We start from the raw sequence: 57,671 nt of genomic DNA, 5'->3' as shown, positions 1-57,671 counted from the left end.
AAATTAGACGAGTTGGCATCTCTGATAGTGAATTCTGTTTTCACGGCTTCCAATCCTAGACCTAAATCTGCATTCAGTGTGAAACCAGAATCACCCAATTCTACCGCATGTTTCGAAAGATTTGCAAGTAAAGAAACCTGATTTTCTTTCGCATCAAAATGATCTGTCAGAAAGGAAGATTTTACTCTTACATCATTCAAAATTTCATTAGAATAAAAATCATAATAACCGTTTACCTTAAACTGATTGACTTTTTGATCTAAATTCACACCGGCATCTGGCTGGAGTGCATAAATTCCGTAATAATTGTAATGATCTAAACCGTATTCAGCATTTAAATTAAATTTCCCTTTTTCGCCGTAAGAATTCATGAATGCTCCCACGGTTGCAGAACTTTGCTTGGAATCCCAGATGTATTCTTTTTTCAATCCTTGTGTTGAAAGCCAATGTGCATCTGCGCCAACTTCCAATTTGTTGTTCAAAACTTTAGAAACATGTGCATCACCTAAAATTTTGCCATAATTTCCCATTCCGAACTGGATGTAATTATCTTGTGCTGTTCCATCAAATTTCGGAGCAACATCTTCACCCTGAATTGTGGAGGTTTTAAAATCGCTCACCACCGGAACATCCGTAATTGTATACTTCACCGGGTTGGCAGATTTTTCTTCAGGCGGATAGTTTTTCACCGTTTCCACCGAAGTTTTTTTCTTTTCTATTTTTTTTACTTCCGGTTCTCTTTTTTTATTAAGAATCAGTTTTTCTTCTTTGATCTGAGAAAATGCTACCGAAGAGAATCCTAAAAATAATATGGATAGTATTTGAATTTGTTTGTTCATTTTTTTCTTGCTTTTAACTTTTACCCTGGCTCTTTTTACTTCTTAATCATTTTCTTAACCTCTTTTGCTTCCGCAACAATTTCAGGGAAATCTGCGTAGTTCGAAATAATTTGATCACAAGTGTAACTTGCCTGATAATTATCTTTCAGTCCGACATAGTTTTTAGCCATTAAAACCAAAGCTTTAGCACCCCAATATTCTTCTGAAGCATAATTGTTCGCCAGTTTGAAGATGGTTTCATTAGAAATTTTAAATGATTTGGCTTTATTCTGATAAAATGCTTTTGCATACAAAGATTCTGCAGCAACTTCCGTGTTTGATGATTTTTCAAGTGCAGTGTATGCAGATTGAGCGTCTTTATCTTTTCCAGAGTTCATCAAACTTCTCGCCTTAATTACTTTTGCGGTTTCAATCACTGCCGGAGAGTTTTTACTGTTTGCAATAACAGATTCTGCCAGTTTTTCAGCCTGAGAGAAATTCTTTTCGTCTGCATAAATCTTCATCAACTCTACATTTGCGTAGTTTCTGATGTTTATGTCTGAAGAATTAACTAAGTTTTCCAAAGCTTTTTTGGCATCAGAAATATTCCCTTGTGCTAAGTAAATCTGTGCAACTCTCGTTTGAGCATCATCCTGATAATCGTTTTGCACATTTCCAACTTCCTGAAGAACCAGTAATGCTTTAGTAGAATTTTTAGTCTGATAATAACTTTCTCCCAACTCATATTTAGCCTGGTAAAGACTTTCACCACTTGGGTTTTGAGTTAAATATTTCTCATAATAAGAAATCGCATTTTTATAATCTTTTTTAGCAAAGAATTGCTTCCCCGTTGAAAGATTGATCTCGTCGATTTCTGAAGCTGCTACATTTACACCTAAACTTCTTGCAAAATTTTCATATCCCGATACATCGCCGTTTTTGGTGAATATTGGTTTCGCAGCTTGTACAATTTTATCTGCATACTGCGTGTTTTTATACTGTTGACCAAGAGTTTTTAATTCTGCTAAAGCTTTATCACTTTGATTCTGATCCATAAAGTTCTGAGCTTTGTAAATGGAAGCATTTGCCACCAAATCGCGGTCTGAAGAAGATTTAATTACCTTTCCGAAGAAATCTGAAGAATTAGCAAAATCATCCTGAGTTGCGTAGGCAACACCAATTTCGTATTGCGCATCATCATTATATTCAGAATCTGGATATTTTGATATTAATGATTTTAAGTTGGAAATCTTCGCATTATTATCACCTTTAAAACCAAGCGCCATTGCCTTTTGGAACAGAGTGTAATCTGTTGCATCTACATTTTGATCGTACACGGCAATTGCTGCATCCAGATTATTGTTGGCATAATCAATATCTGCTAAACGAAGCTGGGCATCACTCTTATATTCACTTTTAGGGTTGGCTAAATACTGTTTGAAATATTTCTGAGCCTGATCAAATTTTTTAGATTTAAAATAAGCATAGCCCAAATCGTAAGACAACTGCTGTTTTTCTGGGAAAGTTTCGGCTAAAAGTCTTTCATAACGAACGATTGCTGAGGGATAATTTCCTTTTTGGTAGTAGGTTTGCCCTAGCCAGTATAAAGCACGGCTGTTGAATTCTTTATTAATATTAAATTCTAAACTTCTCAAAAGAAAACGTTCCGCTTCATCAAAATTTCCTTTATTAAATTCTTCTGTTCCCAAAAGATAAGAAACCTCCTGATCAATTTTATCTATTTCCGGAGTAGAATTTTGAAGTCTGTCTATGGCATTCAAGGTTTCGCGATAGTTACCAGAATACAGATAAGATTTCACCAAAAGAGATTTCATTTCGGTATTGTCTGCCTCAGATTTATTTTCAGTCATATAATTCTGAATAACCTGAGAAGCATTTTCAAACGGGTTTCCGATATCGTAGCTTAATTTCGCATACTGTTCCTGAGCCAATTTTTTCACTCCTTTATCATAATTCATCTGATAAGAAGATCTGAAAGCTGAAAGTGCTTCCTGCTTTTTATCTACTTCCAAATAGGCATTTCCAAGCTGATAATAAGCATTCTGAGCCAACGCCGAATTGGAATTCACTAACTGATTGTAGTAAGAAACCGCCTCGTCATATTTTTTGAGTTTTGCAGCAACAAATCCCATTTCGTACAAATCATTTTCTGATGGATTGGTCTGTACAGCAAGATAATCTTTCAAATGCGGGTACGCCGAATTGTAGTCATTTTTCATGAAATAACTTTCGCCGATGATCTTGTGAACTTCAGCTTTGTAAGATTCAGAAATATCTTCGTTTAAAAGAGCCGTTCCTTCTGAAATTGCTTTATCATACTCCTTATCATTAAAATACATCTGTACATAATAAGGTCTTACCAGTTTAGAATATTTTGCTTCCTCTTTAATAGAATCAAAATACTGGAAAGCTTTTTCGTTATTTCTTCCGGCATAATTTAAATGTCCGAGCATGTAAGCAATGTCTCCTTTTTGTGTTCCATCTGAAGTTTTGTATGCTTCTTCAAGTGCATCAATCGCACCTTTCGCATCTCCGAGCATAAATTTGGCATAGCCCAATTTCATGATGTACTGCGTGTTTTCTTCTTTCGTTAATTGGTATTGATTAACTTTTTTTAAAGTCTGCAAAGCTGTTTTGAAATCTTTTTTGGCTAAATAATAATCAGCCAGCGGAAGATTTGCTTGAGCGAAATAGGCAGATTTCGGATATTCTTTGATGAAAGCCGTTAGGCCTTCTTCTGCATGATTTTTCTGTAAAATCACACCAATCACATTATCAAAAAACTGCGCAGCTTCTTTTTTTGATCTAGAAAGATTCTGGTTGTAAAAATACTGTCTTGCGTATTCGTACTGAGAAGAATTGTATATCTTGGTTTGATACAGGTTTTCGGCAAGACCGAATCTGTAATTTTCTTTTTGGGTGAAATATTGTGACTGCTGGGCATCAACTACACCGAAATAGATGACAGCTGCGGCTAAAAGTATTTTTTTTGATCTCATTAATTGAAAAATTTTTGAATGATCTGTGTTGAAAACTAGTACATTAGGTCTTTGAGGTTAAAGACAGTTTTTATCCACAATTTACCAACGAAAATATCAAAAAGATATTGCTTAAACAAGATTTTTAACATATTGTTAGTTTGTGGATTATATTTTAAAATTAATTAACTTTCCATTAAGAAATGTTAAGAAAAACGTAATATTCTCAAAGATTTAATTAAATTTGTTTTTTTCAATTCAAATAAATTATTAATGAATCAACTTTTCAGGAGAAAAATCTATTCAGATACAGATACTTCAACTTCATTGCTTCGTGTTTTAGGGGTTTGGGACATTGTTTTTTTCGGAATTGCCGCTATCATTGGTGCCGGAAGTTTCAGCAGCCTTGGTGAAGCAATTTTCCGCGGTGGACCTGGGGTTATAGTATTATATCTGATTTGTGGTTTTGCATGCGGTTTTACTGCACTTTGCTACGCTGAGTTTGCGAGCAGAATTCCTACTGCTGGTTCAGCCTACACCTACGCATACGCAAGTTTCGGTGAACTCATCGCGTGGATTATCGGCTGGGCATTAATTATGGAATATTCTTTCGGAAATATTTACGTGGCGTTCTCCTGGTCAGATTATTTTACCAGTTTTTTGGGAAGATTAGACATTCACATCCCCGAATATCTCAGCTGCAGCTATACTGAAGCAAAAAAAGCATTCTTCAGCACGCCTCAATCTACAAACAGCGAACTTTTGAATGCATGGAAAAACGCTCCTGTTTTGGGAGGTTTAAAAATTATTCTTGACATTCCTGCTTTGGTTATCAATGGTTTAATTACGTGGTTGTGTTTCGTTGGGGTAAAGGAAAGTAAGAATTTCAACAACGCTTTGGTCATCTTAAAACTAGCTGTAATTGTACTCGTTATTTTAGTAGGTTATAAATTCATCAACACAGGAAACTGGACACCTCTGAATCCTGAAACACAGGTAACTTCATTTATGCCAAACGGCTTTGCAGGAGTGATGAGCGCCGTTTCGGGTGTATTTTTCGCCTACATCGGGTTTGATGCGTTAAGCGTACTTTCAGAAGAAACCAAAGATCCACAGAAGACTTTGCCTAAAGGAATGATTATTTCTCTGGCACTTTGTACTGTAATTTATATTGCGCTGACTTTAGTTTTAACAGGAATGGTAGATTACAGAAAATTTGACGGTGTGGGAGATCCACTTTCTTTTATTTTTGAAAAAACCAATGCCAATGTGGCGTGGATGGAACTTACCGTGTCTTTTATTGCCATTATTGCCATCACAACGGTACTTTTGGTCTTCCAGATGGGGCAACCGAGAATCTGGTATGCGATGAGTCGTGATGGGTTGATGCCAAAGAAATTTCAGGAAGTACATCCTAAATATAAAACACCTTCCTTCGCAACAATTATTACCGGAACTGTAGTGGGTATTCCTATTCTTTTTACGGATAAAAGTTTCATATTAGATTTCACAAGTATCGGAACTATATTCGCATTTGTATTGGTTTGTGCCGGAGTTTTAATGTTGCCGGCCAAAGAGAAAATTAAAGGCAGATTCCACCTTCCTTATATCAATGGAAAAATAATTTTTCCTGTACTTTTCATTGGAACTTTAGTTGGGTTTCATTATTTTCAACCTGAATTTTTTAGTAATTTAATGGATTGGAAAGATCCTAATGAAGGAGAATTCAGAGCTTCTATTTTCTTTTTCATAATTGTTAATTTGATTCTGTGTGTTTTCACTTTCATCAAAAACTTCTCTCTGATTCCTTTGATAGGTTTAAGTTCATGTTTATACCTTTTAACAGGTATGAGCCATGACAACTGGTTTTGGTTTGGACTTTGGTTTGCAATCGGACTCGTAATTTATTTCTTCTACGGATACAGAAACAGCAAACTGAGACAAGCTTAAATACCGTGAAAAAAATTATGTTTTTCTTCATTCTGATGATTATTTTGGGATGCAGTAAAAAGAACGATAGTTTTCAGCATAATTCTTCGTCGGAAAAAAATGTGGCAAAAGTCTCCTATAAAGAGTTTATAGCTGACATTCAATCAAAAACAGAAAGCGAAAAGCAAAAGTATTTTTTCAAATTCATCAACTACGACATTCCAAATTACTGGAAAGGAACTCCGTGGTCTTTTGGCGGTACAACGCGCAGTCCACAATCCGGAACAATTGCTTGTGGATATTTTGTCACCAATATTGTAAGCGATTTTGGTATCAAAATTGAAAGAGTATATTTAGCACAACAAGCGTCTTCTGTGATGATTAAAAAACTTTGTACTGACATTAAATATTTCACGAAAAGAGAAGATTTAGAGAATTACATTTTATCTAAATCTAAAAATACGGTTTACATCGTCGGACTAGATTTCCATACAGGATTTATTACAAAAGAAAATAAAGACACGTATTTTATTCACTCCAGTTATATTGAAAATAAAGGCGTGGTAAAAGAGAAAACGGAAAGCTCGCAAGCTCTAAACGCGTCAAAAACTTTTATGATTGGAACTTTAAAATACTAAAGTTATGACTGAGAGAATAAAAACCTACAACGAATTTTATAAATTTTATCTTACTGAACACAGTAAAACAGGAACACGCATCTTACATTTCATTGGTACCCTGCTGGTATTTTTCGTTATTGGTTACGTCATTTATTCTGGAAAGGAAAGGTTTCTATGGTATGTTCCGCTTTTTGGTTACGGCTTTGCATGGTTCAGTCATGCTGTAATTGAAAGAAATAAACCTTCAACTTTCAGATACCCGCTTTGGTCTCTAATTTCAGATTTTAAGATGTTTTTTGAACTTTTAGTAGGTAGACAAAAGTTTTCTGAAAAAACAGAAAGTACATCTGCGGAAAAAACTTCTGAAAACAAAATTTCAAAATAAAAGATCATAAGACCACTTTCCTATTTCAAAACAACATTCATTGCATCATGAAACTAAAGACTGTACATGAGTAGCTCTCTTTAGATGCCTTTAGGTAAAAGAAAAAACAGCTTATAATTGGCGAAATTTCTATTCCAACATCGAAGGTTTAACTTACACACCAGGTTTTGAAAATAAATTGAAAATAAAAACCGAAAAACTCGAAAATCTTCCTGCATATGCATCTTCTCTGAGATATGTACTAGTGAAAGAAGTGAATAAAATAAAAAAGTAAATTTTATCTAAATTTCACACGAAAATTATTTTCAACTCGGGCAACATTATTTTTATATTTTCCTGGAGTCCATTTACTGTAATTCTTCATAATCATTTTTATTGCTTTATTCTCCAATTCATTACTGAATTTTTCGTTTTCATCCCCATTGCTAACCCAATTGTTTTTTCGTAAATTTGATATTGAACCATCTTTTTCTACAACAAAACTTATATCCATAAACGGATAATTATTGTGCGAAATTTTTAATGGCAATCCTGATATTAAAAAGGGAGTATAGCCTTCCTTCAATTCATTCGTTTCATTTGGTAAGTGTGGCTTATCACTATCATTTAGATCATAAACACTCACAACTTTACCTCTCTTTATCTTTTCAACAAGTAATTTATCTGCACCGTTTTCGATTTCTTTTCTAAAATTTTCACCAAATTTTTTGAACATTTCACCATCAATATACGCTGTATAACAACCTGCAGTTTGCCCATCAATCACAATACAACTAAGGTCGTTATTTACAACTTTAACATTGTTTTGAATAGAAAATTCACTTAATTCTTCACTATAAATAGGAAAATCGCATCCAAAACACGATGTTGTAACATAAATTTTCTTGTATTTAATTAAATCGTTTTTGGCTTTCTCAATATCATTTCTACACATCACATCATTTTTATTTGGCGACTTAACATAGTTATTTATAAAATCTTTATATTTTGGAAGTAGCTCTTTTTTAGAATCTTCCACCATTCTCTCTTTTTTGCAGCCAACAACAACTATTAATATAACTATATAGAAAACCCTATACATCATTTTCAAAATTTTAATTAAATATAACAAAAAACCGCTCTCTAAAAGAAAGCGGTTTAAATATATATCTAAATATCCTAGATTAATATATCGCAGGATATTTCTCAGGATTTGTTTCATTAAACATGGCGTAGATTTTCTCAACCATATCGTCTGCAGATGGTTTAGAGAAGTAATCTCCATCACTTGCATAAGCGGGTCTGTGATCGTTCGCAGCAATCGTTAAAGGATCAGAATCTAAAAATCTGAATGCTTTTTGTTTTTCCAAAATCTGCTGTAAAATAAATGCTGAAGTTCCACCCTGAACATCTTCATCAATTACAACTAATCTGTTGGTTTTCTTTACGCTTTCGGAAATTTCATTGGTTAAATCGAAAGGAATTAATGATTGAACATCAATAACTTCTGCAGAAATACCTAATTTATTTAATTCCTCTGCTGCTTCCATCACAATTCTCCAAGTAGAACCGTACGTTACCAAAGTGACGTCTTTACCTTCTTTTGTCACTTCAATTTTCCCAACAGGAACTGTGAATTCACCTAAATTATCCGGTTGTTTTTCTTTTAATCTGTAACCATTCAAACATTCCACAATTACAGCTGGATCGTCGCTTTGAAGCATGGTGTTGTAGAATCCGGCAGCTTTTGTAAGGTTTCTAGGAACCAATACCAAAATACCTTTAGAAAGATTTAAAATCCCTGCCATTGGCGAACCAGAATGCCATACACCTTCTAATCTATGCCCTCTTGTTCTGATGATTACAGGAGCTTTTTGCCCGCCCTTTGTTCTGTACTGAACCGTTGCCAAATCATCACTCATTCCCTGCAGACAGTACAAGATATAATCTAAATATTGGATTTCAGCAATGGGTCTTAAACCTCTCATCGCCATTCCTATTCCTTGGCCGAGAATGGTAGCTTCACGGATTCCGGTATCAGCAATACGAAGTTCACCGTATTTTTCCTGCATACCTTCAAGACCTTGGTTTACGTCACCGATATTTCCAGCATCTTCACCAAAGACCAAAGTTTCAGGATATTTTTCAAATATTTTATCAAAATTATTTCTGATTACTACTCTGCCATCTACTTCTTCAGAATTATCTGAATAAACCGGCTTTATTTCTTTTACATTTTCAGATTTCCATTGAGACTGAGAATATAAGTGTGAAGAGTAATTGTCTTTCTCCACTTCAAAAATCTCGTTGTACTTCTGCATCAACTGATTTCTTTCTGCAGAATTTGTTCCTCTTGTTACCAACAAAGATTTTCTTACCAAATGGAAAACATCTTTTTTAGCTTTAGAAACAGATGTATTGAATTGACCAATATATTTTTCAATTTCAGAATTATTTTCTTTAAGTTTTTCAACCAAAGGTAATACAGAATTAATCAAATCTGTAATGGTTTTCTGATAGCTTTCCCAAGCTGTTTTTTGACCAGATTTCACATGCTTTTTGGCTTCTTCCTCAATAGCATTCAGTTCATCTGCTGTTGCCAACACTTCATCTTTTCCTTCAATCTCAATAGAATAATTTAAAATCCATTCTTTGAATTTCACCAAACCGTCAAAATCTGCTTCCCAAGAAAGACGCTCTTCATTTTTATATCTCTCGTGAGATCCAGAGGTAGAGTGACCTTGGGGTTGTGTAACTTCAATTACATGAACTACTACAGGAACAGATTCTGTTCTTGCAAAATGCTCTGCTCTTGCATAGGCATCCAATAATGACGCATAATCCCATGCTTTTACCTGAATTATTTCACATCCTTGAAATTCGCCTTCTTTTCTTTGAAAACCGCTCAACATTTCAGCAATATCGGCTTTAGCCCTTTGTTTCATTGTAGGAACAGAAATTCCGTAACCATCATCCCAAATAGAAACAATCATCGGTACTTGCAATGCACAAGCAGCATTTAAAGTTTCCCAAAAATGTCCTTCTGCAGTAGAAGCGTCACCAATAGTACCAAAGGCTATTTCGTTACCCTCTTTTGAAAATTTTTCTGACCCTTCAAATTTTACTGATTTATATATTTTTGAAGCTTGTGCTAAACCTAATAACCTTGGCATTTGGCCAGCTGTGGGAGATATATCTGATGAGATATTCTTTTGAGCTGTTAAATCTTTCCAGCTACCATCTTCATTAAGGCTTCTGGTTGCGAAATGCCCATTCATTTGCCTTCCGGCAGACGCAGGCTCTCTCTCTACACTTGTATCTGCATACAACTGTGCAAAGAAACTTTCAACAGATAATGCATCTACAGCCAGCGCAAAAGTTTGGTCTCTGTAATATCCTGATCTAAAATCTCCGTTCTTGAAAACTTTTGCCATTGCAAGCTGAGGAAGTTCTTTCCCATCCCCAAAAATACCGAATTTTGCCTTTCCTGTAAGCACTTCTCTTCTTCCAAGATAAGACATTTCGCGAGAGATTCTTCCTAATTTGTAGTCGTTAAGTATCTGATTTTTAAAATCCTGAAAAGATATCTGTTGCGTTTCTATATATGTTGTCTGCATAGCACTATGATTTTTACAAATATATATAAATTTTACTGTATTGAAAAAGACAATTTTACAGATTTCCTATTATAAACATGATTTTTTAAAAATTCCGTAAAAATTGAATTTCAAAGATTCAACAGTAAAAATCTATTTATATTTTAAATATGATGAAAAAAAAAGTTCCTTACGTAAAACACGCAAGGAATCTAAAAACACAAATGATGAAAAAAAAAAAAAAAAATTGTTATATATGAAAGTGGTTTGGTTATCTTTTGGGAGGTGGGATTGGATCCCCCTCTAAAGGTATAGCTGCATTAGTAGAATCTTGAATCTTCTGTGAAGCTTTATTAATCAATTTAAGATTTTCAAAATCTTCATTGCTAAAATTGTCATCATCTTGACGACAAGAAATTACTGTTGTTAGTAATACTGCTGAAAAAAATAATACTAATTTTTTCATATTATTTATTTTATAAAGTTTAATTTTTAGTTCGAATAATTTTCTATTGCAAACATACAGCGTAAAAGAATTTAAAGTCAAATTTTCTAACGGGAAATACATAAAAAATGACCGGCAATTTTTAAATTTTCGGTTTTTTATTCAAATTAATTATGTTAATATTGTAGACTTATAAATTTATAAAAAACCTAAAGTGAGTCTCAAGTTCCCACATATTCTCCGTAACAGACTGACTGTAAGACTTATTCTTTGTTTATTTACGATTTTCTTGTTTACAGATAATCTAAATGCGCAGGATAATTCTAAAAAAAAGATTGAATATCAAGAAATTGAATTAAAGATTGATAGTTTCCACAATGATCAAAAAAAAGCATGGGAACTTATTCAAAAATATATTAAGAAAGCAAAAGATGAAGGTAATAAAGAAGCACTTGTATATGCATACCGCTATGCGAGCAATTTTTCTCAATATCCAGAAAATATAAGAAACGCAAATCTGGCTCTTTCTATTGCTAAAGATTCTAAAGACGAAAGACTATTGGCAAATGCATATCTGAATAGAGGAACTATGTATTTCCAGGAAGGCTATTACCAAAAGTCATTAGATGATGTTTTGGTTGCCAATATTAATGCAAACAATATCAACGATGAATATATCATCTATAAAAGCATTTACCTAATCGCTCAAAACAAAATTTATCTTGGTTTACACGAAGATGCAGCAAAAGAACTGTTAATATGTATTGATTTTTTTAAAAAAAGAAGCACAGATTCAAAATTTGGGCAAGATTATCAAACATATTATATCTATTCTATGTTGAGCTATATAGATAATAATACTAAAATGGGTAAAATGCAGGAGAATCAAAAGCTTATCTCCGAAAGCATCAATTATCTGGAAGACAACGATCTACAACAATTCATACCTTACTTTATCTCATCTCAAGGTACAGACGCCTATTACCAGAAAGATTACAAATCATCAATTGCCAAACTCACACAAGCATTAGAGATGTATAATGATAAATATCCACACATTACAGAAATTTATTATTTGGGGCTAAATAACTGGAAGATTGGTAAAAAAACGATCGCAGTAAAATTCATGGAGGTAATAGATAATCAGTACAACAAATCAAACAGATTAGATCCTCAATTCAGATCTGCTTATGAAATATTGATTAAATACAATGATTCAATTAAAAATAGAGATAAGCAGCTAGAATACATTGATAAACTGATGATTCTAGATAAATCATACGAGAAAAACTTTAAGTATTTATATCCAAAAATCAATAAAGAATATGATACAAAAAAATTAATTTCTGAGAAAAACAAAGTAGAAAATCTTCTTATATTGAGAAGCAATATCTTTATTCTTATTCTTGTAATAAGTTTAGGTATTATTTTATTTTTTAGTATTCGATATTACAGAATCAAAAAATTGTACAAACAGAGGTTTGAAAATATTATTACAAATTCTGAAACAGAGCATAAAAAACATTTCGCACCAAAAGAAATTGTAGAAAATCCTATTCTGGAAGTTCAAAAACCTATTGCGATTTCAGACAAAGATGTAAAAGAACTTAATTTAGAAATACTTGATAAACAAGATGAATACTATTCTAAGATTCCAAGCCTAAATACTTTGGTAGTAAAAAGTATTTTAACTCAACTTGAGGTGTTTGAAGCAGAAGAAAGATATCTTGACAGTCAACTGACTCAAAAGATTTTGGTTGAAGAATTGGGTACAAACTCTACTTATCTTTCAAAAATAATCAATACATATAAAGGTTCCAACTTTAATGTATATATAAATAATCTTCGTTTAAATTACATTATCAATTTATTAAGAACTAATGCTCAATATCTTCAATATGATGTAAAAGAATTGGCAAACATTTGTGGGTTCTCAAACGCAGAAAGCTTTTCTGATAACTTTTACAGAAAATTTGAAATTAAACCTTCTTACTTTATAAAAATGATGAAAGAGAAATCTAAAAGTTCCTCTCAATCACATAATCCAACATTAGATTAAGAGAGGTTTTGGCTTCAGAATCCGGAAATTCGTTTAAAATATCTTTTGCCTTTTGCTGAAAATCTTTCATTACCGTAATTGCATAATCTAAACCTCCGGAAGATTTCACAAAATTAATTAATTCCTTCACGCGTTTTTGATCGTTATTGTAACGTTTGATGGTATTAAAATAATATTTTCGATCTTTTTCGTTGGCTATTTTTAGAGTATAAATCAGCGGTAGCGTCATCTTTTGTTCCTTAATGTCTATCCCAACAGGTTTTCCTATAAAGTTTGAGCTTAAATAATCGAATAAATCATCTTTAATTTGAAAAGCCATCCCTGTATAGGTACCGAACTCCATCATTTTCTTGGCTAAATTTTCATCAGCATTATTAGACAAAGCACCAATTTCACAACAAGCAGCAATTAATGTAGCCGTTTTCTGGCGAATAATTTCAAAATAAACCTCTTCTGTAATATCAAGTTTTCTAGCTTTTTCCAGCTGAAGAAGTTCACCTTCAGACATCTCTCTTATCGTTCTAGAAATCACAGAAAGCAAATCGTAATCTTTATGGTCTGTGGAAAGCAATACGGCTTTAGACAAAAGAAAATCACCAACAAGCACAGCAATTTTATTTTTCCATAATGCATTGATTGAAAAAAAATTACGCCGTTTAAAACTCTCGTCAACCACATCATCATGTACCAAAGTTGCAGTGTGAATCAACTCAATCATTGATGCACCACGATACGTTTTTTCGTTGACATCACCTATTAATTTAGCGCATAAAAACACAAACATTGGGCGCATCTGCTTCCCTTTTGTGGTAACAATAAAACGAGTGACTTTATCTAATAAAGGTACTTTACTTTGCATCGATTCATAAAACTTCTGTTCAAAAAGTTTCATTTCTTCGTTGATGGGTCGTTTGATTTCTTCTACAGTATTCGCCACTATTTTTGAATGATGGGTAATTGATATTTACTTCTTACAAAGATAAAATTTTTACTCCAATTTTAACGGAAAATTAATTTTAATCTCAATGCTAGATTTTTTAAAATTTTAATATTCCTTTGGGGACGAAATAGAAAAAAGCATTGCTATTTTTGATGGGATTGTAAAATTTTTCTCCTGATATATAAATTCCATTATGATCTACAGCAATTCCTTCAATTTGCCCTATGCTTAAAGCGCTTCCCAAATAATATTTCTTGGGTTTTTCTTTGAAAAAAATCCCAAGTTCTGTTTCATAGAAAATTGTAAGATAAACTTCTGTTTTTTTGGTATAACCTACTACATATAGTTTTTTATCAAAATAATATGCGTCTGAAATCATAAAGCCTGTCTTAAAAAATTCTACTTCTTGAGCCGCTTGCTTTTCAAAATTATTTGGATCTAGAATATAATGAGTCGTAGATTTTGAAACCCATTCTTTTGTGAAAATATGAATTTTTCCGTTGAGATAAATCATAGATTCCAAATCAAAATCGGTAGCAATATTTTTGGGAGTAAAATCTTTTTGATTTGGATAAAAAAAGGAGATTGTCTTCAAAGAATCATTTTGGAGTTGATTTTCATTGAAAGGAATTTTATAAATCTTTAAATCTTTGCGAGTGCCTTCGTTATTACCAAATTCACCGATATAAAAGTTTTTGCCATCGTTGGCGATAGATTCCCAATCTTTATTTTCAGCATTTACTTTCAAAACTTTGATAATCTTTCCGGATTTTTCATCAATCTGATACAACTCTGGAGTATTTCCACTATCATTGAAAGTGTACAGTTTTTCGTTAAAAAAACTTAAACCTGAAGTCTCACGGATTGAATCATTCAGCGCAGAAACTCTATATTTTTTTAGTTTAAAAATTTCAGATTGCTGTGCGGAATTTAGAATCGAAAAAATGATGGAAAGGATTAGAAAAAGCTTCTTCATTGGGCAAAATTAAAGTTTTTCTTTTTAAGATTTGTTAAATGATAAATGTCAAAATTATATTTAAGTTATTTAACGTATCCAATTGCATGGTGTTTACTGTAATAATATTTCGTATAAAAAACCCAAAACCTGTTGTTTGAATAATCTTGTTTAATAATCAAATCATCTTTAGAAGGTAAAAGTGTTACAGCATAAGTTTTTTCAGAATAATTATGTTTTTGAGATGAAACTTCTAAGTTATAGATATTTGAGTTGGTTAAAATTTGGTTTTTCTCTAAAACCAGTTTTCCGGATTTCAGATCAGTAATAATTTCTTCTAAAATTAAATTACACAATCTATCTTGAGAAAAAAACATGATAAAGAGTGAAAAGACAAGCATAAAAATTCCTTTGAATGCTTCTTTCTTTTTTATTTTTTCATAAATAAGATAGAGAATTGAAAAGACAGCAAAAATCGAATTTGAATAAAATAGAATACTCCAAAAAAGAATCATTATTCAGCAGTCTTATTCGCCAATTGTCCGCAAGCTGCATCGATGTCGCCACCACGGCTTTTTCTTACCATGACAGTTACGCCGGCTTTTTCCAATTCACGAACGTATTTTTCTTCTGCGGCAATGCTTCGGTGATCAAATTTACCTTCACCAATTGGGTTGTACTGAATTAAATTTACTTTTGAAGGAACCTGTCGGCAGTATTTAATCAAAGCTTTTATATCTTCATCTTTATCATTGATGCCTTTCCAGACGCAATATTCAAAGGTGATGACAGAGCCTGTTTTTTTATACCAATATTGCAGAGACTCCATAATATCTGTTAAAGGAAATTTATCCGAGAAAGGCATGATTTCATTTCGGGTAGACTCCACTGCAGAGTGAAGAGACAAAGCCAATTTCACACGCAATTCGTCATCTGCCAACATCTTAATCATTTTTGGAATCCCCGATGTAGAAACGGTAATTCTTCTGGGCGACATCCCCAAACCTTCAGGTTGAGTAATTTTTTTGATGGCTTCTACTACATTTTTGTAGTTCATCATAGGCTCCCCCATTCCCATAAACACGATGTTGCTCAGCGGTCTGTTGTGATATTCTCTACTCTGCCTGTCAATAAGTGCTACCTGATCTACAATTTCTGCAACTTCAAGATTTCTCATTCTTTTGAGCTTGGCTGTTGCACAAAACTCACAATTCAGGGAACAACCTACTTGCGATGATACACAAGCTGTGGTTCTGGTTTCTGTAGGAATCATTACAGATTCTACCATTAATCCATCGTGCAATTTTACACCATTTTTAATGGTTCCATCTGTAGATTTTTGAAATTGGTCTACAGCCGCAGGATTCATTATAAAATCACGAATAAGATTTTCCCTCAAATTTTTAGAAAGATTCGTCATCTCTTCAAAAGAGTGAAGATTTTTACTCCAAATCCAGTCGTAGACTTGTTTTGCACGGAAAGGTTTTTCGCCAATAGTGCCGAAATAGTCTTTGAGTTGATCAAGAGATAAGGTTCTGATGTCTTTCATTAAATTGTAGGATGTGGGATGATATAATGTTAGAAATTTGGGTACAGAATTTAATGCTTCAAGTACCCAATTTTCAGCTTTCTTTTTTAAAGAATCAACATAGCATCACCGTAAGTGTAGAACTTGTATTTTTCTCTTACAGCCTCTTCGTAAGCTTGCATTAGAAAATCTTTTCCTGCAAACGCCGCAATCATCATCATTAATGTAGATTTTGGTGTGTGGAAATTGGTAATCATACAGTTGGCAACGCCGAAATCGTGTGGTGGGAAAATAAATTTATTGGTCCAACCACTGAATGCAGAGATTTTTTTGTTTGAAGAAACAGATGTTTCAAGAGTTCTCATTGTTGTAGTTCCTACGGCACAAACTCTTCTATTTTCATCCACAGCTTTGTTGATGATTTCAGCATTTTTTTCGTCAATGAAAATTTCTTCAGATTCCATTTTATGTTTCGAAAGATCTTCCACCTCAATTGGGTTGAATGTTCCTAGACCAACATGAAGCGTTACTTCAGCAAAATCAATTCCTTTGATTTCTAATCTCTTCATTAAATGTCTTGAAAAGTGAAGACCTGCAGTAGGTGCTGCTACAGCTCCTTCTACCTTTGCATAAATCGTTTGATATCTTTCAGCATCTTCTGGCTCAACGTCTCTTTTTATGTATTTTGGAAGTGGTGTTTCTCCCAATTCTTTTAGTTTGGTTCTGAATTCTTCATAAGGACCATCATACAAAAATCTCAAAGTTCTACCTCTGGATGTAGTATTATCTATTACTTCAGCAACTAAAGACTCATCTTCAGTAAAGAATAATTTGTTACCTATTCTGATTTTTCTAGCGGGATCTACCAAAACATCCCAAACACGGGTTTCTTTATCAAGCTCTCTTAATAAGAAAACTTCAATTTTGGCTCCTGTTTTTTCTTTATTTCCGTAAAGACGTGCCGGGAAAACTTTTGTATTATTGAATATAAAAAGATCTTTTTCGTCAAAATAATCTACGACATCTTTAAACTGTTTGTGTGTAATAGTTTGGTTCTTTCTATCCAAAACCATCAATCTTGCTTCGTCTCTATGTTCGGCAGGATGTTCTGCTAGTAACTCTTCAGGAAGGTCAAAATTAAAGTCTGATGTTTTCATTTTTTTAAATTACGGTTTAAAAATTATCAATTACATTATGTAATTTACGAGGTGCAAATATACGACATTCAACACCCCTTTGTCAAGTGTTTTGGAGGAAATAAAAAATCACAATAATTATTTACTCTATTTTGAGAATAATTTGTCAGAGAATGAAATTTGAAAATTTGGCGCGTTAAAATTACTTAATGAATTTTTATTCTACAGTGAAAATGATTTCTACCGGTTCAATCACTTTTAATTCTAAGCTTTTTGTAGCACCATCAAATTCGCTGGTTGCGGAAGTTAAGATCATATTTTCTGGCAATGAAATCTTCTTTTTTACACCATAAAAGTCAAGCAAGTTTTCTAAACCTACAAATGCCAGATCATCTTTATATTTGTGAAACGAGACCAGAGCTTTCGTACTGTATTTCTTAGAGTCAGCTTTTTTAGATTCTTTAATTTCATAATTGAAAATAATACCGTCATTATACAAAGGAACGGCGGTTATGACTCTATTGTTAAACTCATCTTCAAATTGTTTTTTTACATTTTTCAGTTTCTCTGATTTTACATAAATAAAATCTTCATTTTTTAGCGGAAAATTTTCATTTTTGAGATCAAAATAATACAGAATATCATTGGGATAATCTGCAATCATCACTCCGGATCTCGTTTTCTCCCCCTTAATAATCTTGGCTTTGTAACTCTGGTTTTTAGAATTTATAAGACTGTAAAACTCATTTGATGAGATTTCTTTATTTCGTTTTATTTCTGAAGTGTATCCTAAATAATTATCAAAATGATAGGTTTTTTGAGAAAACAGGAACGATGAAACAAAACAGAAAATTGCAGATAAAAATATTTTCATAAGTAGGTCTTTAAAATCTTCCAGTCTTCCAGCTTCTTTTCAAATGAAATTGTGTGAAGCGGACTGGTTGACGGCAATAAATATAAAGGAATTTCAGAATTTTTGTCTAAAATTTTCTTCAGATTTTTATAGGACTTTCCGCCGTTACAAAATATTGCCCGAATATTTGGATGGGTTTGCAAAAGATTTTTAATATCGTTGGCTTCCTCATTTCTGATTTCAGAATCAAGGCTGCCTTTCCTTTCGCAGGTGTCTATTGCATCCCAAACTGCAATTTTATTTTTCTTTAAAATCTCAATTTTTTCAACATAATTTTCAGTAAAATCCACCTCAAACAATTCAAAAATAATTTTCCAGAATTTGTTTTGTGGATGACCGTAATATTCTTGCTTTTCCAAAGATTTCACTCCTGGAACTGATCCTAAAATTAAGATTTTAGATTCTTGGTCAATAATAGGTGGAAAAGATGAAATTCTGTTTTGCATAATCAAATATATCAATTGAAAACTTAATGAATGTTAATTATCAATATTATTCACGAACAAATAGAATAATTTTTAAATTTGTATAAAATAATTATTAGTTTAAATGAAAAAACTTGCAATCATCTCTTCCTTGTTTATTAGCGTAATTTCTTTCGCACAAGGAATAAAATTTCAAGAAGGCGATTTTAAAAGTCTTCTTGCAAAAGCAAAAAAAGAAAACAAACTTATTTTCGTTGATGCATACGCCGTTTGGTGCGGACCCTGCAAATTAATGGTAAAAAATATTTTTCCTAAAAAAAATGTTGGTGATTATTATAACGCAAATTTCGTAAATGCCAAAATTGATATGGAAAAAGGCGAAGGTATTGATCTTGCAAAGAAATACAATGTAAAAGCTTTCCCAACATATCTTTTCATCAACGGAGATGGCGAAGAAGTACATAGAACTTTGGGTTATGTTGAAGAAAAAGAGTTTATACAGTTTGCAATGGATGCAGGAGACCCAAATAAGAGACTTACCACTCTTAAAGCAAAATTTGACAAGGGAGAAAAAAACCCTGAATTTCTAAAAAATCTTGCAAAACTTACTATTTACAATGATTCACAATTTGCAGAAAAAGTTCTTGAGCGTTACTTCAAAGAAAAATCAACTTTTGATATGGAAGATGTTCAAATGTTGTTGACATCGGCTCAAAATACAGAAAGCCCTTTGTATAAAATATTCAAAGAGAGAAAAGCAGATATTATCAAAGTTTTTCCTGAAGCGAATTATGAAGCATTTGATAAAAACGTAAGAGTAAATGCAATTTTTAAAAAATCGTACAATGCTGAAAAAAAATCTTGGGATGACACCTATTTCTTAGCAGAAGCTCAGAAGTTTTTATCTAAAGAAGAAGCTGAAAAAGTTTTGAAAAAAGCAAAAATGGGAAGAGCCGCAAGAGGTAAAGATTTCAAAACCTACGAAGCTCTTGCTTTGGAAATCTATAAAGATTACCAAACTCTTTCTTCTAATGAGCTAAACGAAATTTCTTGGAATTTCTTTGAAAACGTAGATTCAAAATCTGGTCTTGAGACCGCAGTAAAATGGGCGCAAGAATCTATAAAAAAAGAAGAAAGCTATGCTAATACAGATACTTTAGCTAATCTCTATAACAAACTTGGAGATAAGAAAAACGCTAAAATTTGGGCAGAAAAATCTGTTAATTTAGGAAAAGCAGCGGGTGAAGATGTGGGAGAAACAGAAAGCTTGTTGAAAAGTTTATAAATCTTTAGAGTTTTTACAGTTAATAAAAGTCCGGCTTTTTTGCCGGACTTTGTTTTTTTACTATTAAATATCTGCTCGTGAATTGAGCATTTTTTGTTCCCATTCCGGATCTTTTGGATCAAAGAAAAGTCTTTTTCCAGTATCTAAACTTCTTACCACATTCATTTCTTCTTCTGTAAGTTCAAAATTGAAAACATTAAAATTTTCTTCAATCCTAGAAAGTGTAACAGATTTTGGAATTACGCAGAAACCTTCTTGCAAATGCCATCTTAAAATAATCTGCGCAACTGTTTTATCATATTTAGAAGCTATTTTTTTTAAGCTTTCAGTTTCCAAAAGTGATTTATTACCATTTCCAAGAGGACTCCAAGGCTGAGTAATAATGTTATTTTCACGATGATAAATTTGCAATTCTTTTTGTTGGAATATTGGGTGTAATTCTATTTGATTAATGACCGGCAGAATATCAGCATTAGCTTTCAAGACTTCTAATTTTTCTACTGTAAAATTACAAACACCAATAGCTTTTATTTTTCCTTCATTATACAATTCTTCCAAAGCTTTCCAAGCATCTAAAAAATCCCCAAAAGGCCAATGAATAAGGTACATATCTAGATAATCAAGCTGTAATCTTTCTAATGTTCTTTGGAAAGCTCCTTTTGCATTTTCATATCCGTGATCTTGTACCCAAAGTTTTGAAGTAATAAAAAGTTCATCTCTATGAACTCCACAGTTTTGAATTGCTTTGCCCACAGCAACTTCGTTGAGATATATTGATGCTGTATCAATCATTCTATAGCCCAATTTAATTGCATTAATTACAGCTTCTTCACATTGCGTAAGATTTTCCATTTGCCAAACTCCGAAACCTAAAGATGGAATTGCCACACCATTATTAAGAGTAATTGTTGGCTGACCTTGATATTTTTTCTGCATGATTTTGTCTTGATTTTTAAAAAAAGATATTGTTAGAATTAAAAACTAACTTTAATAGAAACTTAAAATGGATGAAAATAAATATTAAATTGTAAAATTAATTTCTAATTTATCGTGGATATTTAAAATTTTTTGCTCCTGGATAGGGCTGCAGATAACCCGAATTCCAGTTAGACTGCAAGAGAGATTCTAAAAACTCATCTGTTCTGTTGACGTGAGGATTGTATTTTTGCTTCAAGTCAATGTCTGCTACTTTTCCTTTCACATTCCACCAAAACGCGCTCCATCCACCACGCAACTCTTTAATAATTTCGAAAACATTTTTTCCTGTTGCGCGATTCATTAATTTAGCAAAAACCTGTCCTTCAGTTGTCGTTAAATCTTTTAATTGCTTTTCATATTGATCAGCAAGCATATTTTGGCGGTCTCTTACGAATTTTCTTCTTGCATCAGAATCCATATCCTGCATATCCGCCTGTATATCTGTATATTGCTGAAGTGCCGTTAAAAAAAGTGGATAAACTCGATACAATTTTTTATTTAGAAAAAGATAAAAATTTTTGTCTAATTGATTGTTGAACTTTGGTTTGTTTACCAAGCGCAATTCATCCATTACAACAACAGTTTCACCATTGATTTCGTAGATTTTGGCTTTTTGTCTTTCATCATAAAAATACTTTTGCCCATATTCATCAGTCCGGAGTTGATCTTGTGGATATTGGCTTAACGGCCTTATTCCCAACGAATCAACAGTTTGAGCCTGTGTACACATCGCAAAAAAAACGAGAAAAGGGAAGAAAATTTTATTTAAAATCATTATTTTTACAGTTCCTATCAAAAAAAATCAACGCAAAAATCATTCCTTTTATATGAAATTTGAAAAGAAATCTCTAAAGTTTTTAGAACAATATCTCAATACTTCGTCACCAACCGGATATGAACATAAAGGTCAAGAAGTTTGGATGAACTACATCAAACCCTACGTAGACACAGTAGAGGTAGATCATTATGGCACATGCTACGGAATAATTAATGCTGAAGCAGAATTCAAAGTCGTTATAGAGGCTCATGCAGACGAAATCTCTTGGTACGTCAATTATATCACAGACGATGGGTTAATTTATGTCATCAGAAACGGCGGTTCAGATCAAACTATTGCACCTTCAAAAGTGGTAAGTATTCATGGCGAAAAAGGTATTGTAAAAGGTGTTTTCGGATGGCCAGCAATCCACACGAGAAGCGCAAACCAAAATGAACCTACCCCGAAAATAGATAATATTTTCATCGATTGTGGTGCGATTTCAAAAGAAGAAGTTGAGGAATTGGGAATTCATGTAGGTTGCATGATTACATATCCTGACGAATTTTTTGAAATGAACGACCGCTATTTCGTTTGCAGAGCTTTAGATAATAGAATCGGTGGATTTATGATTGCTGAAGTGGCAAGACTTTTAAAAGAAAATAAAAAAACGATTCCTTTTGGCTTGTATATCACCAATTCGGTACAGGAAGAAGTAGGTTTGTATGGTGCAGATATGATTGCAGACACCATTAAGCCCAATATCGCTATTGTAACCGACGTTACTCATGATACCACAACACCAATGATTGAAAAGAAAAAAGAAGGCGATCAAAAATGCGGAGATGGCCCAGTAGTTTTTTTCGCCCCAAGTGTACATCACAAAATAAGAGAATTAATTATAGATACTGCAAAATCTGAGAAAATTCCTTACCAAAGAGCAGCTGCAAGTAGAGCTACAGGAACTGATACCGATGCTTTCGCCCACTCTAATGGTGGCGTACCTAGTGCCCTTATCTCTCTACCTTTACGATACATGCACACCACAGTAGAAATGGTTTCAAAAAACGATGTTCAAAACGTTATTAAATTAATCTATGAAACTCTATTGAAAATAACTCCAGAAATGAAACTAAAATACCATTAAGAAACTAAAAAGAAAGTATAAAAAGTAAAAATGAAAACAAAACTCATCGCTCCTTCCTTATTATCCGCAGACTTTGGAAATCTGCAAAGAGACATTGAAATGCTCAACAATTCACATGCCGACTGGTTGCACGTGGATGTAATGGATGGTAGATTTGTCCCGAATATTTCTTTCGGTTTTCCGGTAATGAAAACAATTCAACAACATGCTAAAAAATTTGTAGACGTACACTTAATGATTGTAGAGCCTGAAAAATATGTTGAAGAATTTATAAATCACGGTGCAGACTTGGTGTCTATACATTTTGAAGCTTGCACGCATCTCCACAGAACAATTCATCACATCCAAAATTTGGGTGCAAAAGCTGGAGTTGTTTTAAATCCGTCTACACCTGTTTTGATGTTGGAAGATATTATTAATGATGTAGATTTGGTTCTATTGATGAGTGTAAACCCTGGATTTGGCGGACAAAAATTCATTGAGAATACCTACAAAAAAATTGCAGAAACAAAAGATTTAATTTTAAGCAACAATTCTACGGCACTGATTCAGATTGATGGTGGTGTAAATATTGATAATGCCTCAAAACTTTTTGATGCAGGTGCTGACGTTTTGGTAGCAGGAAACGCAGTTTTCTCAGCAGAAAGCCCAGAAAAAATGATTGAACTCTTAAAAGTTTAATAACAGACAACTTTTATAAATAAAAAGGCTGCCAAAAGGCAGCCTTTGTCATCTCAAATTTGAGCGGATGGTTGATTAGTTTATTTTAGTTTTTAATTGATAAAACAAATTTTCATTTATTTCTATACAAATATATTACAACTTAAAACACAAATCAATCCGTAAAAACACGGTATTTAATAAATAATTCCGGTATTGAATTGGAGGATGTCTTTAAAACAAAAAAAATCCAGACAATGTCTGGATTTTATATATTTTTTTGAATTTTTACTTAGAAAATTTCTCTTCCAGAAAAATGGAACTGAGCTTCAATAAGAGCATTTTCGTCAGAATCTGATCCGTGTACTGCATTTTCACCAATACTTCTTGCAAACATTTTTCTGATTGTACCTTCTGCAGCTTCTGCAGGATTGGTAGCACCAATTAAAGTTCTGAAATCTTCTACAGCATTATCTTTTTCTAAAACTGCAGCTACAATTGGACCTGAACTCATAAATTCTACCAATTCTCCATAAAATGGTCTTTCAGCATGAACTTCATAGAATTTTTTTGCATCAGATACAGTAAGCTGAGTTAATTTTAATGCTTTAATTTTAAAACCTCCTTCAGAAATTTTTCCTAAAATTGCACCGATATGCCCGTCTGCAACTGCATCTGGCTTAATCATAGTGAATGTAATGTTAGACATAATATTTTTTTAATTATTTGCACAAAAATACGAAAATTTTTGAAAAATATGTTTTTAAGTTTTATTTAACATTAAAATAACTTTTTTTAAGAAAAAAACAAAATTCCTTTGGCATAGTAATTGTTTATTAGATTCCGATTCTCATGTTTAATTTGAGTTTTCATGGTTATTAGTTTTTACCCAGCTTCGGCTGGGTTTTTTATTTGTAATAATATACATGATTTATTAAAGAATCAATAATGGTAAATAATTTTATGCATTTATTTTCAATATTTCCATTAGAAACATTAAAAATAAAATAATTTTATCACTTGCTTAGAAATTGTTTAAAGCTTCTTCGTCTGCTTCATCCATCAATTTAATATAGGTAGAATACCGGGAATGTTGAATTTCTCCAGTTTCTAAAGATTGTAAAACAGCGCATTTAGGTTCATTTACGTGAAGACAATTGTGAAACTTACATTCTTTTCTTTTTCTGAAAATTTCAGGAAAATAATGTTGAATTTCTTCTTTTTCAACATCAATCATTGCAAACTCACGTACTCCAGGCGTATCAATCACATTCCCACCAAAATGCCAGAAGTGCATTTGTGCAAATGTTGTGGTATGCTTCCCTTTGAGATGAGTATCTGAAATTTCGGATGTTTTTAGATTTAGATCGGGCTGCAAAGCATTTACCAGAGTAGATTTACCACATCCCGAATGCCCAAAGAAAACCGATGTTCTGTCTTTAAGAAGATTTTGGAGATCTTCAAGATTTAGTTTTGAATACGAGGAAATTTCGAGGGTTTCGTATCCTATTTCATTATAAAGAAATTCAATATCCTTTACCAGTTCTATTTCGTCTTCATTCAATACATCTATTTTATTGAATAAAATTAATGGCGTGATATTGTAAGCTTCACAGCATGCCAAAAAACGATCGAGGAAACCGAGCGAAGTTTCTGGATGTTTTAAAGTAAAAATAAAACAAGCAATATCAATATTAGACGCAATTATATGTGCTTCTTTAGACAAATTGACCGATTTTCTAATAAGATAATTATTTCTCGCTTCAATTTTTGTTATCCATGCTACATCATCGCTCTCTAGCTGAAACTCAACAAAATCGCCAACCGCAAGCGGATTCGTAAGCCTTGTTTTAATTAGCTTAAATTTTCCTCGTATTCTTGCCTCGAAAATTCTATTGGTTTCGAATTGTAAAACTTGGTACCAGCTACCTGTAGATTTTATGATTTTCCCTCTCATTTTTTATAGTCATGCAAATATAAATAATTAAGGTCTGAAAAGTATAAAACATATTGCTTTACTTTTTCAGACCTTTCGGTATTAATTTTAAATATGAATTTTAAAGTTACCTGTTAATCATAATGCTATTTTGCACTTCTATAGATTCTTCATGCACAGCTTTGAAAATCTTCTCTATAAAATCAGGAGACATGCCTGTTTCAGTAGCTTTCTGAGTAGCATATTCTGTAATTTCTTTCCATCTTGCAGGCTGAAATATGGCGATATCGTTTTCTTTTTTAAGTTTTCCTATTTTTTCAGAAATCTTCATTCTTTGTGAAAGCAGCTCTATAATTTGAAAATCTATATCTGAAATTAAGGTACGGTGTCTACCCATTTCTCCTTCAAAGCCTGCAAAATCAGAATTTCTCACTTTTAGATTTGAAATCAAATCTGCCAAAATTTCCGGAGTAATCTGTTGTGAAGCATCACTCCAAGCTTCATCTGGGTTGCTGTGAGTTTCTATTATTGCGCCTTGGTAACCCACATTCAGAGCTTCTTGCGTCACATCTGCCAATCCTGTTCTGTTTCCGCAAATATGTGAAGGATCAATAAGCATTGGAATATTTGGGAACTGACTTTTAAAATCCAAAGCAATCTGCCAATTAGGATTATTTCTGTATTTAGTCTTTTGGTATGTTGAAAATCCTCTATGAATAACGCCGAGATTTTTAATATCTTGGCCTAGCAATCTTTCTAATGCACCAATCCACAATGCCAGATCTGGATTTACTGGATTTTTTACCAAAACTGTTTTTTCCGTTCCCCTTAAAGCTTCTGCAATTTCTTGTACCGTAAAAGGATTTACAGTAGACCGCGCTCCTATCCAGAGAATATCTACATCTGCTTCCAAGGCCGCGGCAACATGATGCGCATTGGCAACCTCAGTAGCTGTTTTAAAACCATATTCTTCTTTTACTTTTTTCAACCAATTGAGACCGATAACTCCTACTCCTTCAAATCCGTTTGGTTTGGTACGCGGTTTCCAGATTCCTGCTCTGAAAATAGGAACATTAATATTATTCTCTCTTATTCTTCTCGCTGTTTCTAGCATCTGTGCTTCGCTTTCTGCACTGCATGGTCCTGCAATCATTAGGGGCTGAGATAAATCATCAATCCAATTGCTGTTTAAATCTTTTAGTGTCATATTAATTATTTTTTTTGTTATAAATACATGAGAATTCAAATTATAATTTTTTTATAATTCTTTTCAAAATTGCCATTAAAAAATTGATGGAAACAAAAACCCATGAGAATGAGCATTGTTTTTTAGGAAAAGAAATTTTAACTAGCTATACCAATAATAACGGTAATAGCTATTCAAATTTCTATAATAATTACCCAACAAAACAGAACAACCACTGATAAATTCAGCAGCCTGATGCCCAAAAGATGAGCTAAATAACAGAGTTGTATTTGAAAAATTTTTCATTTAAAATTTTAAAATAACCTGTAAATCAGTTGATTATACTTTGTTTTTTTTGAATAATTATTTTCGTCTATGAAAATAGTTCAGCAAATATATAAAATTTAAGTTAAATCAAACTTCATAAGGTCATCTAAATCTTTTAATAACGGATTTTTTTCTGTAAATTTTTCGTAGATTTTTCTTTTTGTAAGAACTTCTATTTTCAAATTTTCAAAATCTCTTATGTATTCAATTTCTATAGAATGGTTGTGAACTTTTCTTTTAAAATGATTAAAAAACTCTCCGCTTATCTTGTCAAATTCTGTCTTTGCAGAGTCTGAAGGAAATAAAACCTGAATAATATTTTCTCCTTTTTTCTCTAGTTTAAAACTTTTAATGGCATTAAAAACGAATACATTTTTATTTTGAAGATTTTTTAGTAAAACACTCCATTCCATTTGGAGATCAGTTTCTGTAAAATGATTTTTTGGTAAATTTTCTGTTTTTATACTGAAAACTTCTTCTGTTTCTGCTATCTCTGGTTTAGCATTCATAAAAGATGAAATACTTACCCCTCCAAAAGAAGCTTTTTGTAATGGTTTTGCTACTTTTTTTGGAATATAAGTTTCTGGTGAAACATTATCTTTTATTTCAGTGTTTTCCGTTTTTGGAGTTTCGAGCTTTTTCTCAGGAATACTTTTTTTTATTTCTTGTTTTTCATCAAGAAATGGCGCGAGTATTAAGAACTTTTTTTTTTAAAAACATCAGCTCCACTTGTAAGTGAAGACAGTTGCATCAAGGCAATTTCTACGGTAAGTCTTGGATTTTTAGAGTTTTTGTAATTGATGTCGGCATGATTACAAATTTCTATGCTATCAATTAATAACTGTGGACTCCAGCTTTTAGCTTGTTCTGCAAATTTAGCTTTAGTTTGATCTCCTACTTCAATCAAATCAATAGTTGTAGTATTTTGAGCCATCATCAAATCTCGGAAATGATTTCCTAGACCTGCAATGAATGTATGAGAATCAAAACCTTTCTTTACAATCTCATTAAAAGCAGAAAGTGTTGCAGGAATATTATTTTCTTTCGCTAGGTCAACAATATTCAAATATTGATCGTAATCTAAAATATTGAGTACCTCAGCAGCCTTTGCAAGTGTGATGTTTTTGTGAGAAAATGTAGAAAGCCTGTCGAAAATAGATAATGCATCTCTGAGGGCGCCGTCTGCCTTTTGAGCTATAAGGTACAGAGCATCATCTTCATATAAAATTGATTCTTTTTCAGCAATTTTTTTCAATTGTTCTTGAATATCAGAAATAGTGATTCTTTTGAAATCATAAATCTGGCATCTTGAAAGAATAGTTGGGATAATCTTGTGCTTTTCTGTTGTCGCAAGAATAAAAATAGCATGAGCTGGTGGCTCTTCTAGAGTTTTCAAAAAGGCATTAAAAGCAGACGGAGACAGCATGTGTACCTCGTCTATAATATAAACTTTGTATTTACCAACTTGTGGAGCGAATCTTACTTGATCTATAAGCTCACGAATATCATCAACTGAGTTATTGGATGCAGCATCCAACTCGTAGATATTATAAGCGAATCCATCTTCTGAAAGCGAACCATCTTTTTCGTTTATTTTTCTGGCAAGAATTCTTGCACAGGTTGTTTTTCCTACACCTCTCGGTCCACAAAATAACAAAGCCTGAGCAAGTTGGTTTTCTTCTATAGCATGTTCTAAGGTATCTGTAATATGAGACTGCCCAACTACAGTGTCAAACTGCTGTGGACGGTATTTTCTTGCAGATACTATAAAATTTTCCATTGCCCAAAAGTAAGAATAATTGTTTTAATTTGAAAATTTTATATCTCCAAATTTTATCAGAAAAGTAAATCTTCAGTGAAGAAGATTTACTTTTTAGTTTCTTTTTTTGAGTAGGCATAATCTACCATTTCTTCAATAGCTGCTTCAATTTCTTTTCTTCCGCTTTCACTTTTTAAATCAATTCCGCAGAAAGTACTTCCATTGTGTGCTGTGTAAAGGTTTAAATGGTAAATACCTGCTATCATCAATGCAGTCATTGCTCTATAGCTTCTAGAATCGTCACCAAAATGAGGATCTGTAATATTTTTAAACAATTCTTCACCAATAATCTCACGTTCTTCTAGAATTTTCTTCAAAACTGGTCTGCTTTCAGAAAGTTCCCAAACCAATATTTTCTGTAACTCTTTATTTTTCTTAAGATTCTCAAATTGGCTTAGCATAGCCATTTTTGAAAGTTTTTTTCCTCCATCCGAAAGATCAACATCATTTTCACCACTGAAATTACTCCAGTAATCTTGAGATTTTATATATTCATCGATAAGTTTATCTGTGCTACCGAAATATTCGTAGATAAGCTTTTTATCATATCCTGCAACAGCAGCGATTTTGCTTACCATTAATCCCGAATATCCTTTGGTTTTAAGGATTTTCCCTACCGCTCCTAGGAGCTTTTGTTTGGTCTTTTCTTTGTCTCTGATAGGACCTTGTACTACTTTTCTTGGCATTTTTTTTATTATTTCTGCAATGTGCAATTGATATTTTTTACTTGAACTTAAACTGAATATTTATGAATTATTTAATTTTCGATCTATATATTAATTTAAATTCGAGCAATTTGTGTTTTGAAAATTTAATCATTTTTAATTTAATAAAGTTAAAACACCTAAAGTGCTGAAAATATAACCATATTGAACTAAATTTTAAACAAAAGTTTAACATTCAATAAATGATAACTGTATCTTTTACGTTGAAGAAATCTGAAATTACCAATTAAAAAATAAATCCTCTGTTTTTATAGTAGTTAAATTAATATTTTTTGTGTTAAAAATGCTAATAAAATATTTTGAGGTTGGCTTAGTGTTTTATCCAAAATCTGTTCCAAAAGAGGTATCAGAAATTGAAATAGTGGTTGTAAAGATATAAAAAAGTTGAATGTGGTATCACTTTTTTGATAAAAATTTATCTTTAACGAATTATTTAGGTAAAAAACCTTATAAATAATGATTTTGGCAGAAATATTGAAGCTGTAAAATTGAGAAAAAAACAATAATTACTATGAAAAGAAAAATTGCTGTAATTGGGTCTGGGTTTTCGGGACTCTCTGCTGCATCCTACGCCGCAAAAAATGGTCACGATGTACATGTATTCGAAAAAAACAGCAGTTTTGGTGGTAGAGCCAGACAATTTACAACAGAAAACGGGTTTGTTTTTGATATGGGACCAAGCTGGTATTGGATGCCCGATATTTTCGACTCTTATTTTGCAGATTTTGGTAGAAAAACCTCAGATTTTTATGAACTTATTTCTCTAAACCCGCAATTTGAAATGGTTTTTTCAGACAGCAATATAGATCTGCCCCAAGATTTTGAAGAGATGAAAACACTTTTCGAAACTTTAGAACCTGGATCAGGAAATATGCTTGAAAAATTCATGGAAGATGCCAAATATAAGTATGAGGTAGGAATGAAGGATTTTGTAAATAAACCATGCTTTTCTTGGACAGAATTTTTCTCTTTGAAAATTTTAAAAAGTGCTTTTAAATTAAATCTTCTCTCAGACTTTAGAAGTTTTGTTGGCCAATATTTTAAAAATAAAAAATTACAAACTTTGATGGAATTTCCGGTAATTTTTTTGGGAGCATCTCCTTCAAAGATTCCTGCTTTATACAGTTTGATGAATTATGGCGGTTACAAGCTGGGAACCTACTATCCTTTGGGAGGTTTTTATAAAATTATAGATGGCATGATAAGCATTTGTAAAGATTTAGATGTGAAATTTCACAATAATTCTCCCGTAGAAAAAATTAATGATGAGAACGGTAAGGTAAAATCCATCATCGTAAACGGAGAAGAAATTGAATTCGACAGCGTTATTGCTTCCTGCGATTATCACCATACCGATTCTAAACTTTTAAATAAAGATGCCAAAAATTACAGCTCAGAATATTGGAAATCAAAAACTTTTGCTCCATCTTGTTTGATTTTTTATTTAGGTATTAAAGAAAAATTAAATATTAAACATCACACGTTATTTTTTGAAAATGACCTAGATTTACATACAGACGAAATTTATAAAGATAAAAAATGGCCTTCTCAGCCTTTGTTTTACGCTTGTTGCCCATCAAAAACTGATGATAAAGTAGCTCCTGAGGGTTGCGAGAATGTATTTTTGTTGATGCCGATTGCCACAGGAATAGAAGATTCTGAGGTAATGAGAGAAAAATATTTCGCCGAAATGATTGAAAGACTAGAAAAACATACCGGCACAGAAAATTTAGCACAAAAGATAATTTATAAAAAAAGCTATTGTTTAGATAATTTTATACAAGATTATAACGCTTATGAAGGCAACGCTTACGGTTTAGCCAATACTTTGAGCCAAACAGCAGTTTTAAAACCATCTTTAAGAAACAAAAAAATAAAAAATCTCTTCTACACCGGCCAACTTACAGTTCCTGGACCAGGAGTTCCGCCGTCTATTATCTCTGGGAAAATTGCAGCTTATCAAGCCACACTTTAATATAATAACTATGAAACAAAAGTATGATGATCTTTCCTTTCAGATCAGTAAACAAACCACACAGAAATACAGCACAAGTTTTTCTCTAGGAATTTTGGCACTTTCTCCTAAAATAAGAGACGCTATTTACGCTATTTACGGCTATGTAAGACTTGCAGACGAAATAGTTGATAGTTTCCATGGGTATGATAAAGACGTTTTGCTCAGCAGATTCAGAATTCAGACTGAGGAAGCTTTGGCAGAAAAAATTTCACTTAATCCTATTTTACAATCATTTCAGCAGACGGTTTTTAAATATAACATTGATAAAAACTTAATTTCACAGTTTTTGAAAAGCATGGAAATGGATCTTTATAAAATTGATTATAATTCTGATCTTTATAAAGAATATATTCTAGGATCTGCAGAAGTAGTTGGATTGATGTGTCTTCATGTTTTTGTGAATGGAGATAAAGAAGTTTTTGAAAAGCTAAAACCTTTCGCTATGAAGCTTGGTTCTGCATTCCAAAAAGTAAATTTTTTAAGAGATTTAAATGATGATTTTGAAGTTTTGGGAAGAACTTATTTTCCTGGTGTAAATATCCTCAACTTTGATGCCAAGGAAAAAAGCCAAATTGAAAAAGACATTAGCGAAGAGTTTAAATGCGCATTAGAAGGCATCAGAATGTTACCAAAATCCTCTAAATTTGGGGTTTACCTTGCCTACAGATATTATATTTCTTTATTTAATAAAATAAAAAAAACTCCTGCAAAAGTAATCTTAAAGAAAAGAATAAGAATCTCAAACAGCAGAAAATTTTCTCTAATGATGAGCAGCTATGTACAGTATAAAATTGCTCTTATTTAATCTTAAACTATGATACATACTCTACAACGCACACAGCAACTACATTGTGATCTTTCAACGGCTTGGAAGTTCTTTTCGTCAGCAAAAAATCTTACTGAGATTACTCCTAATGATATGAAATTTGTTGTATTAACGGATCTTAAAGATGAAGAAATCTATAAAGGAATGCTCATAGATTATTATGTTTCGCCATTATTTGGTCTAAAACTAAGATGGCAAACAGAAATTACGCAGGTAGAAAAAGAAAAAAGCTTTACAGATTTTCAGAAAAAAGGCCCATTCAAACTTTGGAACCATCATCATGAATTTGTAGAAAATGAAAATGGTGTTTTAATGACAGATACTGTAAATTATGAACTTCCGTTGGGGATTTTGGGAGAGCTTGCACACAAAATTTTAGTTAAAAATAAACTTGAAAATATTTTCAACTATCGTAACTCTATTTTGGAATCTAAATTTAATAAAAAATGAATTTTCTGATTGTTATTACCACTTTTTTTATCATGGAAGGCATGACCTGGTGCATTCACAAATATGTAATGCACGGATTCATGTGGTTTTTGCATAGAGACCATCATGACCATTCTAACGAAGGACATATAGAATGTAACGATTATTTTTTTCTCATTTTTGCTGTCCCTACCATCGTTTTGATGTATTTTGGAACCATCAATGGTTTCAACGAATATTTTTACATTGCATTGGGAATTTCAATTTACGGAATGGCCTACTTTTTTGTTCATGATATCTTTATTCATCAGCGTTTCAAGATTTTACGAAATACACAAAATCCTTATCTCCTTTCTATCAGAAGAGCACACAAACAACATCACAAACATACCGGAAAAGAATATGGAGAATGTTTCGGATTTCTTTGGGTTCCTATAAAATATTTTAAAATGTATTTTAAAAAAGATAAAAATTTATGATGCAGTTTACCTATTTGCTAATCAATTTATTTACAGTAATCATCTGTTTTGCTTTTTCATTTCATCCTAAGATTAAATTCAACAGGTATTTCAGATCATTTATTGCAGCATCACTTTTTGTGGCATTATTTTTCATAGTTTGGGACATGATTTTCACTGCAGAAAAAGTTTGGTGGTTTGATCATCAATATACCATTGGTATGCTTGTTTACAACCTTCCAATTGAAGAAATTCTATTCTTTATATGCATCCCGTTTTCTTGTGTTTTTACTTATTTTTGCCTTGATAAGTTTTTCGATTTTCAATGGATTAAAAAGTTTGAAAATTATCTCTTATACAGTCTTGTTTTAATATTCACAGGATTTGCAGTTTATTACAATCAACAATTGTATACATTTACCGCATTTACAACGTGTGCATTGAGTATTATAGTTCTAAAAAGTATTCTGAAAGCCGATTGGCTAGGAAAAGCTTTAGTAATTTATATTTTACTCAGCCCCGGATTTTTATTGGTTAATGGATTGCTAACAGGAACTGGGCTTCCCTCTCCTGTTGTGAATTACAATCCGGATGAATTTATGGGTTTCAGAATTCTAACCATTCCTGTTGAAGATTTTTTTTACGGTTTTGAAATGATTTTATGGAATCTTTTCTTCTTTTTAAAATTTAAAAAATATGAGCAAAATAAATATATTTTGGTTTAGGCGAGATCTTCGTTTAGATGATAATACTGCGCTTACCCAAGCTTTAAAACAAAAAGAAAACGTACTTTCTATTTTTATTTTTGATAAAGAAATTCTCTCTAAACTCACTGATAAAAAAGACAAAAGAGTAGATTATTTTCATCAAGCATTAGAATCAATTGATGATGATTTGAAAAAACATGGAAGCTCATTAAAAACCTACTTCGAAAAACCAATTGATGCATTCAAACAAATAATTGAAGAATTTGATGTGGAAGCTGTTTTTTATAACAGAGATTATGAGCCAAATACAATAAAACGAGATGATGAAATAAAAAATTTTTTAGAAAAAAACAATATAGAAGTTTTTAATTTCAAAGACCAAGTTATATTTGAAAATGATGAAATTGTAAAAAATGATGGTTTACCTTACACCGTTTATACGCCCTACTCTAAAAAATGGAAAGAAGCTTTTAAATTAGAAAAAATTAAAGACGAAAAAAATAACTATTCCAATTTATATAAAAATAACACTTATCAGGTTTTAAGTTTAAAAGAAATAGGATTTGAAAAAACGGAAATAGAATTTAAAAATCCAGAACTTTCAAAAGAATTAATAGAAAACTACAATAAAACCAGAGATTTCCCAGCATTAGATGCAACAACACGTCTTGGCGTAGCCCTTCGTTTCGGAACTATTTCTGTAAGAAAATGTGTGCAATTTGCCTCAGAATATAATGAAACCTGGCTCAATGAGTTGATTTGGAGAGAGTTTTTCACGCAAATCCTTTATCATTATCCAAAAGTTGTAAACCGTAGTTTTAAGGAAAAATATGAGAATATTGAATGGAGAAATAACGAAAAAGATTTTAAAATTTGGTGCGAAGGAAAAACAGGATATCCTCTTGTGGACGCAGGAATACGAGAACTTAACGAAACAGGTTTCATGCACAACAGGGTAAGAATGGTAGTAGCAAGTTTTCTTACAAAACACCTTTTGATAGATTGGCGATGGGGTGAAGCTTATTTTGCAGAAAAATTGTTAGACTACGACTTATCCTCTAACAACGGAAACTGGCAATGGGCGGCAGGTTGCGGTTGTGATGCCGCACCTTACTTCAGAATCTTCAATCCAGAAGAGCAACAGAAAAAATTTGATAAAGAATACAAGTACATCAATAAATGGCTGCCGAAAAACGAAAACAATCCTCCAATAGTTGAGCACAAGTTTGCTAGACTAAGAGCTTTGGAAGTTTATAAAAAAGCAGTGAAAGACTTGTAAAAATTTTAAATGAAATTAAAAGGTCATTAAATTTTCAATTGATACCACACAATTAGTATTTGGGGCATATAATTTGTAAGATCTTTTACATACACCATTAATACTAGAATTATTATGAATATTACTGATCTAAAAATTAAAAATCTGGTAGAATATGAAAATCATATTTATACTGTAAAAGAAATTTTGCAACCTACGGAAAATCAATATCAAGTAAAAATAGAGAATGATACTGAAATGTTTACGGTTTCTGCAGAAGCCATAAAGCCTATATTAATAGATGAAGATTGGCTACAGAAGTTAGGATTCTCAAAAACATACAGTTCTGAACAAAGAATACGTTATGAAAGACCCGAACATTTCATGAAATACGATTTTGATTTAAATACTAAAAAGATTGTAGAAGGTCTTAAAATATATGGTAACTCTGTAAAATGCAAGTACATACACGAAGTACAAAATATTTTTTCTAGTCTTCTTGGGAAATCTATTTTCTCTGGACTAAAAAAAGAAACTCGAGCAATTTCATAAAGTAAATACGATCAGAAATACATCTAAATCTGCAATTTTTTTTGCAGATTTTTTTATGAAATTCTTTGTACATTGCTAGATTTTACCCAATAATGTCTGCTACAATTTTTACAAGAATTTTCTGAATGCTGATTTTTAAATTCGGTAAACCCACAAAATGTGCAGGAGTAATGACAATTTTCATTAAAAAATGGCGTTGCTTTATCTAAAGAATTTAAAATAACAGGAAGACCATATTTCACATCTTTATCTTCATAATAAAAAATACTAATTTCCCCAGAAGTTTCCTCGATTGCAGATTCTATTTGGCCAAGATGAGAAACACTTTTCAAACGTAGTTCAGCAAAAAATTCATCACTTCCAAGATTTTCTTTTTTAAAATTTTCAATAGAAAAAATTCCATCTTGAATAAGCAAAACGGGTTTTCCCTCCAGAAGAATTTCAATTTTTTTTGATTTTCCTATAAGATATATTATTAATGAATAAAAAAATATAATGACAGAAAAAACAATAATAGAAGACAAAAGACCCACCTCACGATAAAACATGGGATCTCCTGCTGCAGAGCCTAAACCAATAATAACAACCAATTCGAAAATAGAAAGTTGCTTCACCCCTCGTTTGCCCAAAATTCTTATACCAATAATTATGGTAAAAAACATTACGGCAGTACGAAAGATGACCTGAAACAGAAAATCCCAGCTTTCGGTTCCCATCCAAAGTTCTTTCCAATTGATTTGCATAATTTAAATAAAATAGGGTAGAAAAACGCTTGCTAAAATAATTAATTATAGGTTACCTCACGCATTTCACTCGGTATTCTCCCGGTATGTTTTTTTAGAAAATTGGTAAAGTTTCCTTCATCGTTAAAACCAAGATTGTAAGAAATTTCTGAAATAGTTTGCGATGAAAACTTTAAAGCATTTTCAGACTCTTTGATGATTTTTTCTATGATAATTTGTTTTGCTTTTTTACCAGAAACGTACTCTGTCATTTCGGTAAGCTTTCTTGCAGGAATCCTGAGTTCGTCTGCGTAATAAGAAACTTTCTTATGCTCTTTGAAATCTCTCTGCAATAGTACTCTGAAACGATTGACAAGAGATACAAATTCAAATTTTTCATCATCTATAGTTATATCTTGTTCTACAGACAGAAACGCATGCAAAAGAAGAGACTCTATAAAATTGTGTGCTGCAGAAACATAAAGACCTTCAGATCTCATTTTAAAGTCTTCTACTCTTTTTGCTAAAGCAGGTTTTTCCATGAAACAGTTTTCACAAATAGGGACGATAAAAAAATTGGCTTTGTGATTGAAAAACAATTTTGAATTAATAAAGAAACTATCTTGAGGTGTTTTTTCGTAAAAACATGATCTAAAAACAATACACAAAGATTTTTCTGTAACATCACCCAGAAGATGAAATGTTTTACCTGGCCCCACGTAGACTACAGATTTGGGTTTTACAACAGCTTCTCCCACATCCGTTTTTAGGGTAAATTCATCGGCAGAAATAATGATGGCAAAATACTGATGATTTGTAAATAATCTGGAGTTTTTGTTGATTTCAATTACCTCTGTAAGAGGCTTTAAGTAAAATCCAACTTTTTTTATTTCTGAATCTGATTCGCCTGTCTGGGTCATTATGCAAAATAAATTTAAAGAAAGTAAATTTAGCAATAAAAACCTGATTAACAAAAGATTTACTGCATACTTTTTAAATTATTTTTAAAAAGTTCTCATCAAATTTCAGAAAAAAATATCTAAACTTATTTATCAATCTTTTCATACAAATTGTAATCAGTTCCCGACGGTTTTAATCGATAAATTTTCTCAAGAATTTTGTTATCACTTTTAAGATGATCTTTTATTCTGAATTCTTTAATTAATTTATAATTTTGATGATAGAATTGCTGGTTTTTATCTTCGAAAAGGTTTTTGTAAGAAAGAAGATATTTGGGTTTTCTATTTTTAACGGTGTTTATCCAATAATTTTCTTTGTTTTTAACAATTTCATTCTGAATATTTTTATCTACCAATCCTACTTCATCAATTGTTTTTAAGCCTGAAAAATAAGGAACATATCCTGCAGGCTCTAGGAAGATCCATTGTTTTTTATCTTTTTCGTAAATATTTAAATAAATACCTATATTCCTGCGGTAATTCCATTCACCATTTCCTGTGGCAATAGAATGTACTGCCTGAAATACCAGCATTGGAATGATATAGAATACGACAAACAAACTGAGCCAAAGTTTTCTTTTTTCTTTAATTTCCAAAACAAAAATAAGAACCGGAACAAATAAAAGTATCTGCGGAACCCAATAATACCAATCAAAAAGACTTTTTTGAGAAAGAAAAATGATTTGCTTTGTCCAGCCAAATAGAAAAATAATCCATAAGAAATAATTTCTCTTTTGTTTTTGTCTTATTAAATAGATAAAACAGAGCAACTCAAAAATAGCAATAAGAATCGTAAACGGATTAAAATCCGCAGGAAGCTTTATCATTCCCCAGAAATTGCCATAATTCAAATTAAAATACTCCCAGTTTTGTTTTAGATTAAATTGTCCGTCGTATCTTAATTTTTTAGCAACAATTGTATTATTTACCACCTCGCCGAAATAAAACCAATTGAATGAAAGCGAAACGATAAGTGCGAAAATTCCACCAAAAATATAATTCCAGCGTATTTTTTTTGTCCATACTAAATCTACTAAAAATGTAATTCCAAGAAAAATGACAGTATCAATTCTAGTGAACATGATAAAGGCGGGAATTATAAGCAAAGCCCATTTTTTCTCTTTTTTAAAACCATAATATAGCAAAGCCATTTCCAGGAAAAAGAGGATTCCATACTCCATTCCTAGAATTGAAATTTTTATGGAAGGAGGCAATAACCCGAAAAGAACAATAAAAATCGCTTTATGTTTATTATTTTTAAATAAAAGATGAGACAAAAAAACAGTTCCTATAGTAAAAAGTACAGAATTGAAAATTAATAAAGGCTCTATAAAATTTTCTTTGCCAAAAATAAAATTAAAAATATAAGATACGAAAACGTAAAGATGTGTGGTAGACGCAGAAATCTTGGTTTCTCCATTGAATCCTATCACGCCATAGTCTAAAAGATTTTGGGCAACTCTCCAAGTGATGAAAGCATCTTCCTGAATGTGATGCGTGAGGAGGAAAAATATTTTTACAATGAGAGCAATAAAAAATGCATAAATGGGAAGTTTTTTGTTTCCAGATTTGGTCATCATAGATTTGTTTCTGCAAATATAAACCTATTCTCTGTGATTTTCAAGACAAAAAAAGCGGAACCGAAGTTCCGCTTTTCAATAGATTGCTTATCTAGCCATCTTAAATAGTGCTTTGTTTATTTCCTCTTCCTTTTTCCTTGCGTAATTAGAATCTATAGGCTCTATCACATCAATAAGGTAAGAATAATAAGATGTTACTTTTTGGGCATTTTTTTCTACCTCTTCTTTTGCTTTCTCTTTGCTCATCGATTGAAGATTATTGATGAATATATTGAATTTCTTGTCAATAGGTGCAATAGATTTTACAAGGTAATCGTAGGCTTTCTGCTTCTGCCCCAATTTTCTGTAAGCATCGGTAACAGCAGTTACAACTAAGGAATATTCAGCAGGTTTTGATTTCATTTGTCTGCCGATATTTCTTTGGTCTTCTGGCTTTAGTTTCAAATAGAAATCATATTCTTCAAAAATTCCTTTTTTTAGAACTTCAGCAATCTCTAAGCCTTTTTTCTCTTGTCCCGCCATGATGTAACCGTACGCCATAGAACTTAGAGATCTAGGATCATTGTATTTGCTTGCCGGAATTTCTTTTGAGGCTAAATCTAAAATTTCAGTTGCTCTTTTCTTATCTCCTTTTAATGCCAAAGCAGCCGCTGCTCTACTTGCAGAACCTCTGTAGCTAATGATATTTGAAGTTGCAGTTTCATCAAAATGAACATTTAAATTTTTGAAATTACCCCATTTGAAATTTTTCACAATATTGTAAAGCGAATTACCATCTACTCTCCCTAGTTCACCATCAGTACTTCTTGGTGTGTGGATAGGAACCAGTCTATAGCTGAAACCGTCAAACTGAAGATATTCATCAAGAAAGAAAATATTTTCGCTTTCATAAACACCGCCAGATGAGAAATTTATTGGTCTTTTCCAATCGAAATTGGCAAGTATATCAAACATCATCAAATTACTCTTGTATAAAGTATTTGCCTGATAATCTACGGTAATATGATCTACAACATTAGGTAAATCAGCAGCCGTAATAGTTCCAGACTTCACTGCATTGGCTTTATTTACAGGAATTACAAATTTATTAACAGGTAGGAAATTGTATTTTTCATATTTATCTCCACCAAATATTTCTTTTAGAACCTCGTCTTTTTCAGGAGACTGTATTTTGATGAAATCTACGGCTTCTTTAATTGTCATTGAATCTTTAACCAAATAATTTTGGAAAGCTCTTACCACACTTTCTGCGGTACCTTTTGCCTGAAGGTTATCAAAAACATTTTTCCAATCGCCAGGCTTCATAATATAAACTTGATCATTTACACCGTCTCTGTAATCTTCATGCGTCAATTCACTAGGAATAGGCATTGCATTGTACGTTCTTCTTTTTACTTGATCTATATTCCAAGGTGTGGAAAGAAGTGTGAAGTTAACTACTTTCACATCATCTCTGAATCTTTCAGTTTCTTGCATCGCCCAAACCGGATAGGTATCATTATCTCCATAAACAAATAAAATATCGTTTTTCGGTAAAGATTTTAAAACAGAATGAGAATAATCGTATGCAGTATATCTATTGCTTCTATCATGAGTATTGTAATTTTGGAAACCCATCATCAACGGAACCCCAAGCAAAACAATACCGAAACCGATGTTGGCAATATTAGACTTTACTTTAGATTGCAAATACCATAAAATTGCGGCGGCACCAAGACCTATCCAAATAGCAAAAGCATAAAAGGAACCTACTGTTGCATAATCTCTTTCTCGAGGTTCGTAAGGTTTCATTCCGGTGTAGAATACAATCCCGATACTCGTTAAAATAAATAATGACAATAAGGCATAAAATCTTCCGAAATCTCTGTTGAGTTGGAAATAACATCCCAAAAACCCTAATAAAAGTGGAAGGAAAAAGAAAGTTACTGTACTTTCATTTCTGAATTTTGCCGGCATCGAATTCTGATCTCCGTACAGATAATTATCAATGACAGGAATTCCGGAAATCCAGTTTCCTCGTGTTATTTCTTGGCTTCCTTCTAGATCATTTTGTCTACCTACAAAGTTCCAAAAAAGGTATCTTACAAAATAATAACCATTTTGGAAGGTAATGAAATAATGCATGTTATCAGCAAAAGATGGTCTCTGAACTTTAATCAAATTATAAGGTCTTACTTTTAAATAATCCGAAACTGAAATGTCTTTTTCATCAAATTTAGCTTGTAGTTCGCTGAAGATTTGCTGAGCTTCAGGGCTATCTGCAATATCTGGATTATCAAAATTAAATTCGAATTTCGGTGCACCATACATTGACATATAATTAGCCATTACCGCTTTGTCTTCATTAAACATTCTCGGCATTAGACTTACGTGATCTTTATTAAATACATAATTAAATCTTTCACCTGTTTTTCTGTATGAATTTGTTTTTTCGTCCTTCTCGTAAATGTCGCCTGTTTTATTGGTTTTAAAACTGCCGTCCTCATTTTTTTCAATACCGTTGGCATCCAAGAAAGCAGTATAGTTTTGTCCGTAAATAGTAGGCCAGTCACCATATTGTTCTCTGTTGTAATAATCAAGCATTCCAATTGCTGTATCCGGATCGTTCAGGTTCATTGGTGGGTTCGCATTCGCTCGGATAGGAATTACCATCCAGCAAGAAAATCCGATAATCATAAATACCGCAGAAAGTGCAGCTGTTTGATAAATCTTCTTCTTAGCTTTTCGAGCATATTTAATGATAAAATAAGAAATTGCCACCATCACAATAAATCCTGCTATCGTACCAGAGTGGAAAGGAAGACTTAATCCATTAACCATAAATATCTCTAATCTTCCAAACATTGTCATGATTAAAGGAAAGATAAATTTAAATACAATGGCTAAAATTAATAACGTAACAACATTTGCAATTAAAAAATTTTTCCAAGTAAACTCGTAATTTCTAGTATAATAAACAAGGCATACAGCAGGAATTGCCAGCATACACATCATGTGAACACCTACAGAAAGACCAACAATAAAAAATATTAAAACAATCCAACGATCAGAATCTGCTGCAAGGTATTCGTTTTCCCACTTGGTAATCAGCCAAACCAATAACGCAATAAACATTGAAGCCATAGAATACACTTCTCCTTCTACCGCAGAAAACCAGAATGTATCTGAAAATGTAAAGCACAAAGAGCCAATGACTCCAGCAAAAAGAATTGCAATTTCTTGATGTCTTGTAACTTCATCAAAATCTTTATTAAGCAGTCTTCTTACAAAATGAGTAATGGTCCAAAAAAGGAAAAGAATAGTAAAAGCACTAAAAAGAGCTGACATTGCATTAATCACGAGAGAATAATTTTCTCCATTGCCTAAAGCAAAAATTCCTGCAACTGCACCTACAATCTGAAAGAGTGCGGCACCGGGAGCATGGGTTACTTCAAGTTTTACAGCAGAAGAAATATACTCTCCACAGTCCCAAAAGCTGAAATTGGGTTCTATGGTAGAGAGATAAGTAATAAATGCAATGGCGAAAATTACCCATCCGAGAACGGTATTCCATTGCCTGAAAGTCCAGTTTTTCATAATTTAAAATCAATCTTGCGAAAATAAGATATTTAGATCATTTTATATTGATTTTAACACACTTTAAAAGAAAACAGCATCTATTTTTAGATCAAAACAATAATATTTGAACTGCCTATTCATCATTTTAACAATACATTTAATGGATAGTAAAACAAATTTCAAAAAATTATTTTTTTTTTTGTATTTTTGCACTCAGATTTTTATTGAAAAATTTAACAAATAATGAGTAATGTTTACGATAATATTCTTGGCCTTATAGGAAATACTCCTATGGTGAAGCTTAATACTGTTACAAAAGATATCGCAGCAACCGTATATGCCAAGTTAGAATCATATAATCCTGGACATTCAACCAAAGATAGAATTGCACTTCATATAATAGAAAACGCAGAGAAAAAAGGTTTTTTGAACAGTGAATCTGTAGTGGTAGAAACCACTTCCGGAAATACCGGATTTTCAATTGCTATGGTGTGTATTATAAAAGGATACAAATGCATTCTTGCAGTAAGTGATAAGACCAAACCCGAGAAAATTGCTTACCTGAAATCTCTGGGAGCACAGGTTTATATATGCCCGGCTAATGTACCGGCAAATGATCCAAGATCATACTATGAAGTCGCAAAAAGAATTGCAGCAGAAACTCCAAATTCTGTATACATCAATCAGTATTTCAATGAGTTGAATATTGATGCGCATTATCAAAGTACAGGGCCTGAAATCTGGGAACAGACACAAGGTAAAATTACGCATCTTTTTGCATGCACAGGAACTGGAGGAACATTATCGGGGTCTGCAAAGTATTTAAAGGAAAAAAATCCTGACATCAAAATTATTGGTGTAGATGCTGACGGCTCTATTCTTAAAAGCTTCCACGAGACAGGAGAAATTCATAAAGAAGAGGTACACCCTTATCAGATTGAAGGCATGGGAAAAAATTTAATTCCTTCTGCACTTTTATTTGATAAAATTGATGAGTTTGTAAGGGTAAACGACGAAATGTCTGCCTACAGAACTAGAGAAATCGCCTTGAAAGAAGCCATTATGGGAGGTTACACCACAGGAGCGGTTACTCAAGGATTAATTCAGTATGCCAATGCTCATCAACTTACAGAAAATGATCTTGTTGTTTTGATTTATCCAGACCATGGTTCTAGATACATCACAAAAGTGTACAGTGATAAATGGATGGAAGAACAAGGATTCATCAACAATTGCTTTCATAATTATGAACAAGTTTTCAAAACAGAAATCATAAAATAAAAAATAAAATAAAAGCCTTTTGAAAAAAAACGAAAGGCTTTTTTCGTTCTATATAATTTAACTAAATTTGTTTGTTAAAATTTACAATTAAACCCTTTATTAAAAATGGTAGATATATTTGAAAGAATAAAACAAAATCCAGGACCATTGGGCCAGTTTGCAGATTACGCAGAAGGATATTTTGTTTTCCCAAAATTGGAAGGACCTATTGGCCCAAGAATGAAATTTCAAGGTAAAGAAGTAATTTTCTGGAGTGCCAACGACTATTTGGGATTGTGCAACCATCCTGAAGTGTTGGAAGCAGATGCAAAAGCTGCCGCAGAATTCGGAATGTTTTACCCAATGGGGGCTAGAGCAATGTCTGGAGAAACACAACAGCACCAGCAGTTGGAAAAAGAATTGGCAGAATTCACTCAAAAAGAAGCTTCCTATCTTTTAAATTTCGGTTATCAAGGAATGGTTTCTTGTATTGATGCCTTGGTGACAAGACATGACGTTATCGTTTATGATGCAGATTCTCATGCTTGTATCGTTGATGGAGTTCGTCTTCACATGGGAAAAAGTTTCACTTTCAGACATAATGATATTGAGAGTTTAGAGAAAAACCTGGCAAGAGCAACTAAAGTAGCTGAAGAAAACGGTGGCGGAATTTTAGTAATCACAGAAGGTGTTTTCGGAATGCGAGGAATGCAGGGGAAACTTAAAGAAATTTGTGATTTGAAGTCTAAATTCAATTTCAGACTTTTAGTTGATGATGCACATGGTTTCGGAACTTTGGGTAAAACGGGAGCCGGAGCTGGAGAAGAGCAAGGTTGCCAAGATCAGATTGATGTTTATTTCTCAACTTTCGCAAAATCTATGGCTGGTTTCGGAGCATTTCTTTCCGGAGACCAAAAAATTATTCAGTTCCTGAAATACAATCTTCGTTCTCAAATCTTTGCTAAATCTTTGACAATGCCAATGGTAATTGGTGGTTTAAAGAGATTAGAATTACTGAGAACACGCCCAGAAATCAAAGATAAATTATGGGAAAACGTAAATAAGCTTCAAAACGGATTAAAAGAAAGAGGCTTCAACCTTGGTAACACAGATACTTGTGTGACGCCTGTTTTCATAAAAGGAACAACAATTGAAGCAACACTTTTGGCAAAAGATTTAAGAGAAAATTATGGCGTATTTACTTCGGTTGTAGTATATCCTGTAATTCCAAAAGGAATGATATTGTTGAGATTAATCCCTACAGCCTCCCATACAGATTCTGAAATTAACGAAACTTTAGCTGCTTTCGATGGCATCAAAGAAAAATTAAATTCTGGTGTATATGCAGAAATGGAAAAACAAATGAATATTGAGTACAAACAAATGTAATATTAATCTTCATTGAATATATAAAACAGTTGGAATTTTTCCAGCTGTTTTTTTTGTAAATAAAAATTGAGATAAAGAAGCATAATTTATTTAAAATCAATACCTTTTCTAAAAACATCTATACTAAATTTAATTTTTTTTTAAAAAAAAGCAAAAAATTTGAAACTAAAAATTCAAAACTTTAAAACACCCAAAAACAATAAAAAAAACGAATATCGATTAAAAAAAATATCTATTCCGCAATAATTAGTTTAATTTTTATCATTTTAAAAACAAATAAGCAAATAAAAATTAAATATTTTAAACAATTAACAAAACAAAATTTTTAACAATTTTTAACAATAAAACGCTCTCAGAGGCTGTTTGTGCGTTATATTCTGTTAAAAATTAGGCACTTAGTTTAGATAGGGGTAAATTTGCAACCATGATTTCAAAACATACAATTATGGAACACAATCTAAAGTACTTAAGAATTGTAATTTTGAGTTTAGTTTTTAGCTTAGTTTCTTTACAAGTAAATGCACAGAAACAAAGCTACATACAAACAAACAAAACTCTGGCAGAAAAATTATCAACTAAGTACGGCATACCAAGTTCTGTTATATTAGCCATTGCTTTTGTAGAAACAGGAGGCGGAACAAGCAGAAATTCTAAAAGTTTAAATAATCATTTCGGGATTGTAGGAAAAAACAACATCGGTTCAAAATACAAACAATTTGAATCTAAAGAAGAAAGCTATGAAGCATTCTGCAAACTAGTGGTAAAGAAAAACTACTACAGCGCTCTAAAAGGTACAGAAGACTTTGGAAAATGGGTAAAAGCCATGGCAAGCGCCGGCTACTCTACACAGCCTAGTGAATGGATGAAAAGAATAAACAGTATCATCCAAAAATATCAACTCAAGGACTAAAATCCCAGAAGAGAGGAAAGAAAAAAAAGACAAAAAAAGCTTCAAAAATATTTGAAGCTTTTTTTTATTTCATCTTGTATGGAATATATAAACTGATTAAATTAGCACTCTAAATTTTCCCTGAAATTTTATGTTTGAAAATAAGAATTGGCGGGTGGTATCTCTGATTACCATTTGTTTCGGTATATACTTTATCCTATCGGTGCTTAGCTTTGCTTCGGGTTTCTCTTGGAAACCTTTTCACAAAGTAAATCTAATATCTGATGTTTTTAAAAAAGAGAAAAAAGAAGATAAAAATCTTAATGAACTTCGCAAAGCTAATACCAATAATCAAAATTTAGCAACAGATTTTGAGCTGTATAGAAAACCAGATCTTATCACCCGTTTTTATAAAGATGAAAATATAAATGCACTTCCCTATTTCTCTGAAAAATTGCAGCAGATAAAATCAACAGGAAAAGGAAAACTCAGAATTGCGTATTTTGGAGATAGTATGATTGAAGGAGATTTACTGACACAGACTTTACGCCAACTTCTTCAAAAAGAATTCGGTGGATATGGAGTTGGTTTTCTTCCTATCCAAACAAACGTGGGAAGTTTCAGAACAACAGCTTCTATTGACGGTACTGGGTGGAAAACCGTTAATTTTATGGATAAAGGAGCAAAAAACATGTATGTTTCTGGTTTCAGCTTTAGTGGTTTGGGAAATACAAAATTTACCGACAAATCTGTGGCAACAATTCCTTCATTAAAAAAATATGTACTATACGGAAATGCTGATGGAGCAAGTATTAATTCAAATGGAACAATTGTCTCACTCCCAGGAAATCTTGCGGTAAATTCTCAACTGCTTTCTTCAGACAACACAGCCACGATAAATATTAAAAGCAATTCTGCTAATCTCCCTTTATATGGGATAAGTTTTGAATCTGAAAACGGAATTATTCTAGACAATTTTTCTTTCAGAGGCATCACCGGAATAGAATTTAAAAAAATTGATGAAGACTTTTTAAGAGCTGTTCAAAATGCCAATCATTATGATCTTATCGTAATGCAATATGGTGTAAACCTACTCTGGAAACCAGATACTACAGATTTTTCTTTCTACACGCAAAATATGAATCCTGTTTTGGAAAAATTCAATAAAGCTTTTCCGAAAACCGATATTATGTTGGTAAGCAGTGCAGACAGAGCTTTTATGTACAACGGAACTTACGAAACAGCAATAGGACTGCCAAACGTGTTAGAATCTCAGGCGAAACTAGCATTCAATCATAATTTAGCATTTTTCAACCTTTTTGAAACGATGGGAGGCAAAAATTCTATCGTAAGCTGGGCATCACAAAATCCACCATTAGCAAATAAAGATTACATACATCCTAATGCCCGTGGCACAGATGTTTTGGCACAAAAAATTTATCAGGCACTCATGAAAGATTACAAAAAATACAAACCAACTACCCCATCAGCAAAATGAAACAGTTAGAAAACTTTTTTTCTTCATTTGACTGGAATGCTTTTCTAAACCAGTTTCTATACGATCCGAAAAATCCTTTACTCTTCAATAATGGGTTTTTTGTGTATTTTTTCACACTTTTTATTTTGCTTTTTTTCTTGCTGAAAAATCATCATACTGCGAGAAGATATGTTTTTACCTTCTTTTCCTTGTATTTTTTTTACAAAGCGAGTGGCTGGTTTGTTGGTTTGGTGATAGTTTCAGCAATGATAAATTTTGCTTTATCTAATCTTATTTACAGATCAAAAGAAAAATCTGGGAAAATTTCTCTCTTGATTCTAAGCATTATAATTAACCTTGCAATTTTATTTTATTACAAATACACCAATTTTTTCATTACGGTATCTAATGAAATTTTCACTACAGAATTTAATCCACTACACATTATTCTTCCCATTGGAATTTCATTTTTTACGTTTGAAAACTTGAGTTACACTATCGATGTTTATCGCGGAGATTTTAAACCTGCAAAAAAGTTTACAGACTATCTACTTTTCCTTTCGTTTTTTCCAAAATTAATGATGGGACCGATTGTAAGAGCGCACGATTTTGTTCCGCAAATCAATAAGCCATATATTATTTCTGAAAGAGATTTTTCTATGGGATTTTATTTAATTGTTTCGGGTTTAATAAAAAAACTGGTCATTTCAGATTATATCACACTCAACCTAGTTAATTATATCTTTGATACTCCCTCACTTCACACAGGACTAGAAAATTTATTTGCAGTATACGGTTATGCGATGGTCATTTATTGTGATTTCAGTGGTTATAGCGATATTGCAATAGGAATTGCACTTTGGCTTGGTTTCAAAATTCCTGCGAATTTTTTCTCGCCTTACCAGAGCAAAAACATCACAGAATTCTGGAGAAGATGGCATATTTCTCTATCATCTTGGCTGAAAGATTATCTTTATATTCCGCTTGGTGGGAACAAAAAATTCTCGGTAGGATCGTTTATTTTTGTAACATTATTTCTTGTAGGAGCTTTTTTAATGTCAGTCAATTTATTTAAATTAAATTACATCTATGCTTCATTAGTTTCTGTAGTTTTACTTTTAATTTTCTTGCTTCCGGCAATTATTACCAAAAACTCAAAAGGCATTGCAGCAAACTTTAATCTTTTAACAACAATGCTTTTAGGTGGTTTTTGGCACGGTGCAAGTTGGAATTTTATTATTTGGGGAGCCATTCACGGCGTAGGTTTGGGAATTCACAAAATTTGGATGTTACTCACAGGTAAAACTTTTGCAAGTTTTAATAATTCAATAGTTTATAGAGTTATAATGGGAATTTTCACCTTTCACTTTGTATGTTTCGGTTGGATATTTTTCCGGGCAGAAAACTATGATGCTGCCATCACGATGATTAATCAAATCATTTATAATTTTGATGCAGAAGTATTTTTACCGTTCTATGATAACTATAAAAAAGTAATTTGGATGATTGTTTTTGCAATGATTATTCATTTTATACCTGATGACTGGGCGGAGAAAGCAGTTGTTAAAATAAAAACTGTTCCACTTGGAGTTTACATCATTGTATTTTTCGGCTTCCTAATTCTATACGGTTATTTTAAATCTGCAGAACAGGTTTTACCAATTTACCTCCAGTTTTAAAAAATAAAAAAACTGCAGATTAATTTTCTGCAGTTTTTTGTAATGCTTTCCAAATCACTTCAGCTTGTTTTTCATAACCTGGTTTTAGATAGTGAACACCGTCGCCACTCGCCTCTTTTTGCGATTGTGCTTTTTTGAAAGAACCTTTTCCACCACTTGCTTCAAAGAGATTAAAAAAAGCAGTGTTATTTTGTATCGCACTTTCTTCAATCCAACCAATTACTTCAATAGTACGATTTTCCTTTGGCGAATTATCCGGCGGACTAATTAGTAAAATCGGTAAAGCAGGATTTTCATTTCTAAATTTTGAAATCATATCAGCAACATTTTTTTGAAATTCTTCTTTTTCTACTTTCCCAAAAGCTTCATTTGTACCTAATGCAATGATAAGAACATCAGACTTCATTTTTGAAAGTTGCTCAAGCTGAAGTGGAAATTTTAGAAAATCGTTGTACGTTGCACCATTTACTCCAACAGTATTGAAAACAACACCTTTATTTACATTTTTTAGAAACTGAAAACCATAAAATATATTTCCGTTTGGGTTATTTGTTTTCAATAAAAATATATTTTGAGGAATTTTAAAATCAACCTCTTTTTTAGAGTTTGAAAATTTAAAAACGCCTATTTGATCAATATTTTGTTCAAAATCAGGATTATAAATTAAAAAATTTCTTTCAATTTTATAAACAAAACCTTCTTTTGGGTTTAAAATTTTATCACCATTCAGCGCACGTAGTTTTGTGGTAGTTGTATTATATTTAGACACAATTTCATGAAAAGTCTGCTCGGCAATAGCTGTATGATTCAGTTTTTCTGTTTTTTTCTGAATAAAATCTTTCAAAGATTGCTTTTCAGTATACAAATAAAAATCTCCTCCACTCATTTTAGAGTCATTGTAAATCACAACTTTATCAAAGCTATCATCTGGATTTTTAAAAGCAATTTCTAGAAAAGAATTTTCTTTATTTCCAATCACAAAACCCGAAGCCCCAATTTGAGGGAAAATCTTTTGTTCATGTACAAGTCTGAATGTTTCCCAAGGTTGATTACTTACCGAAACAAAATCTTCAGCACCATTGGTATTGGCAATCTGATAAGGAAAAACGAGCCCACGGCCAGCATTTCCGTATTTATTTTGAAATTTCTTGCGAAGATAACCTGTTAGATGATCTGCCTGAATGTGAGAATCTCCAATAAAAAGAATATGATTCACTTCATTTTTATTCAATTTTTCGAAGAACGGTTTCAAAACAATTTCATTTTCAATATTTTGTGCTTTTACATTCAAGGAAAATGCAAAAAAAACGGCTGGTAAAATCGTAAGAGAAAGTTTCATAGTGTGAATTTAAAAATTTTTATTTAAAATTTATTCTGTATAAATGAAATATGTTGTTTTCATTTTAAAACGTAAATTTGTAAAAATTTTTTTCTTGAAAGATCTTCTTCTTATTACTCCGCCTTTTACGCAACTCAATACTCCTTATCCTGCTACAGCTTATATCAAAGGTTTTTTGAATACTAAAAACATTTCGAGCTACCAGATAGATTTGGGGATTGAGGTCATTTTGGAATTATTTTCAAAAAAAGGCTTGTCAAAAATTTTTAATCAAAAAATTGAAATTCAATCTATTACAGAAAATTCTCAAAGAATTTATTCTTTACAAAATGAATATATAAAAACCATTAATCAAGTCATTTCTTTTTTACAAGGCAAAAATCCTACTTTGGCAAGACAAATCTGCTCAATGAATTTTTTACCGGAAGCATCCAGATTCAATCAGTTAGATGACATAGAATTTGCGTTTGGTAATATGGGATTACAAGACAAAGCTAAACACCTGTCTACATTATACTTAGAAGATTTATCTGATTATATAGTTGAAGCAGTAGATTCTGATTTTGGCTTCAGCAGATATGCCGAAAGATTAGGAAAAAGTGCCAATACTTTTGATGAATTGTATCTTAAAATAGGATCAGATCAAACATTTATTGACGAAATAAGTTTAGAAGTTTTAGATGAAAAATTAAAATTTGTTCAGCCAAAAATGGTCTGTTTTTCGGTGCCGTTTCCGGGAAATCTATATTCAGCCTTTCGTTGTGCAAAATGGATTAAAGAAAAATATCCTCATATAAAAACTGCGATGGGCGGCGGTTTTCCGAATACCGAACTGCGGGAACTAAAAGACAAAAGGGTTTTTGAATTTTTTGATTTCATTACTTTGGATGATGGTGAATTACCTCTGGAATTGCTTTGCGAAAATTTGAAAAATTCTGAAAATTTAGAATTTAAAAGAACTTTTTTACTTGAAAACCAAGAAGTTGTCTATAAAAACAATTCTAAAAGACACGATTATAAACAAGCAGATATTGGAACCCCAGATTATACTGATTTACAATTAGATCAATATATTTCAGTGATTGAAATTGCCAATCCGATGCATAGTTTATGGAGCGATGGCAGATGGAATAAGCTTACGATGGCCCATGGTTGCTATTGGGGAAAATGTACTTTCTGTGATATTTCGTTAGATTACATAAAAATATACGAACCCATTTCCGCGAAAATTCTGGTCGACAGAATGGAAGAATTGATTGCACAAACTGGAGAAACAGGATTTCATTTTGTGGACGAAGCTGCTCCTCCAGCATTAATGCGAGAAGTTGCTCTGGAAATTTTAAGAAGAAACCTTGTCGTAACTTGGTGGACAAATATTCGTTTCGAAAAAAGTTTCACTCGGGATTTATGTTTTTTACTGAAACTTTCCGGCTGTGTTGCCGTCTCCGGCGGTCTTGAAGTGGCAAGTGATAGATTATTAAAATTAATAGACAAAGGAATTTCTGTAGAGCAAGTAGCCAAAGTGACAAGAAATTTTACCGAAGCTGGAATAATGATTCATGCTTATCTGATGTATGGTTACCCTACACAAACTATTCAAGAAACAATTGATTCTTTGGAAATGGTTCGCCAACTTTTCGAAATGGGAATTCTTCAAAGTGCTTTTTGGCATCAGTTTGCAATGACTGCACATTCTCCGGTAGGCCTAAATCCTGAGGTGTTTGAAGTCACACCAAACAAAAAAGAAATCTTCTTTGCCAATAATGATATAGATTTTACAGACAAAACAGGAATTGATCATGGTAAATTCAGTTTTGGTCTGAAGAAATCTCTTTTCAATTATATGCATAATATCAATTTTGAAATTCCACTTCAGGATTGGTTTGATTTTAAAATTCCGAAAACAACAATTCATCCCAATTATATTCATGATTGCTTGTTGGAGGAAGAGGATTTTAAATTTAAACCCAATTCAAAAATTATATTTTTATCAAAAAATGTAATCGCTGAGAATCGTTTAAAAAAGAAAAAACAAAACGAATATCCGTATATCAAAATTACAATACATCTAAAAACAAATATTGTAAGTGTTGATTTGGAGCCTGGTCACGCAGAATGGCTGATGGAAGCAATGCAGGAAAATTCTACAGAACAATCTCAAAAGATTACGCTTCAACATCTTAAAAATCAATTTGAAAATCGCTTCGAAAATTTTGAAATGTTTTGGTTCTCAAAACCACTGCAACAGTTGAAAGAAAATGGGGTGATCTTGAGCTTATAATTAAGGATTTTAAAATTATAGGGATATTTTATAGAAAGAAAATCTAGTATTTAAGATATACAATGACAAAATAAACGAGAGTAAAATGTATAAAAAATATTCTGAAAATAAGTTTTCAGAATATTTTGTGTTTAATCTGAAACCATTTCGTATTGATTTAGAAAACTGGCCAAAGTGCATTAAAATTTAGTTTTTAATTTTGATAATTTATGTTTTATCTTTTTCAATTCCATCTCTCACCACTTCTCCTACACTTACTTTTTCTTGTATTTTAATAAAATTTGGATCCATTATAGCCATTCTTTCGGCAATAGCTTTATAAGTGGGGAACTTTAAAATGGATGCTCTACCCGACATTTCTCTATACAAAGTAAAAGTTTTACCAGCTGCACTTTTAATTTGCTTTGTTGTGGTAATGTATCTACCGATGTATTTACTTTTTGCGTCATAAATTTCAATATCAATAAATGTTTTATCTGAAACCGTATCCTCAGATCCGAAACTCACTGGCAAATTAGTAAAATAACCAACTGGTTTTCCGTTACTTAATATTTCGCCAACATTATTTACAGTAATGTTTAATCTGTCTACTTTAGATTTTATAGTGTATGCTTCTTTTGTTCGATTATCAAATTTTCGTTTTGGGGAATTTGTAAATATAGCATCAAGATTTCTTATATTTATTCCTCTGTTGTCGATAACTTTTAATTCTTTAATACAAGTAAAAACCGCAGATTTTTCTTCACCCGAAAACGCTGAAGGAGAAACATAATCCATTTCAAGTGTTTTTTCTTGATTGTAAATACGTTTGATTTTTATATAGCTATCTCGTACAGAATCTGTTATACTTTTATCAACAAATTCTATGGTGTACATGGGAGTTTCTTTCAAATCCATAAAAGTGTACACTCCAGATTTTTCTGAAATTTTTGCTACATGAATTCCGTCAATACTTACAATTCCTCTTTTAGTTTTAATAATCTGAGCATTAAAAAAACTGCTGCAGACCGAAAATAAGATTAGAAAAAATATTCTCATGAAAACATAATATGATTGGGTTGAATAAAAAAAAAGTGTAACAAAGTTACACTTTCCTTGAAAATATATTTAGCTTTTCAAATTAATTATTCGCAAAGAATGATTCCTTTGTTATGATTAAACTCTACAACACCGCTTTTGATGGGGAAAGAAAAAATTGAATCTTTATCATTTTCTTTGGTAAGGTTTTTGGCAAAAGCTTCATCCACAGATTGTGTAAAAAGTTTCACTTTACCACCAACAAGTGAAGAAACGATTCCTGCGTGATTTTTCATAATATGAAATTCACCATTTTTTCCAGGAAGCAAAACTGAATTTACTTCTCCTTCAAAGACTACGTGTTCAGGTGTTAAAATTTTTATATTCATCTTTTATGAATTATAGATTATAGATTTTAAATTTTAAATGATATTTTAGAATCTAAAATCTAAAATTTAACATTTAAAATTTCTTAAGCGTTATCAGCTAACATTTTTTCTCCTGCTTCAATTGCCTCTTCGATAGTTCCTTTCAAGTTGAAAGCAGCTTCTGGTAAATGATCTAGCTCACCATCCATAATCATAGTAAATCCTTTGATTGTATCTTTGATGTCTACTAAAGATCCTTTAAGACCTGTAAACTGTTCTGCAACGTGGAAAGGCTGAGACAAGAATCTCTGAACTTTTCTAGCTCTGTAAACTACAGATTTATCTTCTTCTGAAAGTTCTTCCATACCAAGAATTGCGATGATATCCTGAAGAGCTTTGTATCTCTGAAGAATTTCTTTTACTCTCTGAGCACAGTTATAATGTTCTTCACCGATGATTTCCGGAGCCAAGATTCTTGATGTTGACGCCAATGGATCTACTGCAGGGTAAATACCTAATGAAGCAATCTTTCGATCTAGTACAGTTGTTGCATCTAAGTGAGCAAACGTTGTAGCAGGAGCCGGATCCGTTAAATCATCCGCTGGTACATAAACCGCTTGTACTGAAGTAATTGAACCATTTTTAGTTGAAGTAATTCTTTCCTGCATCGCACCCATTTCAGATGCCAATGTCGGTTGGTAACCTACCGCTGATGGCATACGACCCAAAAGTGCAGATACCTCAGAACCAGCTTGTGTAAAACGGAAGATATTGTCTACGAAGAACAATACGTCTCTACCTTGCCCAGTTTCTCCACCGTCTCTGTAATACTCAGCTAATGTAAGACCAGAAAGTGCTACTCTAGCTCTTGCTCCTGGTGGCTCATTCATTTGTCCGAAAACGAAAGCAGCTTTAGATTCTTTCATCACCTCAAGGTCAACTTTAGAAAGATCCCAACCACCGTTTTCCATAGAGTGCATGAAGTCATCACCGTATTTAATAATACCAGATTCAAGCATCTCTCTCAAAAGGTCATTTCCTTCTCTCGTTCTTTCACCTACACCGGCAAAAACAGAAAGACCACCGTGTCCTTTTGCAATATTGTTAATCAACTCCTGAATCAATACTGTTTTACCTACACCAGCACCACCGAACAACCCAATTTTACCTCCTTTTGCGTAAGGCTCTACTAAGTCGATTACTTTAATACCTGTAAATAAAACTTCTGCAGAAGTTGAAAGTTGATCAAATTTCGGAGCTGGTCTGTGAATTGGAAGACCACCTTCTTTAGAAATATTTTGAAGCCCGTCGATAGCATCCCCAACAACGTTGAATAGTCTTCCGTTTACTGCATCACCAATAGGCATCATGATAGGATTACCATATCCTATAACTTCTTGCCCTCTTTGAAGACCGTCTGTAGCATCCATTGCAATACATCTCACTGTATCTTCACCAATGTGCTGCTCAACTTCTAATACTACTTTTTCACCGTTTACTTTTATAATTTCTAATGCATCGTAAATGCTTGGTACTGATTCTACGTTTGAAAATACAACGTCGATTACCGGACCAATGATTTGAGAAATTTTACCTACTATTTGGTTTGCCATTGCTAAATTTTTTCTTGGTGCAAATATAATGATTCTTCATAAACACACAATTGCTAAAAAAAAGATTTTTATCATACTTTTTTTAAACAATGTGTCAATATAAAAATTTAGCAATTTACCAATAAATGACTATAGAAATTACATCATTTTACTGTTACACGATTCCATTGGTAAATTGTTACATTATGTTTATATTTGCAGTCAAAAATTTTTCCGGTTGAAAGTTTTCAAAAATTTTAGCGATTATCTGTCTCAAAAGCCTTTGGCATTGTCATTAGGAATGTTTGACGGGGTGCATTTGGGGCATAAAAGTATAATTGATGAGCTCACAAAAATTGGCTCTAAAAAAAACCTTGATACCGCAATTCTTACCTTTTGGCCACATCCAAGGTTTGTTTTTAATCCTCAGGAAGACTTAAAACTACTCAATACTTTAGATGAAAAAAAAGTTCTGATAGAAAAATACGGGATTGCTAATCTTTTTCTAAAAGAATTTGACGACGAATTCAGAAATCTTACCGGAGAAGAGTTTGTAAGACAAATTTTGGTTGAAAAGCTCAATGTAAAATACCTCATCGTTGGCTATGACCACGTTTTTGGTAAAAATAAGAGTGGAAATTTTGAATTATTGCAAAAGCTTTCAAAAGAACTCGATTTTGAGGTCGAACAAATGGAAGCCATTAACATTCATGAAAATAACATCAGCTCTACCAAAGTTCGGACAGCTTTACTAAACGGGAATATTCTTGATGCTAATGAAATGCTGGGCTATTCCTACTCTGTTTCAGGTACGGTGGCTCATGGTAAAAAATTGGGAAGAACGATCGGTTATCCTACAGCCAATATTGAACCAGAATCTATTAAACTTTTACCTAAAAAAGGAGCGTACATTGTAGAAGTTTTCATAAAAAACCATCAATACAAAGGAATGCTGAGTGTGGGAACCAACCCAACCGTGAACGGTGAAAAATTAACCGTTGAAGTCTATATTCTAGATTTTAATGACGATATTTACGATGAAAATATCACTGTGAAATTCAGAGATTTTCTTCATGAGGAAATTAAATTTGAAGGAATTGAAAAGTTGGTTGAGAGATTGGATGAGGATAGGAGGTTGACGGAGGAGTTTGAGTTTTAAAAATTCTTATTAATTCCAAAAACAATATGCAGAGGAATCAATCTCTGATTATATAAACTTTCACTTATATTATTGATTGAATATCTTTGAATACTGTTTGAATTCAGCAGATTATTTCCTTGAACAAAAATATTAAAATCATATTTTTTTGAAATATAATTAATTTTTATATCCCAAAACTGTGTGGTTTTTTGATTGGTATTTCCAAATTTATAGTATTCAAGATAAGATTCTATTCTAAATTGGGTATTAACTGTAAAATACAGATTAGCAAATCCCTTTTGGTCCATATAATTATTTGAATTTACTTCAGAACTAATTTTATTAAATATCCAATCATATCCAAATTCGTAATTAACAAATTTTGTCCATCCCGACTTCATCTCAAATCCTGCTTTCCAATTCGTAAAATTCGTTTTTTGGATATACTAATTTAACGTCCAGTTAAAGTTAAGCATAAAACCTTAATTTTAAGATATGAAACAAGAACGAAAAATCTATGATCCTGCTTTTAAAACCCAAGCAGTTCAATTGAGCAGAGAGAGAAATAATATATCAGAATTAGCCAGAGAACTCGGTATTAAAGTGACTTTGCTATACAAATGGCG

The 57,671-nt window shown here is 32.3% G+C and carries 51 protein-coding genes and 1 pseudogene (1 of these 52 running past the window's edge); 23 read left to right on the top strand and 29 right to left on the bottom strand.

Translation table 11 applies throughout. The features are described 5' to 3' along the window. On the bottom strand, positions 1-839 hold the 5' portion of the coding sequence (locus tag BW939_RS06310) for a TonB-dependent receptor (protein WP_076450945.1). It extends 943 nt beyond the left edge of the window; the window shows 839 of its 1,782 coding nt (coding positions 1-839); it begins with the start codon at positions 837-839; the stop codon falls past the left edge of the window. Between the two features lie 35 nt (positions 840-874). Further along, complete coding sequence (locus tag BW939_RS06305; RefSeq protein WP_076450944.1) at positions 875-3,838, bottom strand: tetratricopeptide repeat protein; 2,964 nt, start codon at positions 3,836-3,838, stop codon at positions 875-877. Between the two features lie 252 nt (positions 3,839-4,090). Here BW939_RS06305 and BW939_RS06300 point away from each other — a divergent pair, with 252 nt between their 5' ends. The 4 genes and pseudogenes from BW939_RS06300 to BW939_RS16160 all read left to right on the top strand — a co-directional run. Then, entirely contained in the window at positions 4,091-5,767 is a 1,677-nt protein-coding gene (locus BW939_RS06300; protein ID WP_076450942.1) for an APC family permease, read from the top strand. Positions 5,768-5,784: 17 nt separating this feature from the next. Continuing rightward, positions 5,785-6,384: a hypothetical protein gene (locus tag BW939_RS06295; RefSeq protein WP_123891574.1), complete on the top strand. Its 600-nt coding sequence runs from the start codon at positions 5,785-5,787 to the stop codon at positions 6,382-6,384. Positions 6,385-6,388: 4 nt separating this feature from the next. Then, entirely contained in the window at positions 6,389-6,751 is a 363-nt protein-coding gene (locus BW939_RS06290; protein ID WP_076450939.1) for an Mpo1-like protein, read from the top strand. A gap of 106 nt (positions 6,752-6,857) precedes the next feature. Continuing rightward, positions 6,858-7,025 (top strand): annotated as a pseudogene (locus tag BW939_RS16160) (DUF4377 domain-containing protein); the annotation flags it as partial. Positions 7,026-7,028: 3 nt separating this feature from the next. Here BW939_RS16160 and BW939_RS06280 read toward each other — a convergent pair. The 3 genes from BW939_RS06280 to BW939_RS06270 form a co-directional block, all read right to left on the bottom strand. Further along, positions 7,029-7,835: a hypothetical protein gene (locus BW939_RS06280; protein WP_123891575.1), complete on the bottom strand. Its 807-nt coding sequence runs from the start codon at positions 7,833-7,835 to the stop codon at positions 7,029-7,031. A gap of 79 nt (positions 7,836-7,914) precedes the next feature. Continuing rightward, positions 7,915-10,347, bottom strand: a complete 2,433-nt coding sequence (locus BW939_RS06275) for an alpha-ketoacid dehydrogenase subunit alpha/beta (RefSeq protein WP_076450936.1) — start codon at positions 10,345-10,347, stop codon at positions 7,915-7,917. Positions 10,348-10,597: 250 nt separating this feature from the next. After that, positions 10,598-10,792, bottom strand: a complete 195-nt coding sequence (locus BW939_RS06270; protein WP_123891576.1) for a hypothetical protein — start codon at positions 10,790-10,792, stop codon at positions 10,598-10,600. A 193-nt stretch (positions 10,793-10,985) separates the two neighbouring features. On the opposite strand from BW939_RS06270, the gene BW939_RS06265 reads away from it, so the two are divergent. Further along, complete coding sequence (locus BW939_RS06265; RefSeq protein WP_123891577.1) at positions 10,986-12,830, top strand: helix-turn-helix domain-containing protein; 1,845 nt, start codon at positions 10,986-10,988, stop codon at positions 12,828-12,830. Here the strand turns inward: BW939_RS06265 and BW939_RS06260 are convergent. From BW939_RS06260 to BW939_RS06230, 7 genes are all read right to left on the bottom strand, one after another. Further along, positions 12,790-13,767: a polyprenyl synthetase family protein gene (locus BW939_RS06260; protein WP_076450932.1), complete on the bottom strand. Its 978-nt coding sequence runs from the start codon at positions 13,765-13,767 to the stop codon at positions 12,790-12,792. The two genes, BW939_RS06265 and BW939_RS06260, sit on opposite strands and share 41 nt — an antisense overlap. Before the next feature lie 100 nt (positions 13,768-13,867). Continuing rightward, complete coding sequence (locus tag BW939_RS06255) at positions 13,868-14,746, bottom strand: hypothetical protein (RefSeq protein ID WP_076450930.1); 879 nt, start codon at positions 14,744-14,746, stop codon at positions 13,868-13,870. A 65-nt stretch (positions 14,747-14,811) separates the two neighbouring features. Then, positions 14,812-15,126: a hypothetical protein gene (locus tag BW939_RS06250; protein ID WP_123891578.1), complete on the bottom strand. Its 315-nt coding sequence runs from the start codon at positions 15,124-15,126 to the stop codon at positions 14,812-14,814. 113 nt (positions 15,127-15,239) lie between these two features. Beyond that, on the bottom strand, positions 15,240-16,274 hold the full coding sequence (rlmN, locus tag BW939_RS06245; RefSeq protein ID WP_076450927.1) for a dual-specificity RNA methyltransferase RlmN: 1,035 nt from the start codon (positions 16,272-16,274) through the stop codon (positions 15,240-15,242). Between the two features lie 86 nt (positions 16,275-16,360). Continuing rightward, complete coding sequence (queA, locus tag BW939_RS06240; RefSeq protein WP_076450925.1) at positions 16,361-17,410, bottom strand: tRNA preQ1(34) S-adenosylmethionine ribosyltransferase-isomerase QueA; 1,050 nt, start codon at positions 17,408-17,410, stop codon at positions 16,361-16,363. Between the two features lie 196 nt (positions 17,411-17,606). Next, positions 17,607-18,263 carry a hypothetical protein gene (locus BW939_RS06235; protein ID WP_076450923.1) on the bottom strand — a complete coding sequence of 219 codons (657 nt, stop codon included), beginning with the start codon at positions 18,261-18,263 and terminating at the stop codon, positions 17,607-17,609. Next, positions 18,260-18,748 carry a DNA-deoxyinosine glycosylase gene (locus BW939_RS06230; protein ID WP_076450922.1) on the bottom strand — a complete coding sequence of 163 codons (489 nt, stop codon included), beginning with the start codon at positions 18,746-18,748 and terminating at the stop codon, positions 18,260-18,262. The genes BW939_RS06235 and BW939_RS06230 overlap by 4 nt, the downstream gene beginning before the upstream one ends. Positions 18,749-18,851: 103 nt before the next feature. Between BW939_RS06230 and BW939_RS06225 the strand changes: the two genes are divergently transcribed. Next, positions 18,852-20,012, top strand: coding sequence for a thioredoxin fold domain-containing protein (locus BW939_RS06225; protein WP_076450920.1), 1,161 nt, complete (start codon positions 18,852-18,854; stop codon positions 20,010-20,012). A gap of 63 nt (positions 20,013-20,075) precedes the next feature. Here the strand turns inward: BW939_RS06225 and BW939_RS06220 are convergent, their stop codons facing one another. Together BW939_RS06220 and BW939_RS06215 are read right to left on the bottom strand one after the other, a co-directional pair. Continuing rightward, positions 20,076-20,948 carry an aldo/keto reductase gene (locus tag BW939_RS06220; protein WP_076450919.1) on the bottom strand — a complete coding sequence of 291 codons (873 nt, stop codon included), beginning with the start codon at positions 20,946-20,948 and terminating at the stop codon, positions 20,076-20,078. Positions 20,949-21,057: 109 nt separating this feature from the next. Further along, on the bottom strand, positions 21,058-21,765 hold the full coding sequence (locus tag BW939_RS06215; RefSeq protein WP_076450917.1) for a DUF4294 domain-containing protein: 708 nt from the start codon (positions 21,763-21,765) through the stop codon (positions 21,058-21,060). 52 nt (positions 21,766-21,817) lie between these two features. Between BW939_RS06215 and chrP the strand changes: the two genes are divergently transcribed. Both chrP and rpe read left to right on the top strand, forming a co-directional pair. Beyond that, a complete protein-coding gene (gene chrP, locus BW939_RS06210; protein ID WP_076450915.1) occupies positions 21,818-22,894 on the top strand; it encodes a chryseobasin maturation metalloprotease ChrP in 1,077 nt (358 codons plus the stop codon). A 30-nt stretch (positions 22,895-22,924) separates the two neighbouring features. After that, positions 22,925-23,575: a ribulose-phosphate 3-epimerase gene (gene rpe, locus BW939_RS06205; protein ID WP_076450908.1), complete on the top strand. Its 651-nt coding sequence runs from the start codon at positions 22,925-22,927 to the stop codon at positions 23,573-23,575. A 271-nt stretch (positions 23,576-23,846) separates the two neighbouring features. Here the strand turns inward: rpe and BW939_RS06200 are convergent, their stop codons facing one another. The 6 genes from BW939_RS06200 to BW939_RS06175 form a co-directional block, all read right to left on the bottom strand. Next, entirely contained in the window at positions 23,847-24,266 is a 420-nt protein-coding gene (locus tag BW939_RS06200) for a nucleoside-diphosphate kinase (protein ID WP_076450907.1), read from the bottom strand. Between the two features lie 312 nt (positions 24,267-24,578). Then, positions 24,579-25,511 carry a ribosome small subunit-dependent GTPase A gene (gene rsgA / locus BW939_RS06195; protein ID WP_076450905.1) on the bottom strand — a complete coding sequence of 311 codons (933 nt, stop codon included), beginning with the start codon at positions 25,509-25,511 and terminating at the stop codon, positions 24,579-24,581. Positions 25,512-25,617: 106 nt separating this feature from the next. Then, positions 25,618-26,697, bottom strand: a complete 1,080-nt coding sequence (locus BW939_RS06190) for a chorismate mutase (protein ID WP_076450904.1) — start codon at positions 26,695-26,697, stop codon at positions 25,618-25,620. A gap of 383 nt (positions 26,698-27,080) precedes the next feature. Further along, positions 27,081-27,512, bottom strand: coding sequence for a hypothetical protein (locus tag BW939_RS06185; protein ID WP_228417144.1), 432 nt, complete (start codon positions 27,510-27,512; stop codon positions 27,081-27,083). A 185-nt stretch (positions 27,513-27,697) separates the two neighbouring features. Further along, complete coding sequence (gene dnaX / locus BW939_RS06180; RefSeq protein WP_076450902.1) at positions 27,698-28,783, bottom strand: DNA polymerase III subunit gamma/tau; 1,086 nt, start codon at positions 28,781-28,783, stop codon at positions 27,698-27,700. An 86-nt stretch (positions 28,784-28,869) separates the two neighbouring features. Then, positions 28,870-29,508 (bottom strand): TetR/AcrR family transcriptional regulator, encoded by a 639-nt coding sequence (locus BW939_RS06175; protein ID WP_076450901.1) that lies wholly within the window; start codon positions 29,506-29,508, stop codon positions 28,870-28,872. A 550-nt stretch (positions 29,509-30,058) separates the two neighbouring features. On the opposite strand from BW939_RS06175, the gene BW939_RS06165 reads away from it, so the two are divergent. From BW939_RS06165 to BW939_RS06135, 7 genes are all read left to right on the top strand, one after another. Continuing rightward, positions 30,059-31,522, top strand: coding sequence for a phytoene desaturase family protein (locus tag BW939_RS06165; RefSeq protein WP_076450897.1), 1,464 nt, complete (start codon positions 30,059-30,061; stop codon positions 31,520-31,522). A gap of 10 nt (positions 31,523-31,532) precedes the next feature. Further along, on the top strand, positions 31,533-32,369 hold the full coding sequence (locus tag BW939_RS06160; RefSeq protein ID WP_076450896.1) for a phytoene/squalene synthase family protein: 837 nt from the start codon (positions 31,533-31,535) through the stop codon (positions 32,367-32,369). Between the two features lie 9 nt (positions 32,370-32,378). After that, the gene (locus tag BW939_RS06155; RefSeq protein WP_076450894.1) at positions 32,379-32,840 is read left to right on the top strand and encodes an SRPBCC family protein; all 462 of its coding nucleotides are present in this window, start codon (positions 32,379-32,381) and stop codon (positions 32,838-32,840) included. After that, positions 32,837-33,298, top strand: coding sequence for a sterol desaturase family protein (locus BW939_RS06150; RefSeq protein WP_076450893.1), 462 nt, complete (start codon positions 32,837-32,839; stop codon positions 33,296-33,298). The genes BW939_RS06155 and BW939_RS06150 overlap by 4 nt, the downstream gene beginning before the upstream one ends. Then, on the top strand, positions 33,295-34,002 hold the full coding sequence (locus BW939_RS06145; RefSeq protein ID WP_076450891.1) for a lycopene cyclase domain-containing protein: 708 nt from the start codon (positions 33,295-33,297) through the stop codon (positions 34,000-34,002). The genes BW939_RS06150 and BW939_RS06145 overlap by 4 nt, the downstream gene beginning before the upstream one ends. Continuing rightward, complete coding sequence (locus tag BW939_RS06140; protein WP_076450889.1) at positions 33,974-35,263, top strand: cryptochrome/photolyase family protein; 1,290 nt, start codon at positions 33,974-33,976, stop codon at positions 35,261-35,263. Before BW939_RS06145 ends, BW939_RS06140 begins: the two co-directional genes overlap by 29 nt. Before the next feature lie 114 nt (positions 35,264-35,377). Beyond that, positions 35,378-35,794 carry a hypothetical protein gene (locus BW939_RS06135; protein WP_076450887.1) on the top strand — a complete coding sequence of 139 codons (417 nt, stop codon included), beginning with the start codon at positions 35,378-35,380 and terminating at the stop codon, positions 35,792-35,794. 53 nt (positions 35,795-35,847) lie between these two features. Here the strand turns inward: BW939_RS06135 and BW939_RS06130 are convergent, their stop codons facing one another. The 4 genes from BW939_RS06130 to BW939_RS06115 all read right to left on the bottom strand — a co-directional run bounded on the left by BW939_RS06130 (position 35,848) and on the right by BW939_RS06115 (position 42,631). After that, positions 35,848-36,537 carry a DUF421 domain-containing protein gene (locus BW939_RS06130; RefSeq protein WP_076450885.1) on the bottom strand — a complete coding sequence of 230 codons (690 nt, stop codon included), beginning with the start codon at positions 36,535-36,537 and terminating at the stop codon, positions 35,848-35,850. Between the two features lie 41 nt (positions 36,538-36,578). Further along, a complete protein-coding gene (locus tag BW939_RS06125) occupies positions 36,579-37,436 on the bottom strand; it encodes a helix-turn-helix domain-containing protein (RefSeq protein ID WP_076450883.1) in 858 nt (285 codons plus the stop codon). 125 nt (positions 37,437-37,561) lie between these two features. Continuing rightward, entirely contained in the window at positions 37,562-39,055 is a 1,494-nt protein-coding gene (locus BW939_RS06120; RefSeq protein WP_228417142.1) for a hypothetical protein, read from the bottom strand. Between the two features lie 87 nt (positions 39,056-39,142). Continuing rightward, complete coding sequence (locus BW939_RS06115; RefSeq protein WP_076450880.1) at positions 39,143-42,631, bottom strand: glycosyltransferase family 117 protein; 3,489 nt, start codon at positions 42,629-42,631, stop codon at positions 39,143-39,145. Positions 42,632-42,856: 225 nt separating this feature from the next. On the opposite strand from BW939_RS06115, the gene BW939_RS06110 reads away from it, so the two are divergent. From BW939_RS06110 to BW939_RS06090, 5 genes are all read left to right on the top strand, one after another. Continuing rightward, positions 42,857-43,894, top strand: coding sequence for a PLP-dependent cysteine synthase family protein (locus BW939_RS06110; protein WP_076450878.1), 1,038 nt, complete (start codon positions 42,857-42,859; stop codon positions 43,892-43,894). A 105-nt stretch (positions 43,895-43,999) separates the two neighbouring features. After that, positions 44,000-45,262, top strand: coding sequence for an aminotransferase class I/II-fold pyridoxal phosphate-dependent enzyme (locus tag BW939_RS06105; RefSeq protein WP_076450876.1), 1,263 nt, complete (start codon positions 44,000-44,002; stop codon positions 45,260-45,262). Positions 45,263-45,707: 445 nt separating this feature from the next. After that, complete coding sequence (locus BW939_RS06100; RefSeq protein ID WP_076451384.1) at positions 45,708-46,172, top strand: glucosaminidase domain-containing protein; 465 nt, start codon at positions 45,708-45,710, stop codon at positions 46,170-46,172. Positions 46,173-46,302: 130 nt separating this feature from the next. Next, entirely contained in the window at positions 46,303-47,649 is a 1,347-nt protein-coding gene (locus tag BW939_RS06095) for an SGNH/GDSL hydrolase family protein (RefSeq protein WP_076450874.1), read from the top strand. Further along, positions 47,646-49,307 carry an MBOAT family O-acyltransferase gene (locus tag BW939_RS06090; RefSeq protein ID WP_076450872.1) on the top strand — a complete coding sequence of 554 codons (1,662 nt, stop codon included), beginning with the start codon at positions 47,646-47,648 and terminating at the stop codon, positions 49,305-49,307. Before BW939_RS06095 ends, BW939_RS06090 begins: the two co-directional genes overlap by 4 nt. A gap of 19 nt (positions 49,308-49,326) precedes the next feature. On the opposite strand, the gene BW939_RS06085 is transcribed toward BW939_RS06090, so the two are convergent. Beyond that, positions 49,327-50,646: a GDSL-type esterase/lipase family protein gene (locus BW939_RS06085; protein ID WP_076450871.1), complete on the bottom strand. Its 1,320-nt coding sequence runs from the start codon at positions 50,644-50,646 to the stop codon at positions 49,327-49,329. A gap of 94 nt (positions 50,647-50,740) precedes the next feature. Here BW939_RS06085 and BW939_RS06080 point away from each other — a divergent pair, with 94 nt between their 5' ends. Continuing rightward, entirely contained in the window at positions 50,741-52,927 is a 2,187-nt protein-coding gene (locus BW939_RS06080; protein WP_076451382.1) for a B12-binding domain-containing radical SAM protein, read from the top strand. 207 nt (positions 52,928-53,134) lie between these two features. On the opposite strand, the gene BW939_RS06075 is transcribed toward BW939_RS06080, so the two are convergent. The 3 genes from BW939_RS06075 to atpD form a co-directional block, all read right to left on the bottom strand. Then, entirely contained in the window at positions 53,135-53,965 is an 831-nt protein-coding gene (locus BW939_RS06075) for a hypothetical protein (RefSeq protein WP_076450869.1), read from the bottom strand. A gap of 86 nt (positions 53,966-54,051) precedes the next feature. Next, positions 54,052-54,333 (bottom strand): FoF1 ATP synthase subunit delta/epsilon, encoded by a 282-nt coding sequence (locus BW939_RS06070; protein WP_076450868.1) that lies wholly within the window; start codon positions 54,331-54,333, stop codon positions 54,052-54,054. 83 nt (positions 54,334-54,416) lie between these two features. After that, entirely contained in the window at positions 54,417-55,925 is a 1,509-nt protein-coding gene (gene atpD, locus BW939_RS06065; RefSeq protein WP_076450866.1) for a F0F1 ATP synthase subunit beta, read from the bottom strand. Positions 55,926-56,142: 217 nt separating this feature from the next. Between atpD and BW939_RS06060 the strand changes: the two genes are divergently transcribed. Then, the gene (locus BW939_RS06060) at positions 56,143-57,063 is read left to right on the top strand and encodes a bifunctional riboflavin kinase/FAD synthetase (protein ID WP_076450864.1); all 921 of its coding nucleotides are present in this window, start codon (positions 56,143-56,145) and stop codon (positions 57,061-57,063) included. Here BW939_RS06060 and BW939_RS06055 read toward each other — a convergent pair. Then, on the bottom strand, positions 57,060-57,353 hold the full coding sequence (locus tag BW939_RS06055; protein WP_123891579.1) for a hypothetical protein: 294 nt from the start codon (positions 57,351-57,353) through the stop codon (positions 57,060-57,062). The two genes, BW939_RS06060 and BW939_RS06055, sit on opposite strands and share 4 nt — an antisense overlap. Positions 57,354-57,540: 187 nt before the next feature. On the opposite strand from BW939_RS06055, the gene BW939_RS06050 reads away from it, so the two are divergent. Next, a partial coding sequence (locus BW939_RS06050) for a transposase (protein WP_143753986.1) occupies positions 57,541-57,671 on the top strand: 131 nt, incomplete at its 3' end.

Source organism: Chryseobacterium piscicola, assembly GCF_900156685.1.
Lineage (GTDB): Bacteria > Bacteroidota > Bacteroidia > Flavobacteriales > Weeksellaceae > Chryseobacterium > Chryseobacterium piscicola.
This window is presented reverse-complemented; position numbering and strand designations above follow the sequence as displayed.

What these genes read in the sequence shown, in the direction of transcription:
- BW939_RS06110 (WP_076450878.1), top strand. Translation starts at nt 42,857, where the DNA reads ATGAGTAATGTTTACGATAATATTCTTGGCCTTATAGGAAATACTCCT.
- BW939_RS06140 (WP_076450889.1), top strand. Translation starts at nt 33,974, where the DNA reads ATGAGCAAAATAAATATATTTTGGTTTAGGCGAGATCTTCGTTTAGAT.
- BW939_RS06055 (WP_123891579.1), bottom strand. Translation starts at nt 57,353, where the DNA reads ATGGACCAAAAGGGATTTGCTAATCTGTATTTTACAGTTAATACCCAA.
- rlmN (WP_076450927.1), bottom strand. Translation starts at nt 16,274, where the DNA reads ATGAAAGACATCAGAACCTTATCTCTTGATCAACTCAAAGACTATTTC.
- BW939_RS06190 (WP_076450904.1), bottom strand. Translation starts at nt 26,697, where the DNA reads ATGACACTAAAAGATTTAAACAGCAATTGGATTGATGATTTATCTCAG.
- BW939_RS06295 (WP_123891574.1), top strand. Translation starts at nt 5,785, where the DNA reads ATGTTTTTCTTCATTCTGATGATTATTTTGGGATGCAGTAAAAAGAAC.
- BW939_RS06220 (WP_076450919.1), bottom strand. Translation starts at nt 20,948, where the DNA reads ATGCAGAAAAAATATCAAGGTCAGCCAACAATTACTCTTAATAATGGT.
- BW939_RS06290 (WP_076450939.1), top strand. Translation starts at nt 6,389, where the DNA reads ATGACTGAGAGAATAAAAACCTACAACGAATTTTATAAATTTTATCTT.
- BW939_RS06275 (WP_076450936.1), bottom strand. Translation starts at nt 10,347, where the DNA reads ATGCAGACAACATATATAGAAACGCAACAGATATCTTTTCAGGATTTT.
- BW939_RS06250 (WP_123891578.1), bottom strand. Translation starts at nt 15,126, where the DNA reads ATGCTTGTCTTTTCACTCTTTATCATGTTTTTTTCTCAAGATAGATTG.
- BW939_RS06070 (WP_076450868.1), bottom strand. Translation starts at nt 54,333, where the DNA reads ATGAATATAAAAATTTTAACACCTGAACACGTAGTCTTTGAAGGAGAA.
- BW939_RS06155 (WP_076450894.1), top strand. Translation starts at nt 32,379, where the DNA reads ATGATACATACTCTACAACGCACACAGCAACTACATTGTGATCTTTCA.
- BW939_RS06115 (WP_076450880.1), bottom strand. Translation starts at nt 42,631, where the DNA reads ATGAAAAACTGGACTTTCAGGCAATGGAATACCGTTCTCGGATGGGTA.
- BW939_RS06145 (WP_076450891.1), top strand. Translation starts at nt 33,295, where the DNA reads ATGATGCAGTTTACCTATTTGCTAATCAATTTATTTACAGTAATCATC.
- BW939_RS06135 (WP_076450887.1), top strand. Translation starts at nt 35,378, where the DNA reads ATGAATATTACTGATCTAAAAATTAAAAATCTGGTAGAATATGAAAAT.
- BW939_RS06255 (WP_076450930.1), bottom strand. Translation starts at nt 14,746, where the DNA reads ATGAAGAAGCTTTTTCTAATCCTTTCCATCATTTTTTCGATTCTAAAT.
- chrP (WP_076450915.1), top strand. Translation starts at nt 21,818, where the DNA reads ATGAAATTTGAAAAGAAATCTCTAAAGTTTTTAGAACAATATCTCAAT.
- BW939_RS06215 (WP_076450917.1), bottom strand. Translation starts at nt 21,765, where the DNA reads ATGATTTTAAATAAAATTTTCTTCCCTTTTCTCGTTTTTTTTGCGATG.
- dnaX (WP_076450902.1), bottom strand. Translation starts at nt 28,783, where the DNA reads ATGGAAAATTTTATAGTATCTGCAAGAAAATACCGTCCACAGCAGTTT.
- queA (WP_076450925.1), bottom strand. Translation starts at nt 17,410, where the DNA reads ATGAAAACATCAGACTTTAATTTTGACCTTCCTGAAGAGTTACTAGCA.
- BW939_RS06230 (WP_076450922.1), bottom strand. Translation starts at nt 18,748, where the DNA reads ATGCAAAACAGAATTTCATCTTTTCCACCTATTATTGACCAAGAATCT.
- BW939_RS06125 (WP_076450883.1), bottom strand. Translation starts at nt 37,436, where the DNA reads ATGACCCAGACAGGCGAATCAGATTCAGAAATAAAAAAAGTTGGATTT.
- rpe (WP_076450908.1), top strand. Translation starts at nt 22,925, where the DNA reads ATGAAAACAAAACTCATCGCTCCTTCCTTATTATCCGCAGACTTTGGA.
- BW939_RS06105 (WP_076450876.1), top strand. Translation starts at nt 44,000, where the DNA reads ATGGTAGATATATTTGAAAGAATAAAACAAAATCCAGGACCATTGGGC.
- BW939_RS06305 (WP_076450944.1), bottom strand. Translation starts at nt 3,838, where the DNA reads ATGAGATCAAAAAAAATACTTTTAGCCGCAGCTGTCATCTATTTCGGT.
- BW939_RS06235 (WP_076450923.1), bottom strand. Translation starts at nt 18,263, where the DNA reads ATGAAAATATTTTTATCTGCAATTTTCTGTTTTGTTTCATCGTTCCTG.
- atpD (WP_076450866.1), bottom strand. Translation starts at nt 55,925, where the DNA reads ATGGCAAACCAAATAGTAGGTAAAATTTCTCAAATCATTGGTCCGGTA.
- BW939_RS06095 (WP_076450874.1), top strand. Translation starts at nt 46,303, where the DNA reads ATGTTTGAAAATAAGAATTGGCGGGTGGTATCTCTGATTACCATTTGT.
- BW939_RS06085 (WP_076450871.1), bottom strand. Translation starts at nt 50,646, where the DNA reads ATGAAACTTTCTCTTACGATTTTACCAGCCGTTTTTTTTGCATTTTCC.
- BW939_RS06165 (WP_076450897.1), top strand. Translation starts at nt 30,059, where the DNA reads ATGAAAAGAAAAATTGCTGTAATTGGGTCTGGGTTTTCGGGACTCTCT.
- BW939_RS06150 (WP_076450893.1), top strand. Translation starts at nt 32,837, where the DNA reads ATGAATTTTCTGATTGTTATTACCACTTTTTTTATCATGGAAGGCATG.
- BW939_RS06160 (WP_076450896.1), top strand. Translation starts at nt 31,533, where the DNA reads ATGAAACAAAAGTATGATGATCTTTCCTTTCAGATCAGTAAACAAACC.
- BW939_RS06185 (WP_228417144.1), bottom strand. Translation starts at nt 27,512, where the DNA reads ATGAATGCTAAACCAGAGATAGCAGAAACAGAAGAAGTTTTCAGTATA.
- BW939_RS06175 (WP_076450901.1), bottom strand. Translation starts at nt 29,508, where the DNA reads ATGCCAAGAAAAGTAGTACAAGGTCCTATCAGAGACAAAGAAAAGACC.
- BW939_RS06120 (WP_228417142.1), bottom strand. Translation starts at nt 39,055, where the DNA reads ATGATGACCAAATCTGGAAACAAAAAACTTCCCATTTATGCATTTTTT.
- BW939_RS06075 (WP_076450869.1), bottom strand. Translation starts at nt 53,965, where the DNA reads ATGAGAATATTTTTTCTAATCTTATTTTCGGTCTGCAGCAGTTTTTTT.
- BW939_RS06100 (WP_076451384.1), top strand. Translation starts at nt 45,708, where the DNA reads ATGGAACACAATCTAAAGTACTTAAGAATTGTAATTTTGAGTTTAGTT.
- BW939_RS06225 (WP_076450920.1), top strand. Translation starts at nt 18,852, where the DNA reads ATGAAAAAACTTGCAATCATCTCTTCCTTGTTTATTAGCGTAATTTCT.
- BW939_RS06280 (WP_123891575.1), bottom strand. Translation starts at nt 7,835, where the DNA reads ATGATGTATAGGGTTTTCTATATAGTTATATTAATAGTTGTTGTTGGC.
- BW939_RS06090 (WP_076450872.1), top strand. Translation starts at nt 47,646, where the DNA reads ATGAAACAGTTAGAAAACTTTTTTTCTTCATTTGACTGGAATGCTTTT.
- rsgA (WP_076450905.1), bottom strand. Translation starts at nt 25,511, where the DNA reads ATGAGAGGGAAAATCATAAAATCTACAGGTAGCTGGTACCAAGTTTTA.
- BW939_RS06270 (WP_123891576.1), bottom strand. Translation starts at nt 10,792, where the DNA reads ATGAAAAAATTAGTATTATTTTTTTCAGCAGTATTACTAACAACAGTA.
- BW939_RS06300 (WP_076450942.1), top strand. Translation starts at nt 4,091, where the DNA reads ATGAATCAACTTTTCAGGAGAAAAATCTATTCAGATACAGATACTTCA.
- BW939_RS06130 (WP_076450885.1), bottom strand. Translation starts at nt 36,537, where the DNA reads ATGCAAATCAATTGGAAAGAACTTTGGATGGGAACCGAAAGCTGGGAT.